Source organism: Pseudomonas sp. JV245A (assembly GCF_032424515.1).
Taxonomy (GTDB): domain Bacteria; phylum Pseudomonadota; class Gammaproteobacteria; order Pseudomonadales; family Pseudomonadaceae; genus Aquipseudomonas; species Aquipseudomonas protegens.
Genome location: NZ_VYKE01000003.1, coordinates 1 through 55,322 on the forward strand (window position 1 = coordinate 1; position 55,322 = coordinate 55,322).

The 55,322-nt window shown below is 63.0% G+C and carries 55 protein-coding genes (1 of these 55 running past the window's edge); 29 read left to right on the forward strand and 26 right to left on the reverse strand.

Going from position 1 to position 55,322, the window contains the following annotated elements; genetic code table 11:
• On the reverse strand, positions 1-1,510 hold a 1,510-nt coding region (locus tag F6S12_RS01545; RefSeq protein WP_315868677.1), incomplete at its 3' end, for a C13 family peptidase.
• Positions 1,511-1,613: 103 nt separating this feature from the next.
• On the reverse strand, positions 1,614-2,069 hold the full coding sequence (locus tag F6S12_RS01550; RefSeq protein WP_015637175.1) for a MaoC family dehydratase: 456 nt from the start codon (positions 2,067-2,069) through the stop codon (positions 1,614-1,616).
• Positions 2,070-2,247: 178 nt separating this feature from the next.
• Here F6S12_RS01550 and F6S12_RS01555 point away from each other — a divergent pair, with 178 nt between their 5' ends.
• The 3 genes from F6S12_RS01555 to F6S12_RS01565 are packed head-to-tail and all read left to right on the forward strand — an operon-like array spanning position 2,248 to position 3,924.
• Entirely contained in the window at positions 2,248-2,610 is a 363-nt protein-coding gene (locus F6S12_RS01555) for a CidA/LrgA family protein (RefSeq protein WP_011063679.1), read from the forward strand.
• Positions 2,607-3,323: an LrgB family protein gene (locus tag F6S12_RS01560; protein ID WP_011063678.1), complete on the forward strand. Its 717-nt coding sequence runs from the start codon at positions 2,607-2,609 to the stop codon at positions 3,321-3,323. The genes F6S12_RS01555 and F6S12_RS01560 overlap by 4 nt, the downstream gene beginning before the upstream one ends.
• A gap of 10 nt (positions 3,324-3,333) precedes the next feature.
• Positions 3,334-3,924: an LON peptidase substrate-binding domain-containing protein gene (locus tag F6S12_RS01565; RefSeq protein ID WP_011063677.1), complete on the forward strand. Its 591-nt coding sequence runs from the start codon at positions 3,334-3,336 to the stop codon at positions 3,922-3,924.
• A 42-nt stretch (positions 3,925-3,966) separates the two neighbouring features.
• Here F6S12_RS01565 and F6S12_RS01570 read toward each other — a convergent pair whose 3' ends face one another.
• Together F6S12_RS01570 and F6S12_RS01575 are read right to left on the reverse strand one after the other, a co-directional pair.
• Entirely contained in the window at positions 3,967-5,283 is a 1,317-nt protein-coding gene (locus F6S12_RS01570; protein WP_015637173.1) for a bifunctional DedA family/phosphatase PAP2 family protein, read from the reverse strand.
• Between the two features lie 45 nt (positions 5,284-5,328).
• Entirely contained in the window at positions 5,329-6,015 is a 687-nt protein-coding gene (locus tag F6S12_RS01575; protein WP_011063675.1) for a DNA-3-methyladenine glycosylase, read from the reverse strand.
• 176 nt (positions 6,016-6,191) lie between these two features.
• On the opposite strand from F6S12_RS01575, the gene F6S12_RS01580 reads away from it, so the two are divergent.
• The 13 genes from F6S12_RS01580 (at position 6,192) to F6S12_RS01640 (ending at position 18,601) form a co-directional block, all read left to right on the forward strand.
• A complete protein-coding gene (locus F6S12_RS01580; RefSeq protein ID WP_011063674.1) occupies positions 6,192-7,457 on the forward strand; it encodes a glutamate-5-semialdehyde dehydrogenase in 1,266 nt (421 codons plus the stop codon).
• Positions 7,457-8,101, forward strand: a complete 645-nt coding sequence (nadD, locus tag F6S12_RS01585) for a nicotinate-nucleotide adenylyltransferase (RefSeq protein WP_011063673.1) — start codon at positions 7,457-7,459, stop codon at positions 8,099-8,101. Before F6S12_RS01580 ends, nadD begins: the two co-directional genes overlap by 1 nt.
• A gap of 60 nt (positions 8,102-8,161) precedes the next feature.
• Positions 8,162-8,584 (forward strand): ribosome silencing factor, encoded by a 423-nt coding sequence (gene rsfS / locus F6S12_RS01590; protein ID WP_015637171.1) that lies wholly within the window; start codon positions 8,162-8,164, stop codon positions 8,582-8,584.
• A 9-nt stretch (positions 8,585-8,593) separates the two neighbouring features.
• Positions 8,594-9,061, forward strand: a complete 468-nt coding sequence (gene rlmH, locus F6S12_RS01595) for a 23S rRNA (pseudouridine(1915)-N(3))-methyltransferase RlmH (RefSeq protein WP_011063671.1) — start codon at positions 8,594-8,596, stop codon at positions 9,059-9,061.
• A gap of 12 nt (positions 9,062-9,073) precedes the next feature.
• Positions 9,074-10,969, forward strand: coding sequence for a penicillin-binding protein 2 (mrdA, locus tag F6S12_RS01600; protein ID WP_011063670.1), 1,896 nt, complete (start codon positions 9,074-9,076; stop codon positions 10,967-10,969).
• Positions 10,970-11,000: 31 nt separating this feature from the next.
• Positions 11,001-12,104 (forward strand): rod shape-determining protein RodA, encoded by a 1,104-nt coding sequence (gene rodA, locus F6S12_RS01605; RefSeq protein WP_015637169.1) that lies wholly within the window; start codon positions 11,001-11,003, stop codon positions 12,102-12,104.
• Positions 12,105-12,121: 17 nt separating this feature from the next.
• On the forward strand, positions 12,122-13,132 hold the full coding sequence (mltB, locus tag F6S12_RS01610; RefSeq protein ID WP_011063668.1) for a lytic murein transglycosylase B: 1,011 nt from the start codon (positions 12,122-12,124) through the stop codon (positions 13,130-13,132).
• The gene (locus tag F6S12_RS01615) at positions 13,132-14,130 is read left to right on the forward strand and encodes a septal ring lytic transglycosylase RlpA family protein (RefSeq protein ID WP_011063667.1); all 999 of its coding nucleotides are present in this window, start codon (positions 13,132-13,134) and stop codon (positions 14,128-14,130) included. Before mltB ends, F6S12_RS01615 begins: the two co-directional genes overlap by 1 nt.
• Before the next feature lie 186 nt (positions 14,131-14,316).
• Complete coding sequence (locus F6S12_RS01620) at positions 14,317-15,474, forward strand: D-alanyl-D-alanine carboxypeptidase family protein (RefSeq protein ID WP_125062968.1); 1,158 nt, start codon at positions 14,317-14,319, stop codon at positions 15,472-15,474.
• Between the two features lie 81 nt (positions 15,475-15,555).
• The gene (locus tag F6S12_RS01625) at positions 15,556-15,831 is read left to right on the forward strand and encodes a DUF493 domain-containing protein (RefSeq protein ID WP_011063665.1); all 276 of its coding nucleotides are present in this window, start codon (positions 15,556-15,558) and stop codon (positions 15,829-15,831) included.
• Complete coding sequence (lipB, locus tag F6S12_RS01630) at positions 15,831-16,478, forward strand: lipoyl(octanoyl) transferase LipB (protein WP_015637167.1); 648 nt, start codon at positions 15,831-15,833, stop codon at positions 16,476-16,478. The genes F6S12_RS01625 and lipB overlap by 1 nt, the downstream gene beginning before the upstream one ends.
• Position 16,479: 1 nt before the next feature.
• Complete coding sequence (gene lipA, locus F6S12_RS01635; RefSeq protein WP_011063663.1) at positions 16,480-17,502, forward strand: lipoyl synthase; 1,023 nt, start codon at positions 16,480-16,482, stop codon at positions 17,500-17,502.
• Between the two features lie 151 nt (positions 17,503-17,653).
• Positions 17,654-18,601: an LD-carboxypeptidase gene (locus F6S12_RS01640; protein WP_011063662.1), complete on the forward strand. Its 948-nt coding sequence runs from the start codon at positions 17,654-17,656 to the stop codon at positions 18,599-18,601.
• A gap of 46 nt (positions 18,602-18,647) precedes the next feature.
• Here the strand turns inward: F6S12_RS01640 and F6S12_RS01645 are convergent, their stop codons facing one another.
• From F6S12_RS01645 to leuS, 5 genes are all read right to left on the reverse strand, one after another.
• Positions 18,648-19,970, reverse strand: coding sequence for a lytic murein transglycosylase (locus tag F6S12_RS01645; protein WP_152686473.1), 1,323 nt, complete (start codon positions 19,968-19,970; stop codon positions 18,648-18,650).
• A 63-nt stretch (positions 19,971-20,033) separates the two neighbouring features.
• The gene (gene arfA / locus F6S12_RS01650; protein WP_015637164.1) at positions 20,034-20,195 is read right to left on the reverse strand and encodes an alternative ribosome rescue factor ArfA; all 162 of its coding nucleotides are present in this window, start codon (positions 20,193-20,195) and stop codon (positions 20,034-20,036) included.
• 112 nt (positions 20,196-20,307) lie between these two features.
• Complete coding sequence (gene holA / locus F6S12_RS01655; protein ID WP_315868678.1) at positions 20,308-21,345, reverse strand: DNA polymerase III subunit delta; 1,038 nt, start codon at positions 21,343-21,345, stop codon at positions 20,308-20,310.
• Between the two features lie 39 nt (positions 21,346-21,384).
• Entirely contained in the window at positions 21,385-21,990 is a 606-nt protein-coding gene (gene lptE / locus F6S12_RS01660) for an LPS assembly lipoprotein LptE (protein ID WP_125062966.1), read from the reverse strand.
• A gap of 89 nt (positions 21,991-22,079) precedes the next feature.
• On the reverse strand, positions 22,080-24,686 hold the full coding sequence (gene leuS / locus F6S12_RS01665) for a leucine--tRNA ligase (RefSeq protein ID WP_152686472.1): 2,607 nt from the start codon (positions 24,684-24,686) through the stop codon (positions 22,080-22,082).
• A 260-nt stretch (positions 24,687-24,946) separates the two neighbouring features.
• On the opposite strand from leuS, the gene F6S12_RS01670 reads away from it, so the two are divergent.
• Together F6S12_RS01670 and F6S12_RS01675 are read left to right on the forward strand one after the other, a co-directional pair.
• Positions 24,947-25,267 carry a hypothetical protein gene (locus tag F6S12_RS01670; RefSeq protein ID WP_011063656.1) on the forward strand — a complete coding sequence of 107 codons (321 nt, stop codon included), beginning with the start codon at positions 24,947-24,949 and terminating at the stop codon, positions 25,265-25,267.
• Between the two features lie 127 nt (positions 25,268-25,394).
• Positions 25,395-26,156 (forward strand): YdcF family protein, encoded by a 762-nt coding sequence (locus F6S12_RS01675; RefSeq protein WP_161466703.1) that lies wholly within the window; start codon positions 25,395-25,397, stop codon positions 26,154-26,156.
• Positions 26,157-26,200: 44 nt separating this feature from the next.
• Here F6S12_RS01675 and lnt read toward each other — a convergent pair whose 3' ends face one another.
• The 5 genes from lnt to miaB all read right to left on the reverse strand — a co-directional run bounded on the left by lnt (position 26,201) and on the right by miaB (position 31,709).
• Entirely contained in the window at positions 26,201-27,724 is a 1,524-nt protein-coding gene (gene lnt / locus F6S12_RS01680; protein WP_125062975.1) for an apolipoprotein N-acyltransferase, read from the reverse strand.
• Between the two features lie 190 nt (positions 27,725-27,914).
• Positions 27,915-28,754, reverse strand: a complete 840-nt coding sequence (locus tag F6S12_RS01685; protein WP_011063653.1) for an HlyC/CorC family transporter — start codon at positions 28,752-28,754, stop codon at positions 27,915-27,917.
• Between the two features lie 42 nt (positions 28,755-28,796).
• Positions 28,797-29,255, reverse strand: coding sequence for an rRNA maturation RNase YbeY (ybeY, locus tag F6S12_RS01690; RefSeq protein WP_011063652.1), 459 nt, complete (start codon positions 29,253-29,255; stop codon positions 28,797-28,799).
• On the reverse strand, positions 29,248-30,267 hold the full coding sequence (locus tag F6S12_RS01695) for a PhoH family protein (RefSeq protein ID WP_011063651.1): 1,020 nt from the start codon (positions 30,265-30,267) through the stop codon (positions 29,248-29,250). The genes ybeY and F6S12_RS01695 overlap by 8 nt, the downstream gene beginning before the upstream one ends.
• A gap of 113 nt (positions 30,268-30,380) precedes the next feature.
• Positions 30,381-31,709 carry a tRNA (N6-isopentenyl adenosine(37)-C2)-methylthiotransferase MiaB gene (miaB, locus tag F6S12_RS01700; protein ID WP_161466733.1) on the reverse strand — a complete coding sequence of 443 codons (1,329 nt, stop codon included), beginning with the start codon at positions 31,707-31,709 and terminating at the stop codon, positions 30,381-30,383.
• 134 nt (positions 31,710-31,843) lie between these two features.
• Here miaB and F6S12_RS01705 point away from each other — a divergent pair, with 134 nt between their 5' ends.
• Positions 31,844-32,170, forward strand: coding sequence for a DUF1820 family protein (locus F6S12_RS01705; RefSeq protein WP_007927079.1), 327 nt, complete (start codon positions 31,844-31,846; stop codon positions 32,168-32,170).
• A 77-nt stretch (positions 32,171-32,247) separates the two neighbouring features.
• Here the strand turns inward: F6S12_RS01705 and F6S12_RS01710 are convergent, their stop codons facing one another.
• The 4 genes from F6S12_RS01710 to F6S12_RS01725 form a co-directional block, all read right to left on the reverse strand.
• The gene (locus F6S12_RS01710) at positions 32,248-32,802 is read right to left on the reverse strand and encodes a tetratricopeptide repeat protein (protein ID WP_011063648.1); all 555 of its coding nucleotides are present in this window, start codon (positions 32,800-32,802) and stop codon (positions 32,248-32,250) included.
• 218 nt (positions 32,803-33,020) lie between these two features.
• Positions 33,021-34,304, reverse strand: coding sequence for a glutamate-1-semialdehyde 2,1-aminomutase (gene hemL, locus F6S12_RS01715; protein WP_315868679.1), 1,284 nt, complete (start codon positions 34,302-34,304; stop codon positions 33,021-33,023).
• 17 nt (positions 34,305-34,321) lie between these two features.
• Positions 34,322-34,945: a thiamine phosphate synthase gene (gene thiE / locus F6S12_RS01720; protein ID WP_161466704.1), complete on the reverse strand. Its 624-nt coding sequence runs from the start codon at positions 34,943-34,945 to the stop codon at positions 34,322-34,324.
• Positions 34,946-34,963: 18 nt separating this feature from the next.
• Positions 34,964-35,761: a hydroxymethylpyrimidine/phosphomethylpyrimidine kinase gene (locus F6S12_RS01725; protein WP_161466705.1), complete on the reverse strand. Its 798-nt coding sequence runs from the start codon at positions 35,759-35,761 to the stop codon at positions 34,964-34,966.
• A 289-nt stretch (positions 35,762-36,050) separates the two neighbouring features.
• Between F6S12_RS01725 and F6S12_RS01730 the strand changes: the two genes are divergently transcribed.
• The 4 genes from F6S12_RS01730 (at position 36,051) to F6S12_RS01745 (ending at position 42,429) form a co-directional block, all read left to right on the forward strand.
• On the forward strand, positions 36,051-38,417 hold the full coding sequence (locus F6S12_RS01730) for a hybrid sensor histidine kinase/response regulator (RefSeq protein ID WP_315868684.1): 2,367 nt from the start codon (positions 36,051-36,053) through the stop codon (positions 38,415-38,417).
• Positions 38,418-38,491: 74 nt separating this feature from the next.
• On the forward strand, positions 38,492-40,144 hold the full coding sequence (locus F6S12_RS01735) for an acyl-CoA dehydrogenase family protein (RefSeq protein WP_011063643.1): 1,653 nt from the start codon (positions 38,492-38,494) through the stop codon (positions 40,142-40,144).
• Between the two features lie 99 nt (positions 40,145-40,243).
• Positions 40,244-41,716, forward strand: coding sequence for an AMP nucleosidase (gene amn, locus F6S12_RS01740; RefSeq protein WP_015637154.1), 1,473 nt, complete (start codon positions 40,244-40,246; stop codon positions 41,714-41,716).
• Positions 41,717-41,862: 146 nt separating this feature from the next.
• Positions 41,863-42,429 (forward strand): pseudouridine synthase, encoded by a 567-nt coding sequence (locus F6S12_RS01745; protein WP_161466734.1) that lies wholly within the window; start codon positions 41,863-41,865, stop codon positions 42,427-42,429.
• Here the strand turns inward: F6S12_RS01745 and F6S12_RS01750 are convergent.
• Positions 42,424-42,633, reverse strand: coding sequence for a DUF2788 domain-containing protein (locus tag F6S12_RS01750; RefSeq protein ID WP_003228500.1), 210 nt, complete (start codon positions 42,631-42,633; stop codon positions 42,424-42,426). The two genes, F6S12_RS01745 and F6S12_RS01750, sit on opposite strands and share 6 nt — an antisense overlap.
• A gap of 110 nt (positions 42,634-42,743) precedes the next feature.
• Complete coding sequence (locus F6S12_RS01755) at positions 42,744-43,223, reverse strand: Lrp/AsnC family transcriptional regulator (RefSeq protein WP_011063640.1); 480 nt, start codon at positions 43,221-43,223, stop codon at positions 42,744-42,746.
• A gap of 416 nt (positions 43,224-43,639) precedes the next feature.
• Between F6S12_RS01755 and F6S12_RS01760 the strand changes: the two genes are divergently transcribed.
• Complete coding sequence (locus tag F6S12_RS01760; protein ID WP_011063639.1) at positions 43,640-44,740, forward strand: DUF6515 family protein; 1,101 nt, start codon at positions 43,640-43,642, stop codon at positions 44,738-44,740.
• Here F6S12_RS01760 and F6S12_RS01765 read toward each other — a convergent pair.
• Together F6S12_RS01765 and F6S12_RS01770 are read right to left on the reverse strand one after the other, a co-directional pair.
• The gene (locus F6S12_RS01765) at positions 44,734-45,630 is read right to left on the reverse strand and encodes a cation diffusion facilitator family transporter (RefSeq protein WP_019093824.1); all 897 of its coding nucleotides are present in this window, start codon (positions 45,628-45,630) and stop codon (positions 44,734-44,736) included. The genes F6S12_RS01760 and F6S12_RS01765 overlap by 7 nt on opposite strands.
• Before the next feature lie 27 nt (positions 45,631-45,657).
• Complete coding sequence (locus F6S12_RS01770) at positions 45,658-46,077, reverse strand: hypothetical protein (protein WP_011063637.1); 420 nt, start codon at positions 46,075-46,077, stop codon at positions 45,658-45,660.
• Between the two features lie 130 nt (positions 46,078-46,207).
• Here F6S12_RS01770 and hrpB point away from each other — a divergent pair, with 130 nt between their 5' ends.
• The gene (gene hrpB / locus F6S12_RS01775) at positions 46,208-48,727 is read left to right on the forward strand and encodes an ATP-dependent helicase HrpB (RefSeq protein WP_161466707.1); all 2,520 of its coding nucleotides are present in this window, start codon (positions 46,208-46,210) and stop codon (positions 48,725-48,727) included.
• Positions 48,728-48,764: 37 nt separating this feature from the next.
• Here the strand turns inward: hrpB and F6S12_RS01780 are convergent, their stop codons facing one another.
• Positions 48,765-49,841 carry an endonuclease/exonuclease/phosphatase family protein gene (locus tag F6S12_RS01780; RefSeq protein ID WP_015637151.1) on the reverse strand — a complete coding sequence of 359 codons (1,077 nt, stop codon included), beginning with the start codon at positions 49,839-49,841 and terminating at the stop codon, positions 48,765-48,767.
• 88 nt (positions 49,842-49,929) lie between these two features.
• Positions 49,930-50,592 (reverse strand): YciC family protein, encoded by a 663-nt coding sequence (locus F6S12_RS01785; protein ID WP_019093827.1) that lies wholly within the window; start codon positions 50,590-50,592, stop codon positions 49,930-49,932.
• Positions 50,593-50,773: 181 nt separating this feature from the next.
• Here F6S12_RS01785 and F6S12_RS01790 point away from each other — a divergent pair, with 181 nt between their 5' ends.
• The 3 genes from F6S12_RS01790 to F6S12_RS01800 all read left to right on the forward strand — a co-directional run bounded on the left by F6S12_RS01790 (position 50,774) and on the right by F6S12_RS01800 (position 52,811).
• Positions 50,774-51,556, forward strand: a complete 783-nt coding sequence (locus tag F6S12_RS01790; protein ID WP_161466708.1) for a DUF2076 domain-containing protein — start codon at positions 50,774-50,776, stop codon at positions 51,554-51,556.
• 136 nt (positions 51,557-51,692) lie between these two features.
• The gene (locus tag F6S12_RS01795; protein ID WP_011063632.1) at positions 51,693-52,172 is read left to right on the forward strand and encodes an NYN domain-containing protein; all 480 of its coding nucleotides are present in this window, start codon (positions 51,693-51,695) and stop codon (positions 52,170-52,172) included.
• 27 nt (positions 52,173-52,199) lie between these two features.
• A complete protein-coding gene (locus tag F6S12_RS01800; protein ID WP_011063631.1) occupies positions 52,200-52,811 on the forward strand; it encodes a PolC-type DNA polymerase III in 612 nt (203 codons plus the stop codon).
• Between the two features lie 10 nt (positions 52,812-52,821).
• Here F6S12_RS01800 and F6S12_RS01805 read toward each other — a convergent pair whose 3' ends face one another.
• Complete coding sequence (locus tag F6S12_RS01805) at positions 52,822-53,268, reverse strand: Lrp/AsnC family transcriptional regulator (RefSeq protein WP_011063630.1); 447 nt, start codon at positions 53,266-53,268, stop codon at positions 52,822-52,824.
• Positions 53,269-53,429: 161 nt separating this feature from the next.
• On the opposite strand from F6S12_RS01805, the gene yedA reads away from it, so the two are divergent.
• Positions 53,430-54,338, forward strand: a complete 909-nt coding sequence (gene yedA / locus F6S12_RS01810; RefSeq protein ID WP_011063629.1) for a drug/metabolite exporter YedA — start codon at positions 53,430-53,432, stop codon at positions 54,336-54,338.
• Here yedA and F6S12_RS01815 read toward each other — a convergent pair whose 3' ends face one another.
• On the reverse strand, positions 54,339-55,322 hold the 3' portion of the coding sequence (locus F6S12_RS01815) for an alpha/beta hydrolase family protein (protein ID WP_169893424.1). 78 nt of this gene lie beyond the right edge of the window; only the last 984 of its 1,062 coding nucleotides appear in the window; its start codon lies beyond the right edge, outside the window; the stop codon is at positions 54,339-54,341. It lies immediately after the preceding gene.

Consider the following 55,322-nt stretch of genomic DNA (forward strand, 5'->3'; position numbering starts at 1 on the left):
GCGCCTGGGCGAACAGGGCATCGCCAAAGTAGGTGAAGTCGGCCTCTTCCGAGCAGCCGAAGGACACCCGGTCTGCCTGGGATGCGGTCATGATCAGGGTTCGCTCATCCTTGAGGGCCGGGATGAAGCCGCCGGAGTAGCAGGAAGAGATGACGATGATCTTGTCGCGGTTCTTCAGCGGGGCCAGGGCGGTGGCCAGTTCATCGGCGGGCAGGTCTGCCAGCTCCAGGCGCGGCTGGTCCAGCACCAGTTCGTGGGCGCTGGTGCCGTGGCTGGTGAGGTAGATGAACACCAGGTCTTCCGGGCCGCTGCGTTCGGCCAGGGTCTGGGCGGCGCGGCGCAGGTTTTCCCGGGTGGCCATGGGCCGGTTCATCAGGTGGTCGCGGTGATTGACCAGGCGGATCTGGCCGTAGGCGCCGAAGCGACTGGCGAGCATGTTGCTGACATAGTCGGCCTCGCGCAGGAACACGCTCTGCTTGCCGTCGCCGGCCAGGGTCAGGCTGTAGAGTTCGATGGCCGGGGTGGAGGCGGGCACCGTATCGAGGGCTTCCTTGAGCAAGCGGCCCTGGACCAGCAGCGCAGTTTCCAGCGGGTCTGGCAGTAGCTTGCCATCGGCGTCGCGAACCCGCAGGCCGTTGTTCCATACACCGCTTTGCACGCTGCCATCGCGCAGTACCAGTACGCCGTGGCCTTGGTAGTTGTCACTGTCGAAGCCGCCAACGTAGAAGCTGCCATCGCTGAGGTTGAGCCGCCCCTCACCGCTGAAGCGCCAGTCGCTGAAGGTGCCGACATAGTGGCTGCCGTCGGCGCCGGTCAGTTCGCCCTTGCCACTCAGGGCGCCTTCCTTGAACTGGCCGATCCAGACGTCGCCGTCGGAGTTTTCGTAGCGGCCCTTGCCGTTGAGCTGGTTGTGCTTGAAGCCGCCAACGTAGATGTCGCCTTCGGCACTGTTGAAGGTGCCGTTGCCTTCCAGCTGGCCGTTGACGAAGTTGCCGGTGAACTGGTTGCCGCTGGCGTCGCTGCGCTGGCCTTCGCCATTGGGCTTGCCCTTGGCGAACTGGCCCTGGTACTGGCTGCCGTCGTCCAGTTCCAGGCGCCCGAGGCCCGAATACAGGTCGGCCTTGAATTCGCCGCGGTAGGTCATGCCGTCTTCTTTGAGGGTGCCTTCGCCATCCCGGCGGCCGAGCTTGAAGCCGCCGCTGTAGCTGCTGTCCTTGGTGGTCAGGGTGCCCTGACCATGGAACAGCCCTTGCTGGAACTGGCCGCGATAGACCTCGCCGTTGCTGCCGTGCCATTCCCCCTGGCCATGCCACTGGCCCTTGTCGAACTGGCCGGCGTACCAACTGCCGTTGGGGTAGTCGATGCGCCCTTGTCCCTGGAGCAGGCCATTGACCAGGTCGCCTCGATAGCGCCCGCCGTCCGGCAGGCGGGCATCGGGTGGCAACAGCGATTCGCCGTCGCCACAGGCACTGAGCAATAGGGTCAAAACCAGGGGTGCAAGTGGGCGCATAACGGGTTCCGGATAATTAGGGGACCGAGTATGCCGCAGCGGTGTGTCTTATATATAGAGAGGTTGAGCGAAACAGCGTGAGCTGTTTCGCATCGGAGGGATTTCAGACGAAACAGAGCGACAGCGGCTCGGCGATATAGGCCGGTTTTTCCTGGCCGTCGATTTCCAGGGTGGCAGTCGCCTTGAGCAGCCACTGACCGGGTTTCTTTTCGGTGACTTCAGTCAGGTCGACCTTGAGCCGCACCTTGGAATTGACTGGCACCGGCTGGATGAAACGCACGCTGTCCAGGCCGTAGTTGACCACCATCTTCAGGCCCTGGGGCAGCACGAGGATGTCTTCCATCAGTTTGGGGATCAGCGACAGGGTCAGGAAACCGTGGGCAATGGTGCTGCCGAACGGGGTCTGTGCGGCCTTGACCGGATCCACGTGGATGAACTGGAAGTCACCGGTCGCCTCGGCGAAGAGGTTGATGCGCTCCTGGTCGATGGTGAGCCATGGGGAACGTCCGAGTTCCTTCCCGACATAATCTTTGAGCTCTGCAACAGGAACATGGGGCATTGAGACTCTCCTTGGATCAACGATTTATTAGTATTCGACGTTGTGTGGTGCGCTCTGAAACTTCCACTTTAGATCATCATGGCGATCCTTCCCGGTAAACATCCATGCTTTTGGCGAATGCCGGTTCATAGCACCTGCGTGCTTATAATGCGCGACGGGATCTGGCTGGAGAGGCGGTATGTTGTTACGCGGTTTGACATGGCTGGTGCTGTTCCAATTGCTCGGAACGGCGCTCAATCACCTGCTGTTGCCCGTGCTTCCCGGGCCCATCATCGGCCTGTTGCTGCTGCTGGTTTTCCTGGTGGTGCGCGGTGAAGTGGGCGAGCCGCTGAATCTCGCGGCTGGCAGCCTGCTGCGTTACCTGCCGCTGCTGCTGGTGCCGCCTGCGGTGGGGGTCATGGTCTATGCCCGGGACATCGCCGCGGACTTCTGGGCCATTACCGGCGCGCTGGTGTTGTCCCTGGTGATCTCGATGGCCTTTGTCGGCGTGCTGATGCAGCGCCTGGTCAAGCGCCAGGGCCGGCAGGAGGACAGTCAATGATCTTCGATTGGCAGGGGGCCTGGGCCGCGGTGATCCATCACCCGCTGTTTGGCATCGGCATCACGCTGGGTGCCTATCAACTGGTGCTGGCGGCGTTCGAGAAGACCCGCTGGATGTTCCTGCAGCCGGTGCTGGTGTCCATGCTACTGGTGATCGGCGTGCTGCTCGGCTGCGGCCTGAGCTATGCCGAGTACCGCAAGAGCACCGAAATCCTGAGCATTCTGCTGGGCCCGGCGACGGTAGCCCTGGCGGTGCCGCTGTACCTCAACCTGCGACGGATCCGCCAATTGTTCTGGCCGATATTGGCTACGCTGGTGGTGGGTGGCGTCGTGGCTACCAGCCTGGGCGTACTGCTGGGATGGTGGTTTGGTGCCGAGCACATGATCCTAATGACCATGGCGCCCAAGTCGGTGACCTCGCCCATTGCCATGCTGGTGGCCGAGCAGATTGGTGGCGTGGCGGCGTTGGCGGCGGTCTTCGTGCTGATTACCGGAGTGATCGGAGCGATATTTGGCCCGGGGCTGCTCAACCGTTTGGGGGTGCATGGCCCGGAAGCGCGAGGCATGGCCCTGGGCATGACCGCCCACGCAGTGGGCACCTCGGTGGCCTTGCAGGAAAGTGAGGAGTGCGGCGCCTTTGCGGCGCTGGCGATGAGTCTGATGGGCGTGGCCACGGCGGTGTTGCTGCCGTTGGCGGTGTCGTTGCTGGTTTAAGGAAGGAAGTATGAACCTGGCGCTTTTTCCTCTGAATACCGTGCTGTTTCCCGATTGCATTCTCGATCTGCAGATTTTCGAGGCGCGTTATCTCGACATGATCGGGCGCTGCATGAAGCAGGGCAGCGGGTTTGGGGTGGTGTGCATCCTTGAAGGGGAGGAGGTCGGGACGGCCGCCCAGGGCTATGCGCAAATTGGCTGTGAAGCCTTGATCACCGACTTCCACCAGCAGGACAACGGGCTGCTGGGAATCAGGGTCAAGGGCGGTCGGCGTTTTCGCATTCTGCAAAGCGAAGTGCAGAAAGACCAACTGACGGTGGCGCGGGTGCAATGGCTGGAAGAGGCCCCCGAACAGCCGTTGCAGGATGAGGATGCGGACCTGATTGCGCTGCTCAAGGCCTTGGCCGAACATCCGATGGTCGAGGCCCTGGATATGGGGGTCGAGGCTACGGGGCAGCTGTCACTGGCCAATCAGTTGGCCTACCTGCTGCCTTTTTCCGAACAGGACAAGATCGACCTGCTGCAACTGGATGACCCGCAGCAGCGTCTGGATGCCATCCAGCAGTTGCTGGACGAGCTGCAAGGCGAACTCTTCGCCTGAGCCGCAGCCTGTAGTGGCGGCCGCAGCTTGCCTCTGGCGTTTTTAATAGGCGTACCGCAGCAGGGCGTGAGGCAAGTGCCGTGTCGCCATGTATCCGCACATCAACAGCATGACCGGCAGTAGCAGCCACCAGGCCCTGGCCGGCATCGGCTTGAGCGGGCCTTGCCATTGGCTCAGGGTCAGGCTGGCGGCGCAGACACAGGCCGCGAGCATGGCGCCGGCGAGAATGTCGGTTGGCCAATGGGCCCCCAGGTAGACCCGCGACAAGGCAATGGCGGCCGCCGGCAGGCAGCCCAGCAACAGCCAGGTCAGGCGCATGCGGGGTGGCTGGCCACGGCCGGCCAGAACTGCCAGGGTCAAGAACAGGGCGAAGGAGCCGGAAGAGTGACCGCTGGGCATGCTGAAACTGGTGAGAGGCTCGCTCAGCACTTCAGGGCGTACCCGTGCGAAGAACCATTTGCTGCCGGTGTTGGCCAGGGCAGTACACAGCAGGGTCGCTCCGGCGAACGCGGCCTGGCGCCATTGGCGCAGGGCCAGGAGCAGCAGGGTCAGCACTGCGCTGAGGATGAACATGGCGCGGAACTCGCCGATCTGGGTGACCATGACCATGATCTTGTCCAGAGCTGGGTCCCGGTGCTCCTGTACCAGGGCGATCAGGCCCTGGTCGAACTGCGTCAGGTACGGATAGCCGATGAACAGCCCTGCCAGAATCAGCAGGCTCAGGCCGGACATCAACAGGGTTGCCCGGCGATGGCGCCGCAGGCTGCTGTTGACGCTCAGGCCGACAAGCACCACCAGGCTGCCAATGACGATGCCCGCCTGGGGCCAGAAGCCTTCGGGCAGGGGCAGGCGAATCGCCGCACCCGTGGCCCAGCCCGGCAGCAGATAGGCCAGCGACCAGCCCGCCGCCGCCAGCAGGCTGACGGCGAGGAAGCGTGGGAACGGCATGTCGAACATTCCGGCCACCATCGGCAGCATCGGTCGTAGCGGGCCGATGAAGCGGCCCACCAGCAGGCTGGCGATGCCATAGCGCTGGAAGTAGCTTTCCGCACCGCTGATCCATTCAGGGTGATGACGAAGGCCGGGCAAGCGGCGAATGCCTTGGTGGAAATGCCGTCCCAGCAGATAGGACATCACGTCCCCCAGCAATCCGCCGGCAGCACCCAGGAGCAGGGTTTCCCCCAGTGACAGGGCGCCATTGCCGGCCAGTACCGCAATCGCGAACAGCAGGACCGTGCCCGGCACGATCAGGCCCACGATCGCCAGGCATTCCATGCAGGCCACGATGAACACTGCGGCTGCCAGCCATTGGGGGTTGCTGGTTAGCCAGGCGGTCACGCTGTCGAGCCATGGGCCCATAAATTCAACTCCGTTGTTGTTTTTTGCTGAGGTGGGACGGTGGCGTCAGCCGAGCACCAGGTAGTCGCGCCCTTCGACCTGGCCGCGACGCATAGGGTTGCGCGTGCAGTAGGGGGCGTAGGCGGCATCGACAAAGCGATACATCAGGTGTTCGTCACGCCCATGGGGGATGCCCAGGCGGGTGGTCTGGAGGATGTGTGGCACGGCGGCACCCACATCTTCGACGAAGAGAATCTCGTGATCGAAGCGTTTCGCATCCCAGACCGGAACCTTCAGGCCCAGGGCCTTGCACAGCAGGGTCTGGCCGGCGCAGAGCTTTTGCGCGGGGCGCGGCCGGCCACTGGCGTCCGGATTGTTCAGCAGCATCTGCGCCAGGCTGGCAGGGCCGGAGACTTCATCGACCCAGGGATAGGCGGACTTGATCAGTACGGCATTGCCAGGGCCCCGGGCGCTGAAGTTCAGGGAGTCGCCGCCGCGGGCGTAGTACATATAGATGTGGCCGCCGTCCAGAAACAAAGCCTTACGCTTTTCTGTGTAGCCGAGGGAGGCGTGGCTGCCTTTTTCCTCGCAGTAATAGGCTTCGGTTTCGATAATGCGCGCGGACAGCCACAGATCGCCGACTTTATGGCGGATGACTTTGCCCAACAGTTCGCGGGCCAAAAGCTCGGCATCACGGTCGAAAAAGCCGTCCGGCAGGGCTTTTGGCAGTTTTGCAGAGGTCAGAATGGACATGGTGGCGAAGGGTTATGGCGGAAAAGGTGACGCAATGGTAACAACTCCAGGCTTAATTCAGGCTGAACGCCGGGTATTTGCACTCCATTTCGACCATCCGCCCGTGACCGCTGTCCGTGGGCCGGCGCGACAGCTATAATCAGCCGCTTTCCTCTTTGCCAAGACCACACCAGACCATGACTGAGTCCGTTCTTGACTACATGACCCGCCTGGGTCGCGCTGCCCGCCAGGCTTCCCGGGTGATCGCCCGTGCCACCACCGCGCAAAAGAACCGTGCGCTGCTGGCGGCTGCCGATGCGTTGGACGCGGCACGACCGGAACTGACTGCGGCCAACGAGCAGGACCTGGCCAACGGCCGGGCCAATGGTCTGGAGCCGGCTCTGCTGGATCGCCTGGCGCTGACCCCGGCGCGTATCGACGAAATGATCGAAGGCCTGCGTCAGGTGGCCAAGCTGCCTGACCCCATCGGTGAAATCCGCGACATGCGCTACCTGCCGTCGGGCATCCAGGTGGGCAAGATGCGCGTGCCCCTGGGGGTGATCGGCATCATCTACGAGTCGCGCCCGAACGTGACCATCGATGCGGCCAGCCTGTGCCTGAAGTCGGGCAACGCCACCATCCTGCGCGGCGGTTCCGAGGCGATCCACTCCAACCGCGCCATCGCCACCTGCATTCAGCAGGGCCTGGCGGCGGCCGACCTGCCGCCTCACGTGGTGCAGGTAGTGGAAACCACCGACCGCGCTGCGGTTGGAGCGCTGATCACCATGCCCGAGTTCGTCGACGTGATCGTGCCCCGTGGCGGCAAGAGCCTGATCGAGCGGGTCAGCCGTGACGCCAAGGTGCCGGTGATCAAGCACCTGGACGGCGTCTGCCACGTGTATATCGATGTCGCGGCGGACCTGGACAAGGCCATTCGCATTGCCGACAACGCCAAGACCCAGCGCTATGCACCGTGCAACACCATGGAAACCCTGCTGGTTCACTCCGCCATTGCCGAGCGCGTATTGCCGCCATTGGCCGCGATCTACCGCGACAAGGGCGTCGAGCTGCGTGGCTGTGCGCAAACCCGCGCACTCCTCGGTGCCGGTGTGTTGGAAGCAACCGAAGAAGACTGGCGCACCGAGTACACCGCGCCGATCCTCTCGATCCGCGTGCTGGACAACCTGGAGCAGGCCATCGAGCACATCAATACCTATGGCTCGCACCACACCGACTCGATCGTCACCGAAAACTTCAGTGACGCCCGGCGCTTCCTTAACGAAGTGGACTCCAGTTCGGTCATGGTCAATGCCTCGACGCGCTTTGCCGACGGCTTCGAGTACGGCCTGGGCGCGGAGATCGGCATTTCCACCGACAAGCTGCACGCCCGTGGCCCGGTTGGGCTGGAAGGGCTGACCAGCGAGAAGTACGTAGTCTTTGGCGACGGTCACGTGCGTACTTGATGGGCAAACGTATCGGTCTGCTGGGCGGCACCTTCGATCCAGTGCATATCGGCCACTTGCGTGGCGCGCTGGAGGTGGCGGAATCCATGCAACTCGATGAGCTGCGCCTGGTACCCAGTGCCAGGCCGCCCCATCGGGATACACCGCAGGTGTCGGCCCTCGATCGTCTGGCGATGGTCGAGTGTGCGGTGGCGGGCGTTTCACCCCTGGTGGTGGACGACCGTGAGCTGAAACGGGACAAGCCGTCCTACACCATCGACACCCTGGAACAGATGCGGGCCGAGCTGGCCGCAGATGACCAGTTGTTTCTGTTACTGGGCTGGGACGCGTTTTGCGGCCTGCCCACCTGGCATCGCTGGGAAGAGTTACTCCAGCATTGCCACATCCTGGTGCTGCAACGCCCGGATGCCGACAGCGAACCGCCGGATGCCTTGCGCAACCTGCTGGCAGCGCGTTCGGTGAGCGACCCTTTGGCCCTGCAAGGGCCTGGGGGACACATTGCATTCGTCTGGCAGACGCCGCTTGCGGTGTCCGCCACCCAGATCCGTCAACTGCTGGCCAGCGGTAAGTCGGTACGTTTCCTGGTGCCTGACGCGGTCCTGGCCTATATCGATGCACACGGGCTTTACCGTGCGCCGAACTGAAGGAGCGCTGCCGGCCTGTGCTGAGCGGCGTTCCAAACATACGAGCTAAACGAGTTTTATATGACTAACCAAGTAATGAAAGGCGAAGATCTGGTCAAGGTGGCTGTCGCCGCGCTGGAAGACGTCAAGGCCCAGGACGTCCTGGTGATCGATGTTCGCGACAAGCAGAGCATCACTGACTACATGATCATCGCTACCGGTACCTCCAACCGCCAGATCGGCGCGATGCTGGAAAAGGTCCGTGAAATGGTCAAGGCCCAAGGCGTGCGCCCATTGGGTGAAGAAGGCAAGGGCGACAGCGACTGGGTGCTGCTGGACCTGGACGACGTGATCGTGCACATGATGACCGCCTCGGCCCGCCAGTTCTACGACCTGGAGCGTCTGTGGCAGGGCGCCGAGCAGAGCCGCGCGGCCGATGGCAAGCACCACAGCCCGGAGCATGGTCACGAGCACTTCACCAAGCTCAACAAAGACCAGCAATAAGGGACGGCTGTGCGCCTGCGTCTGATCGCTGTCGGTTCACGCATGCCCAAGTGGGTGGAAGAGGGTTGGCACGAGTATGCCAAGCGTCTGCCATCCGAGCTGGCGTTGGAACTGGTGGAAATTCCGCTCAATACCCGGGGCAAGAACGCCGACGTGGCTCGCTTCATCCGTCAGGAGGGCGAGGCCATGCTGGCCAAGGTCGGGCATAACGAGCGCATCGTCACCCTCGAGGTGCATGGCAAACCCTGGAGCACCGAGCAACTGGCGGTGGAACTGGATCGCTGGCGTCTCGATTCGCGCACCGTGAATTTCATGGTCGGCGGCCCGGAAGGGCTGGCGCCGGAGGTCTGTGCGCGGGCGGATCAGCGCTGGTCGCTGTCGCCGCTGACCTTGCCGCACCCGCTGGTGCGGATTCTCATCGGTGAACAGCTGTATCGCGCCTGGACCGTGCTGTCCGGGCACCCTTACCACAAGTAGCCCGCGCCCCTCATGTCCCAGCCGATCCGCATCAAGGACCACGAAAAAGACGCCCGTCTGGTGCGTGGCCGTGTCGTGTTCGGCGCCATCATGGTGGTTTGCCTGATCGGTGTGCTGATTGCCCGGCTGTATTACCTGCAGGTGATCCAGTACGACTACCACTCCACCCTTTCGGAGAACAACCGGGTCCACGTGCAGCCGATTCCACCGACTCGCGGGTTGATTTTCGACCGCAATGGCGTGGTGGTGGCGGACAACCGGCCCAGCTTCAGCCTGAGCATGACCCGCGAGCGTTCCGGCGACTGGCAGCAGGTGCTCGACGTGATCGTCGAGGTGCTGGAGCTGACTCCGGAAGACCGGGTGCTGTTTGAAAAGCGCATGAAGCAGGGGCGTCGGCCTTTCGAGCCGGTGCCGATCCTGTTCGAGCTGACGGAAGAGCAGATCGCCCGGATCGCGGTGAACCAGTTCCGCCTGCCCGGTGTGGAAGTGGTGGCCCAGCTGGTCCGGCATTACCCCCAGGGCGCGCATTTTGCGCACTCCGTGGGCTATATGGGGCGGATCAACGAGAAAGAGCTCAAGTCCCTCGATCCGGTGAACTACAGCGGCACCCACCATATCGGCAAGACCGGCATCGAGCGCTTCTACGAGCCTGAGCTGCACGGCCAGGTGGGTTACGAAGAGGTCGAGACCAATGCCCGTGGCCGGGTGCTGCGGGTGCTCAAGCGCACCGACCCGATTCCCGGCAAGGACATTGTCCTGAGCCTGGACATCAAGTTGCAGGAAGCCGCGGAACTGGCCCTGGGCGGGCGCCGTGGCGCGGTGGTAGCCCTGGATCCGAGTACCGGTGAAGTGCTGGCGATGGTCAGCCAGCCGAGCTTCGACCCCAACCTGTTCGTCACCGGCATCAGCTTCAAGGCCTATGCCGAGCTGCGCGATTCCATCGACCGGCCGCTGTTCAACCGGGTGCTGCGGGGCCTCTATCCGCCGGGTTCGACCATCAAGCCGGCGGTGGCCATTGCCGGGCTGGATGCCGGCGTGGTCACGGCTTCGACCCGGGTCTACGACCCGGGCTACTACCAGTTGCCCAACTACGACCACAAGTACCGCAACTGGAACCGTACCGGTGACGGTTATGTCGACCTGGATACCGCGATCATGCGGTCCAACGACACCTATTTCTACGACCTGGCCCACAAGCTGGGGATCGACCGGCTGTCCGCCTACATGAGCAAGTTCGGTATCGGCCAGAAGGTCTCTTTGGACATGTTCGAGGAGTCGCCGGGCTTGATGCCGACCCGCGAATGGAAGCGCGCCACCCGGCGCCAGGCCTGGTTCCCGGGGGAGACCCTGATTCTCGGGATCGGCCAGGGCTACATGCAGTCCACGCCGTTGCAACTGGCCCAGGCCACCGCCCTGGTCGCCAGCAAGGGCAAGTGGAACCGGCCCCACCTGGCCAAAAGCATCGAGGGCGAGAAGCCGGTGGATCACAACCCGATGCCGGACATTGTCCTGCGTGACCCCTCGGACTGGACGAAGGTCAACCATGGCATGCAGCAGGTGATGCACGGTGCCCGGGGCACCGCGCGCAAGGCCGCGGCCGGTTCGCCGTATCGGATTGCCGGCAAGAGTGGTACCGCCCAGGTGGTGGCGATCAAGCAGGGCGAGAAGTACGACCGCTCCAAGGTCCAGGAACGGCATCGTGACCACGCCTTGTTCGTCGGCTTCGCTCCGGCGGAAAACCCCAAGATCGTGGTCTCGGTCATGGTCGAGAACGGTGAGTCGGGCTCCGGCGTCGCGGCACCGGTAGTGCGTCAGGTGATGGATGCCTGGCTTCTCGGCCAGGACGGCCAGCTCAAGCCCGAGTTCGCCAGCCCTATCAGCGCGGAGGCTACGGCCCGTGAAGAGTAATTTTGACCGCATCCTCTCCAGTGAGGATGTGATGCGTCGTCGCGCGACGCTGTTGCAGCGCCTGCATATTGATGGCCCGCTGCTGGTGCTGCTGCTGACCCTGGCTGCCGGCAGCCTGTTCGTGCTGTATTCCGCCAGCGGCAAGAGTTGGGACCTGCTGGCCAAGCAGGCCACTTCATTCGGTATCGGACTGGTGTCGATGATCGTCATCGCCCAGTTCGAGCCGCGCTTCATGGCCCGCTGGGTGCCGCTGGGCTACGTGTTCGGCGTGGTGCTGCTGGTGGTGGTAGATGTCATGGGCCACAACGCCATGGGGGCGACCCGCTGGATCAACATCCCCGGGGTGATCCGCTTCCAGCCGTCGGAGTTCATGAAGATCATCATGCCGGCGACCATCGCCTGGTACCTGTCCAAGCGCACCCTGCCACCCCATCTCAAGCATGTGGGGATCAGCCTGGTGCTGATTGGCATTCCGTTCATCCTGATCGTGCGTCAGCCTGACCTGGGTACGGCCTTGCTGATCCTGGCCGGCGGCACCTTCGTGCTGTTCATGGGCGGCCTGCGCTGGCGCTGGATCCTCAGCGTGCTGGCGGCTGCGGTTCCCGTGGCCATCGCCATGTGGTTCTTCATCATGCATGACTACCAGAAGCAGCGGATCCTGACTTTCCTCGACCCGGAGAGCGATCCGCTGGGCACCGGCTGGAACATCATCCAGTCCAAGGCCGCCATCGGCTCCGGTGGGGTGTTCGGCAAGGGCTGGCTGCTGGGCACCCAGTCGCACCTGGACTTTTTGCCGGAGAGCCACACCGACTTCATTATCGCTGTCATGGGCGAGGAGTTCGGCCTGGTGGGCATCTGTGCGCTGCTGCTGATCTACCTGCTGCTGATCGGGCGCGGGCTGGTGATCACCGCCCAGGCCCAGACACTGTTTGGCAAATTGCTCGCGGGCAGCCTGACCATGACGTTTTTTGTTTACGTTTTCGTCAACATCGGTATGGTCAGTGGCTTGTTGCCGGTCGTAGGGGTGCCGTTGCCGTTCATTAGCTACGGAGGAACTTCGCTGGTGACGCTACTGTCAGCGTTTGGGGTTTTGATGTCGATCCATACCCATCGCAAGTGGATCGCGCAGGTTTGATTAAGGTGAAGAATTCAATGCAAGCAATGCGTGGCTGGGCCGCTCGGCAGGCGCCGTGGGTCGGTCTGGTAAGCATCCTTGGTGCAGCGCAGCCCGCGTTCGCCGGTGATTACGAAGGTTCGCCCCAGGTGGCCGAATTCGTGGGCGAAATGACTCGGGACTATGGTTTTGCCGGGGAGCAGCTGATGGCTGTGTTCCGCGAGGCCGAGCGCAAGCAGTCGATTCTTGACGCCATTTCGCGGCCCGCCGAGCGGGTCAAGCAGTGGAAGGAATACCGGCCGATGTTCATCACCGACGCGCGCATTGCCCGCGGTGTGGATTTCTGGCGCCAGCATGAAGCGGTGCTGGCCCGCGCCGAGCAGGAATATGGCGTACCGGCCCAGGTAATTGTCTCGATCATCGGCGTTGAAACCTTTTTCGGTCGAAATACCGGGAATTACCGGGTGATCGACGCATTGTCCACCCTGGGTTTCGATTATCCGCCCCGTGCCGAGTTCTTCCGCAAGGAACTGCGCGAGTTTCTGCTGCTGGCGCGTGAGGAGCAGGTCGATCCATTGAGCCTCAAGGGTTCCTACGCCGGAGCCATGGGCCTACCACAGTTCATGCCCAGCAGTTTTCGGGCTTATGCGGTGGACTTCGACGGTGACGGCCACATCAATATCTGGACCAACCCCGATGATGCCATCGGCAGTGTGGCCAGCTATTTCAAACGCCACGGCTGGGTGGCCGGCGAACCGGTGGTCAGTCGCGCCGATGTGCGTGGCGATCGGGTAGATGAAGGCTTGACCACCGGGATCGAACCGACGAAAACCGTCGGGGAGTTGCGGGCCCTGGGCTGGTCGAGTCATGATGCGCTGCGCGATGATATGCCGGTCACCGCTTTCCGTCTGGAAGGTGACAATGGCCCGGAATACTGGATGGGCCTGAAGAATTTTTACGCGATCACTCGCTATAACCGCAGCGTGATGTACGCCATGGCCGTACATCAGTTGTCTGAACAGCTGGTCCAAGCACGGGGCGTCAAGTAATGCTGGCAATGCCAATTCGCAAACCCCTGAAGCTGGTGGCTTTTGCCGCGTTGTCCTTGCTGGTGGTCAGTTGCTCGACGAGTCGCTCGCCGCAGCAGAAATCTTCCACCGCTGTGCGTTCCATGCCGGGCCTGGACGTCAACCGCGCCCACAAGGATGGCGCGCCGTGGTGGGATGTCGACGTTTCGCGCATCCCCGATGCGACCCCGACCCTGCATACCGGCCCCTACAAGGCCAACCCCTACACGGTACTGGGCAAGACCTATTTCCCCATCCAGGAATCGAAGAACTACGTGGCCTCCGGCACGGCGTCCTGGTATGGCACCAAGTTCCACGGCCAGAACACCGCCAATGGCGAGGTCTATGACCTGTACGGCATGAGTGCCGCGCACAAGACCCTGCCGTTGCCCAGTTACGTGAAGGTCACCAACCTGGACAACAATCGCAGCGTGATCCTGCGGGTCAACGACCGTGGGCCGTTCTATTCCGACCGGATCATCGACCTTTCCTACGCCGCGGCCAAGAAGCTCGGCTATGCCGAGACCGGCACCGCCCGGGTCAAGGTCGAGGGCATCGATCCGCAGCAATGGTGGGCTCAGCGTGGCCGCCCGGCGCCGCTGATGCTCAACGAGCCGCAAGTGGCGCAGAATAGCGCGCCGGTGGTCACGGCCTCGGCCGGCACTGTCGAACAATGGACCCCGCCGCCCCAGCAGCACGCGGCGGCTGTGGTTCCCGTACAAGTGAAAAACACGGCAGCAGCTTCTGGCCAGTATCTGCAGGTGGGCGCCTTCGCCAACCCTGACGCTGCCGAGCTGTTGAGGTCGAAATTGAGTGGCATGGTGAGCGCCCCGGTGTTCATCAGCTCGATCGTCCGCAATCAACAGACGCTGCATCGGGTCCGCCTGGGGCCATTCGGCACGCCGGGTGAGGCCCAGCAAGCGCAGAACAGCGTACGCCTGGCGAACCTTGGGCAGGCCAGCGTGGTCTCTGCCGAGTAAGAATACTGAAGATTGAAGATCCGCTTGCGGTATTGGGGGGTGGGTCCTGGTTGTTGGCTCGTCGAACAACAAAAGCCCGGCAAGGGTCAGTGAGTGAACAACTGCACACGCGACAGCCCTTTAGAAGGCTGTCTGAAATAGTTTTGCCCGCAAGGGCAAGTTTCCATTAGCAACTTCGAGAGACGGATGAACATCACCACCTTTGCCAAACGCCTGTGCCTGCTTGTCCCGCTGATCATCACGCCCGCCGCCTGGGCGGTCGAAGCGATGCCGTCGCCACCGCAACTGGCCGCCAAATCCTATGTGCTCATGGACGCCAGCAGCGGTAACGTGCTGGTGGAGAACAATGGTGACCAGCGCCTGCCGCCGGCCAGCCTGACCAAGCTGATGACCGCCTACATCGCGACCCTGGAAATCCGTCGCGGCCAGATCGGCGAGAACGATCCGGTGACCGTCAGCGAGAACGCCTGGCGTACCGGCGGCTCGCGGATGTTCATCAAGGTGGGTTCGCAAGTCACCGTCAGCGACCTGCTGCACGGCATCATCATCCAGTCGGGCAACGACGCCAGCGTCGCGGTTTCCGAGCATATCGCCGGTAGCGAAGACGCGTTCGCCGACATGATGAACAAGACGGCTACCGACCTGGGCATGAGCAACAGCCACTTCATGAACCCTACCGGCCTGCCGAACCCAGAGCATTACTCGTCGGCCCACGACATGGCGGTGCTGGCTCGCGCGATCATCCACGAAGACCCTGCGCACTACGCGATCTACTCGCAGAAGGAGTTCTTCTGGAACGGCATCAAGCAACCCAACCGCAACCTGCTGCTGTGGCGCGACAAGACCGTTGATGGCCTGAAGACCGGCCATACCGACGAAGCCGGCTACTGCATGGTGTCCTCGGCGGTGCGTGATGGCATGCGCCTGATCGCCGTGGTGTTCGGTACCAACAGCGAACAGGCTCGTGCTGCTGAAACCCAGAAGCTGCTGACTTACGGTTTCCGTTTCTTCGAAACCCAGACCTTCTACCAGAAGGGCACCGAGCTGGCCCAGGCCCAGGTCTGGAAGGGCACCACTCATCAGGTCAAGGCCGGTCTGGCCGAAGACCTGACCATGACTATGCCTAAAGGCCAGTTGAAAAAGCTCGCCGCCAGCATGACCATGAACCCGCAACTGGTCGCGCCGATCGCCAAGGGCGACGTGATTGGTAAAGTCGAAGTGAAACTGGACGACAAGGTGGTGCACAGCGCTGACCTGATCGCCCTGGAAGCGGTCGACGAAGGTGGTATCTTCCGTCGCATGTGGGATAGCATCCGTCTATTCTTCTACGGCTTGTTCAACTGATATTGTCGACCTGCGTGGCCCTCGTTCCCCAGTGGAGCGGGGGCCATGTCCGTCGTCCGGCTATACGAGGCCGTTACTGCCATGACAGACACTGACGTTAAGTCGCACAAGATTGAGTTTCCCGTCGATGACTATCCGATCAAGGTGATCGGTGACACGGTTGTCGGCTTCAAGGACACCGTGATCGAGATCCTTGCCAAGTACGCCAAGCTGGACATCAAGTCCCTGGCCGAGCGTCAAAGCAGCAACGGCAAGTACACCACCGTACAACTGCACATCACCGCCACCGGTGAAGACCAACTGCGTGATATCAATAGTGCCCTGCGTGCTACCGGTGTCGTCCACATGGTGCTGTGATGCCACAGACGCTGGGCTTTCGTGAGCTTGGCCAGATGGCTTACGAGCCGGTCTGGCAAGCGATGCAGCGCTTTACCAATGAACGCGGTAGCGATGCACCGGATGAGGTCTGGCTGGTGCAGCATCCGCCGGTATTCACCCAGGGCCAGGCCGGCAAGGCCGAGCACCTGCTGCTCCCGGGGGATATCCCCGTGGTGCAGGTGGACCGCGGCGGCCAGGTGACCTATCACGGCCCTGGCCAGCTGGTGGCCTACCTGCTGCTGGATGTGCGCCGATTAGGTTTCGGTGTGCGGGACCTGGTCAACCGCATGGAGCACTGCCTGATCGAGCTGCTGGCCAGCTACGGCGTGCCGGCGGCGGCCAAGCCCGATGCACCGGGCGTCTACGTCAATGGGGCGAAAATCGCCTCCCTGGGCCTGCGTATCCGTCACGGATGCTCTTTTCACGGTCTGGCCTTGAACGTGGACATGGATTTGCAGCCGTTTCGACGGATTAACCCCTGTGGTTATGCCGGGTTGGCGATGACCCAGCTGAGCGACCATGCAGGGCCGATTGAATTTGCCGAGGTAAGTGCCCGGCTGCGTGCGCAGCTCGTCAAACACCTCGACTATGCTGAGCAGACGACCCTAACGGGCGGAATCGACTGATATGACTACTGCGCAAGACGCTGTTCAAACCCTGATCCCGACGCTGGATATCTCCGAGCGAGCGGCCCGTCCGAAAGTTGAAACCGGCGTCAAATTGCGCGGTGCGGAAAAGGTCGCGCGCATTCCGGTGAAGATCATTCCGACTACCGAACTGCCGAAGAAACCGGACTGGATTCGCGTACGCATCCCCGTCTCCCCGGAAGTCGATCGGATCAAGCAGCTGCTGCGCAAGCACAAGCTGCACAGCGTCTGCGAAGAGGCGTCCTGCCCGAACCTGGGCGAGTGCTTCTCCGGTGGCACCGCGACCTTCATGATCATGGGCGACATCTGCACCCGTCGCTGCCCCTTCTGTGACGTTGGTCATGGCCGTCCGAAGCCTCTGGATGTCGACGAGCCGATGAACCTGGCGGTGGCCATCGCCGATCTGCGCCTGAAATACGTGGTGATCACCTCGGTGGACCGCGATGACCTGCGTGACGGTGGTGCCCAGCACTTTGCCGACTGCATCCGTGAAATCCGCAAGTTGTCGCCGAACGTGCAGTTGGAAACCCTGGTTCCCGACTACCGTGGCCGCATGGATGTTGCCTTGGAAATCACCGCCGCCACGCCGCCGGACGTGTTCAACCACAACCTGGAAACCGTGCCGCGCCTGTACAAGGCCGCCCGTCCTGGCTCGGACTACCAGTGGTCGCTGACCCTGCTGCAGAAATTCAAGCAACTGGTGCCGCATGTGCCCACCAAGTCCGGGCTGATGCTGGGCCTGGGTGAAACCGATGACGAAGTCATCGAGGTCATGAAGCGCATGCGCGAGCACGACATCGACATGCTGACCCTTGGCCAGTACCTGCAACCGTCGCGCAACCACCTGCCGGTCCAGCGCTTCGTGCACCCTGACACCTTCGCCTGGTTCGCCGAGGAAGGTTATCGGATGGGGTTCAAGAACGTTGCTTCCGGCCCGCTGGTACGTTCTTCGTACCATGCCGACGAACAAGCGAAACTGGCCAAGGCAGGCCTGGTTTCCTGATCTGCCTGCCCGCAAGGCGCACGTCTTGCGGGCAGTTCCCCGGCTCTTTCGAGCACTTTCGCAGCGCCCGCCGCTTTTTAAATCCCGCCTCTTCTGTTTGACACCATTCATGGCTACTGTGCTTGGGTGAATTCACACAGGGAGAATCTGCATGCCTATCCAACCGACTGCTGCGCTGAACGCCCACCTGCCGGTGCCGGCGCTGGCCGCAGAAGGCGTTATCGGCCTTATTGCACCTGCCGGTCCCGCAGCGCTGGATACTGAAAAAGCCCACCAATGGATGCGCTCCAGGGGATACAGCCTACGGATCTTCCCGGGTGTCGGGTTGCAGGAGGGGTACCTGGCCGGTAGCGACGAAGCGCGCCTCAAGGATCTGCATGAGGCTTTCGCCGACACGGACATAGACGCCATTCTGTGCCTGCGTGGCGGCTACGGCAGCCCCCGCCTGCTGGACAAGATCGATTTCGATCTGTTGCGGCGCAATCCCAAGCCCTTTGTCGGCTACAGTGATATCACCGCCCTGCACCTGGCGATCAACCGTTATGCCGGCTTTGTGAGCTTTCACGGGCCGATGCTCAACGCCGACCTGCTGGGCGACAAGCAGGCGCCCACCGAGGCCTCCTTTTTCAATCTGCTTCGAGGCCAGGCCCGGGCTGGCAGCCTGCTGCCCCATCCCGTGGCCTTCCCCTTGACCACCATCGAGCCGGGTATTGCGCTGGGCTCCCTGCTGGGCGGGAACCTGTCGCTGATCGCCAGTACCCTGGGCACCCCGTATGAGATCAATACCGACGGCATCATCCTGTTTATCGAGGATGTCAATGAGCCGCTGTACCGCATAGATCGCCTGCTCAATCACCTGCGTCTGGCCGGCAAGCTGGAAAATCTGCGTGGGGTATTGGTGGGGGATGTGGCCGGTGTGGATTTTGCGGCGTTGTGCGCTTTGCTCAAGCAGACCTTCGAACCGCTGCGGATTCCGGTGCTGGCGGGATGGCGCAGTGGTCACTGCGACCCCAACCTGACCTTGCCCATGGGCGCGCTGGTCAGGCTGGATGCGGGAGCCAGGGAACTGACCCTGGCGCAGGATGTGGTCTTCAAGTAATCGCAGGGCCGGCGAGGGGAGTGTTTCCCCTGCGCCGGAGCGGGCCCTAACGATTGCGCAGGCTTTCCAGCAGCTTGTGGGTCGGATAGCCATCCGCGGGCCAGCCCAGTGCCTGTTGGGCATTGCGAATGGCCTTGCGGGTGTTGGCGCCGATGATGCCGTCGGGATTGCCGGCGTCATAGCTGTTGGCACTGAGCAGTGTCTGTAGCTCGATGCGCTCGGAGCGGCTCAGGGGCAGGTCCTCCTTGGGCCAGCTGCCGCTGATCTGGCCGGCTCCGCCGAAGCGTTCGGAGAGCAGGTTCACCGCCAGGGCATAGGACGAGGAGTTGTTGTATTTGAGCACTGCCCGGAAGTTGTCCAGGATCAGGAACGCCGGGCCGCGGTAACCCGCTGGCAAGAGCAGTGAGGCCGACAGGTGTTCCGAGCCGTAAGGCAGGGCCTTGCCATTGGCAGGAGTCATGCCCAGGCGCATCCATTCGCCCACGCTCTTGCGGGTGGAGGCGTCGGCCAGGGCGTAGTCGAAACCACTGTTGAGCTGTACTTCAAGACCCCAGGGCTGTCCCTGTTGCCAGCCGGAACTCTGCAGATAGTGCGCGGTGGAGGCCAGTGCATCGGCCGGGCTGTTCCAGATATCCCGGCGGCCATCGCCGTCGAAGTCCACGGCGTGGGTGTTGTAGGTGGTGGGAATGAACTGGGTCTGGCCCATGGCTCCGGCCCAGGAGCCGAGCATTTTCTCGGGCTGTATATCACCATGCTGGATGATCTGCAGCGCAGCGATCAATTGGCTGTTGGCAAACGCCGGGCGCCGACCTTCATAGGCCAGGGTGGCCAGGGAGCGAATGACCGATTTGTTGCCCTGGAAATCGCCGAAATTGCTTTCCATGCCCCACACCGCCACCAATGCCTGGCGGTCGACGCCGTAGCGCTGTTCGATCCGTTGCAGGATGTCGCTGTACTGCACCAGCAGCGCCTGGCCCTTGCGTACCCGGACCGGGGACAGCGCCCCCTCCAGGTATTCCCACACTGGGCGGCTGAACTCGGGCTGGCTGCGGTCGGCCTTGATCACGCTCATGTCCGGGGTCACACCGGCAAAGGCGCGATCAAATACTTCGGCACGGATACCGGCGCCCAAGGCTTCGGCGCGGAAGGCGTTCAACCATTGGTCAAAGGTCTGGGTGGGCTGGATATCCAGGTTGTCGACGGTCAGGGGCGCGACAGTGGCAGGTGCGGCAAGAGGGGCTGCCTGGAGGCTGGGCAGTGGCTGGGCGTCGGCGGCGGTGGGTTTTTCCGCGCAGGCGACTAGCAGAATAAGGCTGGAGGCGGCGATCAGTTGGCGCATGTGCCAACGACGGGAAAGACAAAAGGGCATGCACGGGTCCAGAGAGAATAACAATCAGGTGCAGACCTTATCATGCCGGCGGGGTTCTGGGCTTCAGGCAGCCAGAAAGTAAGAAGCCTCCCAGCTTTTAGACTGGAAGGCTTCGCGGCGGTAGCTGCCTTTGCCCTTGGCCGGGCGTTCCTGACGGCTGCGGAACAGTGGCTGGGCGACGATGGATTTGGCCTTGTTGGGGCCATGCTTGGATGGCTTGCTCATGCTCAATACTCACTTTGGGAGGGAGGTGTTGCGGCGCAGATCATCGGCCAGAGTCGGGCCGCTGTCCAGCATCATGGATGCAGAAAATTGTAAGCGTGACGGGGTGGCCGCTTTACTCGGCCGCAAGCGCCAGGCGCTGGCCGGCCATCAGCAGCGATAAGCGGCTCAGGCTGCTCCAGGGCGAGCCACTGGCCTGTCCCTTGATCTGCGCATCAATGCGCTGGGCATCGAGCAGCAGTTGGCCCCAGCGTTGTGCGGAGTAGCGCTGCAGGGCTTTGCTCATCAGGGGTTTGCGTTTGTCCCAGACGGGCGGGCGAGCCTGGCTGAAGACCTTGTCCAATGGCACGCCCTGGCTGAACTGCAGGGCCAGGTTGGCCAGCAGGCGCAGTTCCCGGGACAGTGCCCAGAGAATCACCGGTGGTTCCACGCCTTCGCCGCGCAAGCCTTCCAGCATGCGCAGGGCATGGGCCGCTTCACCATTGAGGATGGCGTCCACCAGGCCGAATACGTCGAAGCGGGCACTGTCGGCCACCGCCGCCTGGACCGTTTCGACGGTGATCTGGCCGCCCTCGGCCATCAGCTTGAGCTTCTCGATTTCCTGGGCGGCAGCCAGCAGGTTGCCTTCGACCCGGGCGGCGATCAATTCGACGGCATCCTGGCTGGCGGACAAGCCGGCCTGGGACAGGCGCTGGCGAATCCACTGCGGCAGCTGGTTGGCATCCACCGGCCAGATCTGTACGAACTGAGTCTGGGTACCCTCGACCAGCGCCTTGCCCCATTTGGTTTTCTGCGCGCTGCCATCGAGTTTGGGCAGGCTGATCAACAGCACTGTGTCTTCGGCAGGCCGCGAACAGTATTCGATCAGCGTTGCTGCGCCCTTGTCACCAGGCTTGCCCGAGGGCAGGCGCAATTCCAGCAGGCGTTTTTCGGCGAACAGCGACATGCTGGCGCCTGCTTGCAGCAGGGTGCCCCAGTCGAAACTGGCGTCGGCGCTGAATACCTGGCGCTCATCGAACCCCTGCTGGCGTACGGCAGAGCGAATGGCGTCGGCGGCTTCCTGGCAAAGCAGGGGATCATCGCCGCTGATCACGTAGATCGGCGCGAGAGTGCCTTGCAGGTGTTTGCCGAGTTGGGCAGGGGCGAGTTTCATAGGCGGGTGCCAGGGGGGCGCCGGAACGCCCCGCATGGCTTACTGGTTCGGCAGTTCCATAGGGGACTGTTGCGGTGTTTCCGCCTCAGCCTTGCGTGCGGCTTCCAGGGCGTCGGCTTCTGCCTTGGCCTTGGCTTCGGCGGTCGCCTGCAGTTGGGCAAGCTGGTCCGGGGTCAGCAATTGCAGACGAATCAGCATGCGCTGGATCAGGTCGCGACGCATTTCCTTGCGGGTCTCGGCAGACTCCTGGTCGGAGCCGGTGATGTTGTTGCCGTCGTGCAGGAAGACTTTCTGCACTTCCAGTTTGTCGCTGAGCAGATGCAGGTTGTCGTGTGTAAGGATCTCGTAGCTCAGAGTGGTGCCGATTTCGTACTCTGCGGAGGCGCCCCCCCCGGTATAACTGAGAGTGCGCTGAGAACTTTCCTCATTCAGCAGTACCAGCTTATAGGGTGCACCGGCATGGACCTGGACGCCGCTGGATTCCAGTTGCTGCTTGAGCATCTTGACGGTAGTGCCGTAGGCATCCCGGGCGCTCAGGTCGAGTTCTTTGACTGTCAGCTCGTTGGTGCCTGTGCCGCGCAGCTGGAAGCCACAGGCGCTCAGCAGCACGGCCAGGCCCATCACCAGCAGATTACGTTTGATCATGTATTGCTCCCCTTGAAACCAGATGGGCCAACCTTGTGGCCCTGGAGGTTTTATTCGGCGCCCGATCCCGGACCGGGCGCCTGATCCAATTAGCTGGCGACGATGTTGACCAGTTTGCCCGGCACCACGATGACCTTGCGAATCGTAAGACCTTCGGTGAAGCGCAGTACGTTCTCGTTGCTGCGAGCGGCCGCTTCGACTTCTTCACGGCTGGCGCTGGCTGGCATTTCGATCTGGCCACGCAGTTTGCCGTTGACCTGGATCACCAGTTGCAGGCTGTCCTGCACCAGCGCGCTTTCGTCCAATGCTGGCCAGCCGGCATCGATGATCGCGCCGCTTTGACCCAGTTGGCCCCACAGCTCATGGCTGATATGCGGAGTGATCGGGGCGAGCAACAGGGCTACGGTCTGCAAGCCTTCCTGCAGCAGTGCACGGTCCTGTTCGCTGCCTTGCGGCGCTTTTTCCAGGACGTTCATCAGAGTCATCACCTGGGCGATGGCGGTGTTGAATTTGTGATGCTGGCCTACGTCCTGGCTGGCCTGCTTGATGGCCAGGTGGATTGCACGGCGAATGGCTTTCTGCTCGTCGCTCAGGGTCGCTACATCCAGAGCCCCCGGCAGCCCCTGGCTGACGTGGGCCTGGGCCAGGCGCCAGACGCGCTTGAGGAAGCGGTGCGCACCTTCAACGCCGGAGTCGGACCATTCCAGGCTCATGTCGGGCGGCGAGGCGAACATCATGAACAGGCGGCAGGTATCGGCGCCGTATTGTTCGATCATCGATTGCGGGTCTACACCGTTGTTCTTCGACTTGGCCATCTTCTCGGTGCCACCGATCTCCACCGGCAGGCCGTCGGAGATGAGTTTGGCGCCAATGATCTTGGCCTTGCTGTCACGCTCCAGCTCGACATCCGCCGGGTTGTACCAGGTGTAGCTGCCATTGGCTTCGCGACGGTAGTAGGTCTCGGCAATCACCATGCCCTGGGTGAGCAGGTTCTTGAACGGCTCGTTGGAACTCACCAGGCCTTCGTCACGCATCAGCTTGTGGAAGAAGCGCGCGTAGAGCAGGTGCAGGATGGCGTGTTCGATACCGCCGATGTACTGATCCACCGGCAACCAGTGGTTGGCTGCGGCCGGATCTACCAGGCCGCCTTCAAAGTGCGGCGAGGCGTAACGGGCGTAGTACCACGAGGACTCGACGAAGGTGTCCATGGTGTCGGTTTCGCGCTTGGCAGGTGCTCCGCATTTCGGGCAGTTGCACTCGTAGAACTCGGGCATGCGGGCCAGTGGCGAACCGGCGCCATCGGGAACCACGTCTTCCGGCAATACCACCGGCAACTGCTCTTGCGGGACGGGTACATCGCCGCAGCTGTCGCAGTGGATGATCGGGATCGGGCAGCCCCAGTAGCGCTGGCGGCTGATGCCCCAGTCTCGCAGGCGGAACTGGGTGCGCGATTGGCCGAGGTTCTTCTTCAGCAGCGCCACTTCGATGGCATCGAACGCGCCAGGGAAGTCCAGGCCGTTGAACTCGCCGGAGTTGATCAGCTCGCCATGCTCGCCGTAAGCGTCCTGCCAGGGCGCCGGAGTTTCATCGCCAGCGCTGGTGCGTACCACGGCCTTGATCGGCAGGTTGTACTTGGTGGCGAACTCGAAGTCGCGCTCATCGTGGGCCGGTACCGCCATGACTGCGCCGTCGCCGTAGTGCATGAGCACGTAGTTGGCGACCCAGACCGGGAGTTTTTCACCGGTCAACGGGTGCTCGACGAACAGCGAAGTCGGCAGGCCTTTCTTTTCCTGGGTCGCCATGTCGGCTTCGGCGACGCTGCCACCCTTGCATTCGGCGATGAAGGCCTGCAGCTCGGGGTTGTCCTGTGCTGCCAGGGTGGCCAGCGGGTGCTCGGCTGCCACGGCAACGTAGGTCGCGCCCATCAGGGTGTCTGGACGGGTGGTGAAGACTTTCAGGGTCCCGGCTTCGCCGATGGAGGCCTGGTCGTAGGGAAATTGCACTTCCATGCCACGGGACTTGCCGATCCAGTTGCGTTGCATGGTCTTGACCTGCTCGGGCCAGCCCGGCAGTTCGTCGAGGCTCTCCAGCAGTTCATCCGCGTAGGCGGTGATCTTGAAGTAGTACATCGGAATTTCGCGCTTTTCGATCAGCGCGCCGGAACGCCAGCCGCGGCCGTCGATCACCTGTTCGTTGGCCAGCACGGTCTGGTCGATGGGGTCCCAGTTCACGGTACCGTTCTTGCGGTAGATCACGCCTTTTTCGAACAGGCGGGTGAACAGCCACTGTTCCCAGCGGTAGTAGTCCGGCTTGCAGGTGGTGACCTCGCGGGACCAGTCCACCGCCAGGCCCAGGCTGCGCAGCTGGGTCTTCATGTAGGCGATGTTTTCGTAGGTCCACTTGGCGGGAGCCACGTTGTTTTTCATCGCGGCGTTTTCCGCCGGCATGCCGAAGGCGTCCCAACCCATGGGTTGCAGAACGTTCTTGCCTTGCATGCGCTGGTAGCGGGAGATCACGTCGCCGATGGTGTAGTTGCGCACGTGCCCCATGTGTAGCTTGCCGCTGGGGTAAGGGAACATCGATAGGCAGTAGTAAGTTTCCTTGCCTGGCTGTTCACTGACTTCAAAGGACTTTTGCTCGTCCCAGAACGACTGGGCGGCGGCTTCGATTTCACGGGGCTGATAGTGTTCGTGCATGGCTACTTTTGTACTGAATAGGGGTGGCCTAATCCTCTTCAACGCAACTTCGGGTGGCGATGACGCCAAATGCGGCGTTTTTCAGTGCCCGATGGAGCTGGAAGTGGAGTTACAGGAAGCGCCGTAGCATACATGACCGCACTCTGCCGAGGGAAACCCTGATTGCTCGGGCGGGCCGTTGGTCGCGGCGGCGCGTCGCTTTCGGCTGTCCGACTAAGCTCAAAAAGGGGAGTGAGTCTTATCTTCGATGAGGTGAACGGATGCTTGAATCGCAGCGAAAAGCAACAGAACCGGAGGTGTATGAAAGGCTCCTCAATCGACTGGCTCTGGCCCTGGATGCGGCAAAAACGGCGGATCGACTGCGCAATGAGCGGCCTATCGAGCTGGAGCTGCGGGGTTTGAGCCGGGCGGAGTTTGAATTGATCAGGGCCTATCTGGCCCGCCATCAACGTGAAATGCAGATCAATCCAATGGGCAGTCTGCAACACCAGGAGGTGCCTCGTTCGGCCAAGATCATTTGGCTGAAGGATCAGGCGCCCGTCAAGGCATCGGTGAAAGTCCGATCTCAGCAGTTCAAGTAGGTCCCAGGGCCCCTTGTCGGGTCGAGCGAGGTCGCGGCCGAGGACCTCGGGAGCAAAAATACCAGGCATTGGTTGTTGCCGGACAGGTATCCCCTTTAGGCTTCGGGCATCTTGTTGGAGATGCTCGATGCCTTTTCGCTATTTCATCAAACAGTTGCTGCTGCCGCCCGGCATTCTATTGCTGTTGCTGCTGCTTGCCTGGGGCTTGCGCCGTTCCCGGCCACGGCTGGCAGGTTGGTGTTTTGCCTTGGGGCTGGGCGGTTTCTGGCTGATGAGCCTGCCGGTCATGGTGGAGTGGGGCGCGCGCAGCCTGGAGCGCCTGCCGCCCTTGCCGCAAAGCCAATGGGCGAGCCTGGCCGAGCAGGCGGATGTGATTGTGGTGCTGGGTTCGGGGCGAGAGCGGGGCGATCCGGCGTGGGGCTCCGACCAGCCCACCGGCGTGGGCCTGGAGCGCGAACGCTATGCCGCGCGCCTGGCCAAGGTCTCCGGGCTGCCGGTGCTGACCAGTGGCGGCCTGCATTACGGTACGCCGCCCACCGAGGCTGCGTTGATGGCGCAATCCCTGCTCGATGACTTTGGCGTGACGGTGCGCTGGCAGGAAGGCCGCAGCCGCACTACCTGGGAGAACGCGCAGTTCAGCGCCGAGGTCCTGCTGCCATTGGGGATCAAGCGTGTGGTGGTGGTGACCCAGGCCTGGCACATGCCCCGCTCGGTGTGGAGTTTCGAGCACGCCGGGTTTGAAGTGGTGCCTGCACCCGTGGGGTTCCTGGGAGTGGATAACGCCCGTCCGCTGGGAGGCTGGATGCCTGAGTTCAAGTCGATCTGGCAGAGTGGCCAGTTGCTCAATGAGGCAGTGGGCCAATTGGGCTACCGGTTGTTCTATCGCTGATGGCAATCCGGCTCCCTCGGGAGCCGGATTGCCAGCGAGGGCCCTCAAACGGTCTTGGCAATACGGCTGGCCAGCAAGGCCCAGCCAAACAGCAGGGCGCAGAGCACCACCAGCGGCCAGGAGCGCCATTGCAGATACGGCGTCAGGTTGTGCATGGGCACGACCTCGCCGTACAGAATGCCGCGTTCGAACTGGGGAATCTGTACCGTGATCCTGCCGAACGGATCGATCAGCCCGGTGACGCCGTTGTTGGTCGCGCGAATCATCCAGCGCCCGGCTTCCAGGGCGCGCATCTGCGCCATCTGCAAGTGTTGCAGGGGGCCGATGGAAGTGCCGAACCAGGTGTCATTGCTGATGGTCAGCAGCAGGTCGCTACGGGCCGAAAGGCTGGCGGCGAATTCGGGGTAGACCACTTCGTAGCAGATGAACGGCGCTATCTGATAGCCCTTGGCCTGCAGCAGAGGCTGGTCGGCCGGGCCGCGGGCGAAGTCCGACATCGGCAGGTTGAAGAAGTCGATCAGGCCGCGCAGCACTTCCTGCAGGGGCACGTACTCGCCAAAAGGCACCAGCTTCTGCTTGAGGTAGGTGCCGTCCCCTTCGCCGGTCACGGTGATGCCGTTGAAGTAGCGTTTTTCATGGCGTACCAGTTGGCGCACCGGAACGCCGGTAATCAGCGCGGAATGACGGTCGGCGGCAAAGTTGCCCATCATCGTCAGGTAGCCTTCGGCCGACTCCTTGAGCACCGGTACTGCGGTTTCCGGCCAGACCAGCAGGTCTACGCGCTTGCTGCGAAAACTCATGTCGCGATACAGCGCCAGCTGGGCGTTGAGCTCGGCCGGGTCCCACTTCATGCTCTGTTCGATATTGCCCTGGATGGCGGCGACCGATAGCGGCTCTCCGGCGGGGCTGGTCCAGGCATGGCCTTTCAGGGCCAGGCCCACGACCCAGGGGGCTGCCAACAGGAGCACGCCCGCAACGATGAAGGCTTTGCGCCCGGCCTTGATCAGTCGCGGCAGGTTGTAGAGCAGCGCTGCGGTGAGGGCCAGGGAGAAGGAGATCAGCCAGATGCCGCCCAGCGGCGCAAGCCCGGCCAGTGGGCCGTCAAGCTGGCTGTAGCCGGAATACAGCCAGGGAAAACCGGTGAGGAACCAGCCGCGAAAGGCTTCCTGGCCCAGCCACAGGGCCGCGAATGCCAGGGCGTCCGCCAGCGGCGCTTCATTGCGTCGCAACCAGCGGGCCCAGAGCCAGGCAGGCAGTGCGAAAAACCAGGCGATGGCGGCGATGAAGGCCAGCATCAGCAGGCCGGCAAGCAGGGCCGAGGCGCCGCCATAGGTGTGAATGCTGACGTAGATCCAGCTGGTGCCGGCCCCGAACAGGCCGAAGCCGAAGCACCAGCCGCGGCCCAGGGCCTGGCGCGGTGTCAGCTCGCGCAGCCCGGCATAGAACAGGCCGACTGCCAGCAGCGCCAGAGGCCAGATGTTGTAGGGGGCCAGGGCCAGGGTGGTGATGGCGCCGGCGATCACGGCCAGCAGGTTGCCGGGCCAGCCGGGGCGGGTTGAGCGCTGCAAGAGGCGTTTCATCAGCTCTTTCCTGTGTCGTACCGGGCGAGGCACGAGGAGAATGGTTGGGTTGTTTCAGATGAGCGTCGAGTCACGCAGCGCTGCTCGGCCGATGCGTCCCCGCACTGTATCGCCTGAGGCCGGGCAAGTGGCCTCAAGACGATATCGCGGTGCGGGGGAGGGCAGATGACCCGTTTCCTCAGCGGGAAATGGGGGTCAGGCGCAGCAGATGAATCCGCCGGCTGTCGGCGTTGAGCACGCGGAAGCGATAGGCGCCGATTTCAGTGATTTCGTTGCGTTTTGGCAAGTGGCCGAACGCACTCATGACCAGGCCGCCTACGGTGTCGAATTCGTCGTCGGAAAAGTCGCTGTCGAAAAACTCGTTGAAGTTCTCGATGGGCGTCAGCGCCTTGATCAGGAAGTCGCCGCTGGGCAGTGGCTTGATGTAGCTGTCTTCCTCGACGTCATGCTCGTCCTCGATGTCGCCGACGATCTGTTCCAGCACGTCTTCGATGGTCACCAGGCCTGCCACGCCGCCGTACTCGTCGATGACGATGGCCATGTGGTTGTGGTTGGCGCGGAACTCGCGCAGCAGCACGTTCAGGCGCTTGGACTCGGGGACGAAGGTCGCCGGGCGCAGCAGGTCCTTGATGTTGAAGCTGTCACCGTTTTCCTTGAGGATCAGCGGCAGCAGGTCCTTGGCCAGCAGGACGCCCATCACGTCGTCATGGCTTTCGCCGATCACCGGGTAGCGCGAGTGCGCCGAATCGATGACTGCGGGCAGGAACTCCCGAGGGGTCTGGGTCGCCTTGATGCTGATCATTTGCGAGCGCGGAACCATGATGTCCCGGACTTGCAGGTCAGCGACCTGGATGGCGCCTTCGACGATGGCCAGCGCTTCGCTGTCCAGCAACTTGTTCTGATGGGCTTCGCGCAGCAGCTCCAGCAGCTCCTGGCGGTTTTTCGGCTCATGGGCAAAAGCCTGGGTCAGTTTGCCCAGCCATGACTTTTGCCCGTTGCTCGATCGATCTTCGCTCATAGCGATTGCTCTGAATCCTTGGTTGTTACAGGGGGTTGTTGATCAGCTTTCGTCGTCTGCATAAGGGTCCGGATGACCCAGTTCTGCAAGCAACGTTCGTTCCAGCGCTTCCATTTCTTCGGCTTCGTCGTCATCTATATGGTCGTAGCCCAACAGATGCAAGCAGCCGTGAATCACCAGATGGGCCCAGTGGGCCTGAAGTTCCTTGCCTTGTTCAGCCGCTTCGCGCTCGACCACCGCAATGCAGATCACCAGGTCCCCCAGCAATGGGATATCCAGCAGCTCATCCGGTACATCGGCAGGAAATGACAGCACATTGGTGGCGTAATCCTTATGACGCCAGGTGTGGTTCAGCTCACGCCCTTCTGCTTCGTCCACCAGGCGGATGGTCAGTTCCGAATCGGCGGTGCGCTGGCGCAGGGCCAGCTCGCACCACTGGCGGAACTGTTCATCGCTGGGGGCCGGCTGTTGGCTGGCGCGCTGCAGGTCAAGCTCAAGCATCGTGGCGGTTGCCTCGGTCTGCGGCAGCCTTGGCGGCCTCGTCGGCAGCGTGCAGTTCGAAGCGCTCGTAGGCTTCGACGATGCGTTGCACCAGCGGATGGCGCACCACGTCCTTGGGCATGAAGTGAGTGAAGCTGATACCAGGCACATCCTTGAGTACGTTGATCACATGGGCCAGGCCGGACTTGGTGCCCTTGGGCAGGTCGACCTGGGTGATGTCGCCGGTGATCACCGCAGTGGAGCCGAAACCGATCCGTGTCAGGAACATCTTCATCTGTTCCACCGTGGTGTTCTGGCTCTCATCGAGGATGATGAAGCTGTTGTTCAAGGTGCGGCCGCGCATGTAGGCCAGGGGCGCGATCTCGATGACCTGGCGTTCGATGAGCTTGGCCACGTGTTCGAAGCCGAGCATTTCATACAGGGCGTCGTACAGCGGGCGCAGGTAGGGGTCGATCTTCTGGGCCAGGTCGCCGGGCAGGAAACCGAGCTTTTCGCCGGCTTCTACCGCCGGGCGCACCAGCAGGATGCGTCGCACCTGCTCGCGTTCCAGGGCGTCCACGGCGCAGGCCACGGCCAGGTAGGTCTTGCCGGTACCGGCCGGGCCAATGCCGAAGTTGATGTCGTTGCCGAGGATCTCTTTGACGTAGCGCTGCTGATTCAGGCCGCGGGGGCGAATCATGCCTTTCTTGGTGCGCAGGGCCACGGCGGCATCGGCTACCGAAGGGTTGTCCAGCTCTTGCACGGCAGACTCCTGCAAGAACAGGTGGACCAGGTCCGGCGACAGCTCGGTGCCCTTGGTTTCCCGGTAGAGACGGCGCAGAAGGTTTTCCGCGGAGGTGGTTTGCTTGGGTTCGCCGATCAGTTCGAACTGATTGCCGCGGTTGCGGATCTCGATCGTCAGGCGCTGTTCGATCAAGCGCAGATGCTCGTCGAATTGCCCGCACAGATTGGCGAAGCGGCGAGCCTCGAAGGGCTCGAGGATGAAACGATGAGGTTCTATGGGTGCGTTCAAGGTCGTTTTTAGCCGCCCAACGGCAATTAAGATGAATTCAAGGATAACGCCAGCAGCCTGGGTGCGAAAGCTCTTATGCGGAGCAAGGGCTGCTGGGGCTTTTCCCTGCCAGGTTATTGCAGCAGGGAGCCGCGCAGCGAGTGAGGCTGCGCCGAGTCGATGTGCACGTCGGCGAACTGGCCGATCAGCGTGGGATTGTCACAGCGGAAGTTGACGATGCGGTTGTTCTCGGTCCGTCCCTGCAGTTCGCCCGGGTCTTTCTTCGAGTAGTCGGTCACCAGGATGCGCTGGGTAGAGCCGACCATTTGTCGGCTGATTTCAAAACCTTGCTGGTTGAGGCGGTGCTGCAAGGCGTTGAGCCGTTCCTTTTTCACCGCCTCCGGTGTTTCGTCGGCCAGGTCGGCGGCCGGTGTTCCCGGCCGTTGGCTGTAGACGAAGGAGTAGGAGAAGTCGAAACCGACGTCTTCGATCAGTTTCATGGTCTGCTGGAAATCCTTCTCCGTCTCGCCTGGGAAGCCGACGATAAAGTCCGAACTGATGCAGATTCCCGGAACAGCCGCCCTGAGCTTGCGCAGCTTGGACTTGTACTCCAGGGCGGTGTGATTGCGCTTCATGGCCGCGAGGATCCGGTCCGAGCCGGATTGCACCGGCAGGTGCAGGTGCTTCACCAGTTCTGGTACTTCGGCATGCGCCTGGATCAGGCTGTCGGAGAACTCCAGCGGATGTGAGGTGGTGTAGCGGATTCGCTCGATGCCATCGATCGCGGCAACCACACGAATCAATTCGGCCAGGTCGGCCATGCGCCCGTCGTGGGTTTGGCCGCGATAGCCGTTGACGTTCTGGCCCAGCAGGGTCACCTCGCGGACGCCGTTTTCCGCCAGGTGGATGATCTCGGCGATCACATCGTCGAAGGGCCGGCTGACTTCTTCGCCGCGGGTGTAGGGCACGACGCAGAAGGTGCAGTACTTGCTGCAGCCTTCCATCACCGAGACATAGGCGCTGGGGCCATCGATCCGGGGCTCGGGCAGGTGGTCGAACTTTTCGATTTCCGGGAACGAGACGTCGACCTGCGGCAATTTGGTGATGCGCGCGACGTCGATCATTTCCGGCAGGCGGTGCAGGGTCTGCGGGCCGAAGACCACGTCCACATAGGGTGCGCGGTCGCGGATGGCCGCGCCCTCCTGGCTGGCCACGCAACCGCCTACGGCGATCACCATGTCCGGATTGGCCAGCTTGAGCTCACGCCAGCGCCCGAGCTGGGAGTACACCCGGTCCTGGGCGCGTTCGCGAATGGAGCAGGTGTTGAGCAGGATGACGTCCGCATCTTCGGCGCGTGCGGTGACTTCCAGGGCCTGATGTTCGCCCAGCAGGTCCACCATGCGCGAGCTGTCGTACTCGTTCATCTGGCAACCGTGGGTTTCGATGTAAAGCTTCTTGGCCATGGACGGGATCATCACGTGATTCAAAGAACCACGCATTATAGGGGCCATGCCCACAGGTTCCTAGGGTTGTGCATCGGGTAGCTATGCTATAGTTCGCGCCCTATTTTTGTCCCCCGATGTGTTACCCGCCCGCCATGACCAAACGTGAAGCTCCAATCTACAAGGTGATTTTCCTCAACCAGGGCCAGGTGTTCGAAATGTACGCCAAGCAGATCTATCAGAGTGATCTGTGGGGTTTCCTGGAAGTGGAAGAGTTCGTCTTTGGCGAGCGCACGCAAGTGGTCGTTGACCCGAGCGAGGAGAAGCTCAAGGCCCAGTTCGAAGGTGTAGTGCGCAGCTTTGTGCCGATGCATTCGATCGTGCGCATCGATGAAGTCGAGCGCCTGGGTACGCCGAAGATCAGCGAGGCCCGCGGGGTGAGCAACGTCATGCCGTTCCCGATGCCGATGCCGGAAAAATAAGCCTGGCCGACTCCGTCTTTCCGGGAGGGCGGTTGTCTGTGTGGAAGCCGGCTCACCGGCGACTGAGGCGCAAATGCCTACGGCAGGGGCGAGAAGGGTGAACGCCCATCGGCGCTCTGCAGTTCCATCAGGTATTTGCGGAAAATCTGTCCCAGCACCTGGGTCGCAACCTCCAGTTCGTCGCGCTGCATGTGCTCGGCGACTTCGTCGGCGGTGTCCAGGGCGTCTTCGGCGCCATTGACCGCAGCCATCTTCAGCACGATGTAAGCCTGCACGTTATTGGCCGGCACGCCTTCACCGTGGAAGAACATGGTGCCCAGCTTGAATTGCGCCTGGGCATGGCCTTGCAAGGAGGCCTTTTCGAAGTAGCTCAGGGCTTGATTGAAATCTTGCGGCGCACCTTTGCCCTCGTAGTAGAACTCGCCCAACTCGTATTGCGCCTCGGCATCCCCCTCGTCGGCGGCCTTCTGGCAGGCGGTGAGGGCCTCGGCCTGGTCCTGAGCCTGGGGATCGAGGGTGCAGCGACCCAGCGCCGGGATCAACAACGAGTTGCCACCTGCTTGTGCATGCGCGAGCAGGGGCTGAAGGAGCAACAGGCAGCCCAGTGTCAGGGCGCGGCCGGTGCGGTTCATGGGAATCGACTTACCTCTGAGGGGCGCGGGGCCCAGCGTGGGGCCCAATAAGCGCGCATTATGAAATAAGCAGGGCCCACCTTACAAAGTCTTTACTCGTTTTTCTGCTGCGTGGGCGCTATATCCCAAGGATTCATCAGCATTTGCAGGTTTCACTGCAGAAAATTCAAGTAAAGACTACAACGGGCGTGATGTTTCACACGCCCGCCGTCCAGCGCTTACTTCAGGGCGGCGAATGCCCGCTCTGCCGCATCCAGCGTCAGCTGCAACTCGGCCTCGCCGTGGGCGATGGAGGTGAAGCCCGCTTCGAAGGCACTCGGCGCCAGGTACACGCCGCCTTCCAGCATCAGGTGGAAGAAGCGCTTGAACAGGTTGGCGTCGCTGGCCATCACATCGTCGAAGGTGACGATGTCATCGGCACCGCTGAAGTACAGGCCGAACATGCCGCCAGCCTGGGTGGTGACGAACGGAATGCCTGCTGCATCGGTGCGTTGTTGCAGGCCTTCGAGCAGACGGCTGGTGTAGTCGCTCAGTTCGGCGTGGAAGCCCGGGCGGCTGATCAGGCGCAGAGTGGTGAGGCCTGCGGCCATGGCCAGCGGGTTGCCGGACAGGGTGCCGGCCTGGTAGACCGGGCCCAGGGGCGCGATGTGCTCCATGATCTTGCGCTTGCCGCCGAAGCAGCCTACCGGCATGCCGCCGCCGATGATCTTGCCGAAGGTCGACAGGTCGGGTGTCACGCCGTAATGGGCCTGAGCGCCACCGAGGGCAACACGGAAACCGGTCATCACTTCGTCGAAGATCAGCACTACGCCGTGCTGATCGCAGAGGCGACGCAGGCCTTCGAGGAAACCCGGTGCCGGGGGTACGCAGTTCATGTTGCCGGCCACTGGTTCAACGATGATGCAGGCCACTTCCTGGCCTACTTCGGCGAGCATTTTTTCCACCGCCGCAATGTCGTTGAAGGGCAGGGTCAGGGTGTGCTTGGCGAAAGCCGCGGGCACACCGGCGGAGCTCGGCACGCCTTGGGTCAGGGCGCCGGAGCCAGCCTTCACCAGCAGGCTGTCGGAGTGGCCGTGGTAGCAGCCTTCGAACTTGATGATGCTGTCCCGGCCGGTGAAGCCCCGGGCCAGGCGAATGGCACTCATGGTGGCTTCGGTGCCCGAACTGACCATGCGCACCATTTCCATGGACGGCACGATGGAGCACACCAGGTCGGCCATTTCGGTTTCCATGGCGGTCGGTGCGCCGTAGGACAGGCCGTGTTCCAATTGCTTGCGCACGGCGTCCAGGACATCAGGGTGGCTGTGGCCAAGAATCATCGGGCCCCAGGAGCCAACGTAGTCGACATAGCGCTTGTCGTCTTCGTCGGTGACGTAGGCACCTTCTGCGTGTTTGAAGAACAGCGGGGTGCCGCCCACGCTCTTGAAGGCGCGGACAGGCGAATTGACGCCACCCGGGATGTGTTTCTGGGCGTTGGCAAACAGGGTTTCGGAACGAGACATGATCGGGCTCTCAAAAATCAGCTGTTGAATAGGGCGTTGAAGGCGCGGGCGCGGCGGGTCACTTCTTCGGCGCTCTCGGCGCCGAACAGGCCCTGGACCACCGCCAGCAGGTCGGCGCCGTGGTTCACCAGTGGCGCGGCGTTGTCCAGGGTGATGCCGCCGATCACGCAGATCGGCAGGTGCAGGCTGGCCCGGGCCTGGTCCAGCAGCTCCAGGCTGGCCGCAGGCGCGCCGGGCTTGGTGGTGGAATTGAAGAAACGGCCGAAGGCGACATAGCTGGCGCCTTCCTTGGCGGCTTGCTCGGCCAGTGGCAACTGGCTGTGGCAGGTGGCACCGATGATCGCCTGGCGGCCCAGCAAGGCTCGGGCCGGGGTCAATGGGCCATCAGTCTGGCCCAGGTGCACGCCAGCACCGATACGCGCCGCCAGCTCGGCATCATCGTTGATGATCAAACGGGTCTTGTAGCGCTCGCACAAGGCCAGCAGGGTTTCGGCTTCCCGCAGTCGGCGGGCCTGGTCGTCGCTTTTGTCGCGGTACTGCAACAGCGTGACACCGCCTTCCAGCGCCGCCTCCACGTACTTCAGAAACTTGCCGGCCAACAGTTGGCTGTCGGTGATGGCGTACAGACCACGTAGTTTCATTGAGCAGGCCTCATGACATTACGAGCAGAAATCCAGCGGCAAGCGGCGCGGAACGAACTGGCCACGGCCAAGCTGTTCGGCATCGCGCAGGGTGCGCCAGGTGTAATCCAGGGCGGACTTCACCGCACTGGCCAGGTGTTCACCTTGGGCCAGGCGGCCGGCCAGTGCGCTGGCCAGGGTGCAGCCGGAGCCGTGGTAGCTGCCCGGCAAGCGCTGGCAGGTATAGGTTTTGCGCAGGCCGTCACGGCTGTACAGGCGATTGTGGACTTCGTGTTCATCGCCGTGGCCGCCGGTGATCAGCAAATGCTTGACGAAGGACAGAAGTTTTTCGGCGCATTGGTCGGCGCTGCCTTCAGGCAGTTCCGCGAGAATTCGGGCTTCGGGAAGGTTGGGGGTGGCAATGGTTGCCAGGGGCAGGAGGCGCTCGCGCATGGCGTAGCCGACTTCATCCTTGCCCAGCCGGCCACCGCCGCCGGCGCGCAACACCGGATCGCAGACCACTGGCAGGTGCGGGTGGGCCTGGAGCAGTTCGACCACGGTGTCGACCATCTCCAGGGAACCGAGCATGCCCAGCTTGACCGCCGCTACCGTGGAGTCGTTGAGCACGGCATTGGCCTGGGCCAATACCCACTCGCGATCCAGGACGCGGAAGTCGCTGACATTGACTGTGTCCTGCACGGTCAACGCGGTGACAGCCGGAGCGGCATGACAACCCTGAGCCAGCAGGGCTTCGATATCTGCCTGCAGGCCGGCGCCACCACTGGGGTCGTGGCCGGAGAGACAGAGGACAACGGGGCGAGAGCTGTAGATATTCATGGGCGGCGAGCTTACCACCAAACGTTTTTTTTCGCGGCGCTCGACATATAAGAGAGGGGCGATCTGGCGCCGGCCAGCCCACTTGACCGAAGCAACAGCTCTAGCCCGCTGGGTTGCGCTGAAAGCCCCGTTCTAGAGCCTTTAGACTAAAACTTACAATGGTGTTCAATGGCCATCAGCGGCTATGCTAGAGTGGATTCAAATCAATAACAGGTCATGCCGGTTCTACGTCTGCTCAAGGGAAATGGGGGACTTCCTGACACCACCGGACAAGCCACGCTGGGGCTTTATGCACTATTTGCTGATGTTGCTGTTGAGCTTGCCGATGCTGGCTGGCGCCGTCGAGTTCGACGAGTTCACTCAACGCCTGCCCTTGGGCCGAGTGATGCAAGTACTCGAAGACGCGGGGGGTGAGGCGACCATTGCCGATGTCAGCTCGGGGCCTCTGGCTGAACAATTCAGACCCCACGATAAAGACACCCTCAACGCCGGTTATTCGCGCTCGGCGTTCTGGCTGAAGATCGACCTCGACTATCGCCCCGCCAACCCGAGCGCACAACGCAGCTGGTTGCTGGAGTTGGCCTATCCGCCTCTGGACCACCTTGAACTGTACGTCCCTGACGAGTCTGGTGGTTATCGCCTGGCGGGTCGTACCGGGGATGCCTTGCCCTTCGACAGTCGAGAGATTCGCCAGAACAATTACCTGTTCAACCTGAATTTTTCTCCCCACGAGCACAAGACCGTCTACCTGCGGCTGGCCAGCGAAGGCTCGATCCAGGCGCCGGTGAGCCTGTGGTCCAGCAGTGCTTACCTGGAAGCCCAGCCGGTGCGGTTGTATGTGCTCGGGCTGATTTACGGCGTGCTGCTGGGGATGCTGGTGTACAACCTGTTCATCTACCTCAGCGTGCGGGACACCAGCTACCTCTACTACATCTTCTATATCGCTTCCTTCGGTCTCTATCAGCTGTCGGTCAACGGCGCCGCAGTGGAGTACTTCTGGCCCGACAGCCCCTGGTGGGCCAATGCCGCGACACCGTTCTTCATCGGTTCGGCAGGTTTGTTCGGCAGCCAGTTCGCCCGCAGCTTCCTGCAGACTTCCCGCCACAGCCCCTGGGTCGACCGTGTGCTACTGGCCTTGATGGCCTTTGGCGCGCTGGTCATGGCGCTTTCACTGATGACCAGTTATGCCCTGGCATTGCGCCTGGCCACCACCCTGGCCCTGGTGTTCACCGTGGTGATCTACGTGGCCGGGATTGTCGCCTGGTGTCGAGGCCTGCGCGTGGCACGCTATTTCATCATCGCCTGGTCGGCCTTTTTGTTTGGAGGGGTGATCAACACCTTGATGGTGCTGGGTTATCTGCCGAATGTGTTCCTGACCATGTACGCCAGCCAGATCGGCTCGGCGATCGAAGTGGCGTTGCTGTCCCTGGCCCTGGCCGATCGCATCAATGCCATGCGTGAGCAACAGGCCCAGACACTGCTCGAAGCCGGGCAGAAGCTTGAAGTGCTGAACCAGCAACTGGCCCACAGCAACCGGCTCAAGGACGAATTCCTGGCCACCCTGACCCATGAGCTGCGGACCCCGATGAACGGCGTCATCGGCTCCCTGGAACTGATGCAGACCCTGGAACTGGATCCGGAGCTGGAGCAATACCAGCAGACAGCGGCCGGCTCGGCGCGGGACATGATGCGCATGGTCAACGGCATTCTGACCCTGACCGAGCTGCAGGCCGGCAAGCTCAGTGCCCAGCGTCAGCCGTTCAGCCTGCGCTCCCTGCTGACGACACTGCAGACCCAATACGGCGCCAGTGCCGCCGCCAAGTCGCTGGCTTTCCAGATCGACTTGAGCGCCGGGCTGCCCGATCGCTTGCAGGGCGACCGCTGCAAACTCAGCCACTGCCTGGAGTGCCTGCTGGACAATGCCATCAAGTTCACCCCTTCGGGCAGCGTGGTGCTGCGGGTGCTCACGCGTTCCGTGTCGGCGCAGCGGGTCAGCCTGAGTTTCGAGGTGATCGACAGCGGTATTGGCTTCGTCAACCTGGATGAAGCGACCCTGTATCAGCGTTTCTTCCAGCTCGATGGTTCCATGACCCGCGAATATGGCGGGCTGGGTATCGGCCTGGCGATCTGTCGGCAGTTGGTGGAGTTGCTGGGCGGGCAATTGACCCACGAATCCACGCCCGGCCGAGGCAGTTGTTTCCGCCTGCTGGTGGAGTTCGACGCCCAGGAACCCGCCCCGCGCTCGCCGGTGGCAGTGGCGCGACGCTTGCCCCGGGACTGCACCGTGCTGCTGGTGGACGACAACGACGTCAATCAGTTGGTGGTCAGGGGCATGCTGCTCAAGCTGGGCTACCAGGTACGCACCGCCGGTAGCCCTACTGATGCCCTGCAATTGCTCGGGCGTGAGCTGGTCAGTGCGGTGTTGATCGATGGCGAGATGTCCACGGCGCAACTGGGGGCGTTTCGCTTGCAGGCCCAGGCGCTGCCCGGCTATTCCCAATTGCCCATCCTGCTGGCCTGCGTGCCCGGCAAAGAGGGCTGCCCGGCGGGGGCTGGCTCCGACTATCTGGCTAAACCGGTGAAGTTCGAGGCCTTGCAAACGGCATTGTCGAGATATGTGCTCTCTGTGGAACAGGGCGAAAGCGCCGACATTTAGGCAGGTATGCCACTTTGTTCGGGGTGGGGGCGGTGCTTAACTGGGGTCTTGGCACACCCTGAAGGAGCCCCGCGATGAACCTCCACCAGTTCGCTGAAACCCACGAAGTCACCAACCAGCCGCCAGCTTTGGACGGCGCCAATCTCTATCGGATCGACCTGCCGCTGCAGCAATGGATGCGCCGTTTCGATGCCGGTTGGGCCGAGTCGCGGGTCGACGCCTATGGCGCCCTGGCCGGTGGTCCGTTGATGGAGGCGGGGTTCCTGGCCAATCAGAACAAACCGGTATTTTCCAGCCACGACCGCTTTGGCCACCGGATCGATCTGGTGGAGTTTCATCCCGCCTATCACCAATTGATGCAGGCGGCGATCGAAGCCGGCCTGACCTCACTGCCCTGGACCGATCCGCAAGCGGGGGCCCACGTTGCCCGCGCCTCCATGACCTATCTGCACAGCCAGGCCGAGGCCGGCAGCGGATGCCCGCTGACCATGACCTTCGCCTGTGTACCGGCCTTGAAGCTGCAACCGGATATCGCCGACCAGTGGCTGCCCAAGATCCTTGCCACCCGGTACGACCCGCGCAATGTCGGCATGCAACACAAGGCCGGGCTGACCATCGGCATGGCCATGACCGAGAAACAGGGCGGCACCGATGTGCGTGCCAACACCACCCGGGCCTACCCGGTGGGGGCTGGCGGCCCCGGGCAGGCGTACGAGCTGGTGGGCCACAAATGGTTCTGTTCGGCGCCGATGTGCGATGCCTTCCTGACCCTGGCCCAGACCGACAAGGGCCTGACCTGCTTCCTCCTGCCCCGGCACCGTCCCGATGACACGCGCAACCAGTTCTATATCCAGCGCCTGAAGAACAAGCTCGGCAACCTTTCCAACGCTTCCAGCGAAGTGGAGTTCCGCGGTGCCCTGGCCTGGATGATTGGCGAGGAAGGCCGCGGCGTGCCGACCATTATCGAGATGGTGGCCATGACCCGTTTCGATTGCATGGTCGGCTCCAGCTCCCTGATGCGCCAGGCCCTGACCCAGGCCAGCCATCACTGTGCCCATCGCACCGTGGGCGGGCGGGTGCTCAGCGAGCAGCCCCTGATGCAGAACGTGCTGGCCGACCTGGCCCTGGAAAGCGAAGCGGCCCTGGCCCTGAGCATGCGCATGGGGCGGGCCCTGGATCATCTGGACGATGCCCAGGAGGCGAAGTTTTCCCGGCTGGTGACGGCGGTGGGCAAGTACTGGATCTGCAAGCGGGCCCCGGCGATGATCAACGAGGCGGCGGAGTGCATGGGCGGTGCCGGTTATGTCGAGGACAGCATCCTGCCACGGCTGTACCGCGAGGCGCCGGTGAACTCCACCTGGGAAGGCTCCGGCAACGTGCAATGCCTGGATGTGCTGCGAGCCTTGTCGAAGGAGCCGGGCGTGCTGGACGCCTTGTTCGCCGAATTGGGCAATGGCCATGGCGACAAGCGCCTGGCCGCCCATATCAACGGGCTGAAGGAGAGCTTCAAGGACACCGGCGACATTCAATACCGTGCTCGTCAACTCACCGAGGACATTGCCCTGGGCCTGCAGGCCAAGCTCTTGCTGGAAGCCGGCAACCAGGTGGTCAGCGACGCCTTTATCGCCAGCCGCCTGGGCGGCCAGGGCGGGCGGGTCTACGGCACCTTGCCGCGTGGCCTGGACGTGGCAGCCATTGTCGCCCGCTCCTCCCCTCAGGGCTTCTGACCCTCCCTGGCGCCGGCTTCCCGGCGCCTGCGGTGATTACGCTGTTCCCGTGGGACGGTCTTGCAGGCAAGATGAACGCCTGCAAGTTCAGAACACAGGATGCTTATCGTGACCGAAGCTTTTATTGTCGTTCAAACCGCCGAGCAAGCCGTGGACCGGCTTGCCGCCCTGCATGAGCGGGCCACCACGGCGCTGAGCCAGGCGCTCAAGCGTTATCTCAAGGACCGGGTCGAGCCGGATGCCGAGCAACGAGCACTGTTTCGCTACCCTGAGTTGCGCCTGACCTACCACTGCCACGGCGAAGTCCCACAGACCACAAGGGCCTATGCCAAGGTCCAGTTGCCGGGCACCTACAGTGTCACCGTGACCCATCCTGCAGCCTTCCGTAATTACCTGCTCGAACAATTGGTGCCGTTGATGCACGACTTCACCGTGACGGTGGAAGTGGGCGTCAGTGAGCAGAACATTCCTTATCCCTATGTCGTGGAGCAGGGCGACGAGCTGGCAGGTTCCGGCGTGACCGCTGCGGCGCTGGCGCGGGTGTTCCCGAGTACCGACCTGTCGGCCGCCACCGACGGCATCGCCGATGGCCTCTACGATTGGGAAAATACCCATCCGCTGCCCCTGGCGCTGTTCGATGCCGCGCGAGTGGATTTCTCCCTGCGGCGCCTGGTGCACTACACCGGTAGCGACTGGCGTCATGTGCAGCCGTGGATCCTGCTGACCAACTATCACCGCTATGTGGACCAGTTCATCGTTCATGGCCTGGAGCAGTTGCGCAGCGATCCGCGCTTTGTGCGCATGGTCCTGCCGGGCAACGTGATCATCGAGAAAAGCATGGATCACGGCGAGGCCTCGGCCATCGCCGCCGGTGTGGTCTGGCACCGCTACCAGATGCCGGCCTACCACTTGCAGGCCAGCGATGGCCACGGTGTGACTCTGGTGAATATCGGTGTCGGCCCGTCCAACGCCAAGAACATCACCGACCACCTGGCGGTGCTGCGTCCGCATTGCTGGCTGATGATCGGCCACTGCGGCGGCCTGCGGCAGTCCCAGACCATTGGCGACTACGTGCTGGCCCACGCTTATATGCGTCGCGACGGCATTCTCGACCGCGTGGTGCCGCCGAACATTCCGATTCCGGCCCTGGCCGAAGTCCAGTTGGCGTTGCAGCAGGCGGCGGCCAATGTCACCGGGGAAAAGGGCGAACAACTGAAGAAACGCCTGCGCACCGGCACCGTGCTGACTTACGACGACCGCAACTGGGAGTTGCGTTGGGCCGAAGAACGTCCGCTGATCAACCTGTCCCGGGCCGTGGCGGTGGACATGGAAAGCGGCACCATCGCCGCCCAGGGGTATCGCCTGCGGGTGCCGTACGGCACCTTGCTGTGTGTCTCGGACAAGCCATTGCACAGTGAAATCAAGTTGCCGGGCGCGGCCAACGCCTTTTATGAGCGTGCGGTCAGCCAGCATCTGAAGATCGGTATCGAAGCGGTGGACCTGATGCGCAGCGAGCTCAACTCCCTGCACTCGCGCAAACTGCGCAGCTTCGACGAGCCGCCTTTCCGCTAAGCGTTTAAGCCATGGTCATTTGGCGGTCAGGCCACTAGCATTGTCGGTCCTGATCGCTGAATGTTCCTGCTCCCATGTCCCGTCCGCCCCGTCCCGCTTCCCGCCGCCCTGGCGCCAAACCGTTTTCCTCCTCTCCCGCCAAGCGTGTGGCCAAGGCCGCGCCGGTCGAGCCGAAGCTGATCCTGTTCAACAAGCCTTTCGATGTGCTGACCCAGTTCAGCGATGGCGAGGGGCGGGCCACGCTCAAGGACTTCATTGCGGTTCCCGGGGTCTACCCGGCCGGGCGCCTGGATCGCGACAGTGAAGGGTTGCTGCTGTTGACCAATGACGGGCAGTTGCAGGCGCGCATCGCCGATCCCAAGCACAAGCTGGCCAAGACCTATTGGGTGCAGGTCGAGGGCGAGCCCAGTGCCGAGCAGTTGCAGCGCTTGCGCGAAGGTGTGCAGTTGAATGACGGCATGACCCTGCCGGCCGAGGCGCGTCAGCTCGAAGAGCCGACGCTATGGCCGCGCAACCCGCCGGTGCGCTTTCGCAAGAGCGTGCCCACCAGTTGGCTGGAGCTGGTGATACGCGAGGGGCGCAACCGCCAGGTAAGGCGCATGACCGCTGCGGTGGGGCTACCGACCTTGCGCCTGGTGCGGGTCAGGATCGGCGACTGGACCCTGGACGGCCTGGAGCAGGGCCAGTGGAAAGAGGTGGCGGCGCGCTTATAAGGCGCCGGACTCGATCAGGCCGATCACCACGCTCTTGATGATGAATGCTGCAACGCCCAGGCCCAGCACGAAGAACAGGATGAACGAGCCGAAGCGCCCGGCCTTGGACTTCTTGGCCAGGTCCCAGACGATGAAACCCATGAAAATGATCAGGATGCTGACCAGGCCGGTCATCATCCACTCTTCGAATACTGCTGGGTCCATCACTCATCTCCAGTGCAGGCAGGGCAAAAAATGCCGGGCGAGTATACGCCAACGCCCGCGGCCCAAGCATTGATCTGCATGCGTTATGTCGCCACAGCGGGGGCCGGGATTCAGTTGCGCAGGTGGGTCAGCGGCAGTTCGGTGCTGTTGAGCACCTGATTGAGCACGAAGCTCGAACGCACGCTGGTCACGCCCTCGATACGAGTCAGATGGCCGAGCAGCAGCTTCTGGTAATGGTCCATGTCCGGTACCACCACCTTGAGCTGGTAGTCGGCATCGACCCCGGTCACCAGGCTGCACTCCAGCACCTGGGGCAGGCTGCGGATCGCGGCTTCGAAATTCTCGAAGCGTTCCGGCGTGTGCCGGTCCATGCCGATCAGGACATAGGCGGTCAGGCTCAGACCGAGCATCTTGCGGTCCAGCAGGGCGACCTGGCGGGAAATGTAGCCATCGTCCTCCAGCTGCTTGACCCGGCGCGAGCAAGGGGAGGGCGACAGGCCGATGCGCTCGGCCAGTTCCTGGTTGGAGATACGGGCGTCGCGTTGCAACTCCGCCAAAATGCTCAGGTCGTAGCGGTCGAGTTTGCTCATCAATCAGGCCTTTGTCGTAACTATTGCGTTGAATTATCTATCTTGAGTTAAAAATTGCGCAAGTGGTGTTTTTACAAGCAATCTTCGCAATCCTCTGTCTTCGCTGCGCGCCTATTCTTATCACCAGAATCACTGCCCGGACATAGAGTCCACTGCGGCCCGCCGAATCAGGCCTGCCGCGGCCGCCAATCCCACAGGGTTGAGCCGGCCCCCGGGCTACACACTGTCCAGAAGACGGAGTGAGGTGAGCCGGCGTCAAAAGCGCCGAGCACGGACAAAATCTCAAAGGGCGGCCGACGGGCCGCCCTTTTTTATTGCCTGCGAAATAAGTCTCGTGACTGATAACCTGATGCAGAACCGCCCAGGGCTTTTTCAGTCTTATGTACAGGCCCCCCCTATCCGCAGTGAGGAATAGCATGAAGTCGCGCATCTGGCGTATGGCAGGTGTTGGTGTGTTGTGCCTGAGCGTCAACGCTCAGTTGCTCGCCGATGAGCGAGACGAGAATCGGCCGCCTGCGCAGCATGGCGCTCCCGGGGGCGAGCAGCGAGAGCATCAAGGCCAGGGCCGCCCGGAAAATGCCCCGCCGCGGCCCGCCAATGTTCCCAACCGTCCACCACCCAGTGCGCAGCCACAGCGGCCGCAGAATGAAATCATTCGCGGCGATAACAGCCGTCAGTTCGAGCACAACGGCCAGAACCCGGGAGGGCAGTGGCAGAACCGGCCTCAGCACGATCCCAATCAGCAGGTTCGCCCGGCCCCTGTGCCACAACCCCAGGTGCAGCAGCCGAACAACCTGCCGATCCAGGGCCGCCCCGACACCGTGCGCCAGACCCAGGAGCCACAGCGTGGCTACTATCAGGACATTCCCCGGCGCAACGACTACAACCAGCATTGGCAGGCTGGCGGCCCGGGCTCTCGGCCAGGTGGCGGCCATCCCAACGACTACCGCTGGCCGGGCCGCCCCGATGGCCATGGCAATGGCTGGGGCCCCGGGCCGCAGTACCGCCCCGGGTATGTGATCGACCGCTTCCCCGGGCGCAATGACCGGGTCGCCTATCGCGGCCAGGATTACTTTTTTTCCGGTGGTTACTGGTACCGCCCGCAAGGCCCGCGCTATGTGGTGGTGCGCCCGCCCTATGGCATTCGCGTGACGTACCTGCCCGACTATGCGCGGGAAGTCTGGATCGGCAGCGCGCTGTTCTTTCTGGCGGCAGGGGCTTACTACACCTACGAAGCCAACACCCAGCAGTACGTGGTGGTCGAGCCACCTGCCGGCGTGCCGGTTGCGGACCCGCAGCAGAGCGGCAATGGCTATGACGTGCTGGCCTACCCGGTCAACGGCCAGTCGCCGCAGCAGATCGACCAGGACCGTTACGACTGCTATCGCTGGGCGGTGCAGCAGAGCGGCTTCGATCCTGCGAGCGTGACCTATCAGCCGGCCCCGCAAGTGGTCCAGGCCTACCGCCAGGCCCAGGGCAACTGCTTGAGCTCACGGGGTTATCAGGTGACCTACTGAGCCCTGGCTGCCTTCACCACTTCCTGCGGGTCGGCGTGCACCAGCACTTCGGCCCGTGGATAGGCCTTCTGGATGGCATCGGCGGCCTGGTCGCTGATGCCATGGGCCACCGAAAGGGTCAGTTCCCCGGGTAATTCCAGGTGCAGTTGGACGAACCAGTGGCTGCCGGAAATCCGTGTGCGCAGGTCATGGGCCCCCAGTACTCCCGGCACACTGCACGCCAGCTCCAGCATGTGCTGGCTGACGTCCGGCGGCAGCTCCTGGTCCATCAGCACCGAGAAGCTCTCCCGGGCGATCTGGATCGCGCTCCAGAGAATGTAGACGGCAATTCCCAGGCCGAACCAGGCGTCCACCTGATGCAGGCCGAACGCCGCCAGCACCAGGGCCAGCAGGATGCTGCCGTTGAGCATCAGGTCGGAGCGGTAGTGCAGGGAGTCGGCGCGCACTGCATTGGAGCCGGTCGCCCGGATCACCCGGTGCTGCAGGAGCAGCAGGGCAATGGTCAGCGCCAGCGACAGGACGATCACCCCGATGCTCAGCCAGGGCGCGCCTACCGGTTCCGGATGTTGCAGGCGTTGCGCCGCCTGGAAGGCAATCAGAACTGCGCTGCCGGCGATGAACAATGCCTGGGCCATGCCCGCCAGGGACTCGGCCTTGCCGTGGCCATAGCGGTGGTCGTCGTCTGCCGGGCGCAGGGCGTAATGCACTGCCAGCAGGTTGAGCAGCGAGGTGAAACCGTCCAGCACCGAGTCGGTGAGCCCGGCGAGCATGCTCACCGAGCCGCTGAGCCACCAGGCGACAGCCTTGGTCACGATCAGTATGCCCGCCACGGTGACCGAGGCGCGGGTGGCCAGGCGCAGGAGGCGGGCGTGTTCCGAGTTGGCGGTCATCGACGGCGGGTTCCTGGGTAAAAGTGATCAGGCAGCAGGTTGCAGGCCGTACAGCGCCAGTTGCTGCACGCTGCCCTTGTGCTGGATCAGGCGTGGGTCATCCAGGGGGAAACTGCCCCCAAGTTCGCTTTCCAGGATGGCCTGCAGCTTGCGGTTGTCGACTTTACCGTCGGCGCCGATGGCCTGTTGCAGTTTTTCCGGCGCGATCTGCGCGGTCTTGCCCGGCTCCAGGTAGATGGCCCCGGTGGCGAAGTCGACGCCGAAGGCGATCAGCCCTGGGATCACGTAGAACAGCAGGCCAACGGCATCCAGCACAGCCACCAGGGGATCGATCTTGCCGTCGATCTGGCCGCGCCGGTCGGGGAAGAAGATCGAGCCGCAGGCGGTGAGTTGGGTCAGCAGGGTGGCCACCAGAACGCCGCCGATGACACGGTGGGAAATACGCATGGAAATCTCCTAGCAAGCACGAAAGCAACGAGGGATGAAGCGGGGTGTTGAGTCTTGTCGATCAGCACTCAGACCATGATTAACCCCAGGCAGTTCGCCGTTATACTCGCGCCTCTGTTTTGGAGCCAGCATGAATTCTTTGCCAATTGATGAAGTTTTGCCTGCACTGCGTACCGCCCTGGCGACACGCCATGAAGCGGTGCTCGAAGCCCCGCCCGGTGCCGGCAAGACGACCCGCGTGCCCCTGGCGCTCCTGGACCAGGACTGGCTGGCCGGACAGACCATCCTCATGCTCGAACCCCGGCGCCTGGCCGCCCGGGCCGCCGCCGAGCGCCTGGCCAGCGAGCTGGGAGAGAAAGTCGGCGAGACCGTGGGTTATCGCATCCGCCTGGACAGCAAGGTCGGCCCGCGTACCCGCATCGAGGTGGTCACCGAAGGCATCCTCACCCGGCGCCTGCAGGATGACCCGGCCCTGGAAGGCGTCGGCCTGCTGATCTTCGATGAATTCCACGAACGCAGCCTGGACGCCGATCTGGCCCTGGCCCTGAGCCTCAGTGGCCGCGAGCTGTTTCGTGACGAGCAGCCACTGAAGATCCTGCTGATGTCGGCGACGCTGGAAGGCGAGCGCCTGTCGACCCTGCTCGGCGATGCGCCGATCCTGCGCAGTGAAGGGCGCATGTACCCGGTGACCCAGCGCTGGGGCCGACCCTTCCAGCCCGGTGAATTCATCGAGCCAAGGGTGGTGCAGACCGTGCTCGAGGCCCTCAACGATGAAAGCGGCAGCCTGCTGGTGTTCCTCCCCGGCCAGGCGGAGATCCGCCGGGTGCACCAGCAGTTGGCCGAAGCCCTGGGTGAGCGCAGTGAGATCCTGCTCTGCCCGTTGCATGGCGAGCTGGACCTGGCAGCCCAGCGCGCAGCCATCGACCCGGCGCCGTCGGGCAAGCGCAAAGTGGTGCTGGCCACCAACATTGCCGAAACCAGCCTGACCATCAATGGCGTGCGGGTGGTGGTGGATGCCGGGCTGGCGCGGGTACCGCGTTTCGATCCCGGCAGCGGCATGACCCGCCTCGATACCCAGCGTATCTCCCGGGCCAGCGCCACCCAGCGCGCCGGGCGTGCCGGGCGTCTGGAGCCCGGCGTGTGCTACCGCTTGTGGTCGGCCGATCAACAGGAGCAACTGGCCGCCTATGCCAGTGCGGAAATCCTCCAGGCGGACCTGGCCGGATTGGCCCTGCAACTGGCGCGCTGGGGCGTGACGCCAAATCAACTGGTATGGCTGGACGCTCCCCCCAGTGCCGCTTATGCCCAGGCCCAGGACTTGCTGGTGCGCCTGGGGGCGTTGAATGACGATGGCAGCCTGACCCGCCACGGCCAGGCCATGGCCGAGTTGCCGGCTCACCCGCGCATCGCCCATCTGCTGCTGCGCGGCCAGTCCCTGGGGTTGGCGCCGATGGCTTGCGATGTCGCGGCGCTGCTGGGGGAACGGGATATCCTGCGCGGCGCCGGCGCCGACCTGCACAGCCGCCTGGTGCTGCTTGGCGGGGAAGAGCGTGCCGCTCGCGGAGCCCAGGGCGGGGTGCAGCGTGCCCGACAACTGGCGCGCCAGTACCGGGGCTATCTGCGCGGGCAGCCCGAGGCTGCGGTGGCCGACCCCGAGCACCCGCGCTGGCTCGGCGCCCTGTTGGCCCTGGCCTATCCCGATCGGGTGGCCCAGCAGCGGCGCCCCGGCGGTGCCGAATACCGCCTGGCCAACGGTCGCGCGGCGCTGTTCAGCGAAACTGACAGCCTGATGAAGCAACCCTGGCTGGTGATCGCCGACCTGGGCAGCCGCCAGGGGCAGCGCGAGGAGCGCATCTACCTGGCGGCGGATTTCGATCCGGTGTTGTTCGATTCGGTACTGGCGGAGCAGGTGCGGCAAGTCGATCAGCTGGATTGGGACGAACGCGAAGGCGTGTTGCGGGCCGAACGCCAGCGCAAGGTCGGTGAACTGGTGCTCAGTCGCGAACCGCTAAGCGGGCTGGATGAGTCCGCCCGCACTCAGGCCCTGGTCAATCTGGTCCGGCGCAAAGGCCTGGAGCTGCTGCCCTGGACCCCGGAGCTGCGCCAGTGGCAGGCCCGGGTAGCGTTGCTGCGCCAGCTGGACCTGGAGGCCACGGGCGCCAGCCAATGGCCGGATGTCAGTGACGGGGCCTTGCTCAAGGGGCTGGAGCAGTGGTTGCAGCCCTACCTGGGCAAGGTCTCGCGGCTCAGCCACTTCGCCAACCTGGAACTGGCCGGAATTATCCACAACCTGCTGCCCTGGCCACTGCCTCAGCGCCTGGATGAGCTGGCCCCCCATCACCTGACGGTGCCTTCCGGGTCGTCGATTCGCCTGGACTACAGCGAGCATCCACCCATCCTGGCGGTACGCCTGCAGGAGCTGTTCGGCCTGGCGCAAACACCGCGCATTGCCGGCGGCCGCCAGGTGGTCAAGTTGCACCTGCTGTCTCCGGCACGACGTCCGGTACAGGTCACCCAGGATCTGGCGAACTTCTGGCGCAGCACCTACGCCGAGGTGAAAAAGGACCTCAAGGGCCGTTACCCCAAGCACTACTGGCCGGATGACCCGCTGATCGCCGAAGCCACGGCGCGGGTCAAACCGCGCAAATAACCCGAACTCCCGTGCTGCCCTGTAGCCGCTCTGGGGTTTATTGCGCCGGCAAGAGGAACCGGGCCAGCACCGGCAGGTGGTCGGAGATGCGCAAGGTGTCGTCCTGGCGCACCCGGGATTCGACTCGCTTGAGCCGCGGGCTGTAGAACAGGTAGTCCACCGTGCGATCCGGGCCGTCGAGGCTCGGGTCGTTGGGGTAGTGGGTCAGCCAATGTGCGCGGTCGACGCCGCTGGCCTGGGTGTTGCTGGGGATCATCGGGTATTTGTCCCACAGCAGGTGCAGCGGGCTGTCGGCACTGTAGGGCGCCCGTTGCACGTCGCTCAGTCGCTGGTACTGGCCCAGGGGCAACAGGTTGAAATCCCCGCCAATCAGCCAGGGCGTGCCGCGGCCTTCGAGTTTATCCAGGACTTTGCCAATGGCTGCGACCTGCCTTGATTGCGTCTGGCCAGGTGTGCGAGCACGTTCCAGATGGGTATTGAGCACCGCCACCTGGCCGCCGTCGTTCAGGGGCAGGTAGCTCAGCAGCAGGGCCTCCCTGGGCTGGAACTGCCGGCCGATGAAGCCGTGTTCGGCTGTGGGCAGTTGCAGGCGTTCGGCGTGATCGATGCGATAGCGGCTGAGGGTGGCCAGTTGTCGGCCGACACTGCCGAAAATATGCGGCGATGGTACGAAATCGGCTTTCCAGTCGTAAGCCTGGGTGCTGCAGGGGTAGAGATCGGTAAGGCGTTCCTGCAGGAGTTTGAGCTGGTCCTGGTAGGCGCTGGCCTTGGCACCGTTGTCCACTTCCTGCAGCAGCACCAGGTCCGGTTGTTCGTCGCGGATCACGCGAGCCACTTCGTCGAGGCTGAAGGCCATGTCCTCCAGGGTCGGCTGCTCGTCCTCGCCCTGTGCCTGGTCGTTCCAGAACACATAGCGCTTGCCCGCCAGGTACTGCAGGTTCCAGGTCATCACTTTCAGGGCCTGGCCCGGCACCAGCGGCGCGGCCTGGGCGCTGCAACTGACAGCGAGGCTTTCCTTGGCTTCCGGGCGCCAGGTCAGGCTGTAGACCAGCCCGGCCAGCACCAGACCGATCAACAACAGGCTCAACAGGGTGATGCGAAGTAGACGGATCATCGGCTCGGCTTATGGCGTTGCAGGATGGCCCCGGAGCATAACCGAGAGCACGGCCGTCACCCAAGGGGCAGAGCGGCCGAGGGAGGATTCAGCGCTTGTCCGGCTGCTCGCTGATCAGCATGAACAGGCGGAACAGCACCACGCTGGTGAACAGCTGCAGAAAGCTGTAGGCGCTGTCGATGGCCAGGGACAGCAGCGGGTTCAGCGGTTCGGAATAGGCCGCTTCACTGGCACCCTTGAGCAGCCACAGCGGGGTCATTACCGCCAGGATGCACACCAGGATCCGCAGGAAGTGCCCACGGCTGAGGCGGAAACTTTCACTGATGGCCGCCAGCGGCGCCATGCCCTTGAGCACCAGCAGGTACTCGGCGAAAGCCAGTACCACCATCAGCCACAGCCCCGGCAGGAAATACAGCGACAACCCCAGCAGGATCAGCAGGGTGCTGACCGCCGTCAGCAGGGCAAAACGCGGCCACAGGGTCAGGGCCATGGCCAGCAGGTCCCGGGTCCGCGGCGACTCGCCCCGGGTGCGGGCGTCGAGAAACAGGATCAGCGCACCGGTGTACAACGGATACACCAGAAGGCCCACCACCACGCTGTAGCCCGGGAAGGTATCGGGGCCCAGGGCGCTGTTGACCCCTTGTTGCAGCAAGGCTTCGAGAATCACCAGCGGCAGGCACAGCTGGGCGATCTGCCCGAGGTTGCGCTGGAAGAAATACAGAGAGTCACGCAGTACATCTAACGGATTCATTCGATGAGATCGCAGTTGAAGAAGCGGTTGCACACTTTAACCGATGCAGGCCCCGCCCGAGCAAACGTAAACCTTGGGTAAAGACCATTGAAAGTCGTCGCACCAGCCCCATAACTGGTGCGTACCACCGCTCTGTCCGAGCGGCGGACCAGATTTCTACCGGCAATCTAAAGAGGTCGCCATGAACAACCAAGAGCAAACCCTGATCGATGGACTGTTTTCACGGTTGCAGCAAGCCGAAACGGATTCAGCCCCGCGCGACGCCCAGGCAGAGGCGCGGATCAAGGAGCATCTGACCCGCCAGCCTGCGGCCGGGTATTTCATGACCCAGGCGATCCTGGTGCAGGAGGCCGCACTCAAGAGCCTCAACGAGCAGAACCAGCAGCTGACCCAGCAAGTCCAGCAATTGCAGGTTGACCTGCAACAGGCCCGGGCCCAGGCCAGTGCTCCGGCACCGGCGGCCGGTGGCGGTTTCCTGTCGAGCATCTTCGGCGGTTCCCGCGAGCCACAGCCGGCACCGAGCCAGAGCGCGCCGCCGCCGTCGTCCGGTGGTGGCTGGCGTGAACCGGCGCGTTCTTCCTTTGGCGCCCCCGCGCAACAGAACTTCGGTGCGCCGCAGCAGAATTACGCCGCACCGCCACAGAACTATGCACCGCAGCAGGCACCGGCGGCGGGTAGCAGTTTCCTGGGCGGCGCCTTGAAAACTGCCGCCGGCGTTGCGGGCGGGGTCATGCTGGCCCAGGGCATCAGCAGCCTGTTCCACAACAACCAGCAGCCCCAGGAAATCGTCGAAGTCATCAAGGAAGAACCGGCGCCGGCCAGCGACAACAGTGGCTGGGGCAATGACGACCAGCGCCTGGCCAACAACGATTCCTGGGGCAACAACGACCAGGGTGGCTTCAGCAACGCCGACTACGACAACGACGACAGCTCGTTCTTCTCCGACGACGACTCCTTCGTCTGACCTGCGTCGGTCCGGGGCAAACACCTGCCCCGGACCGATTATTCGCGGAACAATCCCTGCGACTGGCATACTGGGCGACTTTTCGGGGCCCGAGGCCCGATCCAGCCCTTGCGCTGCTGCGCCATGAGGATTAGCGGTGAAGAAAATCGCTGTGTTCGCCGATGTCCAGAACCTCTACTACACCGTTCGTCAGGCCTATGGTTGCCACTTCAACTATGCGGCGCTGTGGGCGGATATCAGCAAGCAAGGGCAGATAGTCGAAGCCTATGCCTATGCCATCGACCGTGGTGACAGCAAGCAACAGCAGTTCCAGCAGATCCTGCGCAACCTGGGCTTCACGGTAAAACTCAAGCCCTATATCCAGCGCAGCGACGGCTCGGCCAAGGGCGACTGGGACGTGGGCATCACCATCGACATCATGGACGCTGCGGCCCATGTCGACGAAGTGGTGCTGGCTTCCGGCGACGGTGATTTCGACCTGCTGCTGGAGCGCATCATCCACAAGCACGGGGTCAGCGCGGTGGCCTATGGCGTGCCGGGGCTGACCGCCAATTCGCTGATTCGCGCGGCTACGCGCTATGTGCCGATCGAAGGCGCCTTGCTGCTTAAAAGCTGATCAATTTTCATACGGAGCAGGACAGGTTTGGAACGCATTGCCGTCATCGACTTTGAAACCACCGGGATCTCCCCGAGCAGCAGTTGCCGGGCCACGGAAATCGCCGTGGTGATCCTTGAGCAGGGGCGCATCGTCGAGCGTTACCAGAGCCTGATGAACGCCGGCGTGCGGGTGCCGGCGTTTATTGAGCAACTGACCGGCATCAGCAATGCCATGTTGCGCAGCGCCCCCCCGGCAGAGCAGGTGATGAACGAGGTCAACGAGTTCGTCGGCATCACGCCGTTGCTGGCGCACAACGCGGCCTTCGACCAGAAGTTCTGGGATTTCGAGCTGGGCCGGATCAAGCGCACCCGCCTGCAGAACTTCGCCTGTTCGCTGCTGCTGGCGCGGCGCCTGATGCCGGCGGCTCCTAATCACAAGCTGGGCACCCTGACCTCATTCGCCGGCCTGCCGCACACCGGCCAGGCTCACCGCGCCATGGCCGACGCCGAAATGGCAGCCAACCTGGTGGCCCACCTGGCCGGCGAACTGAGGCACAAGCATGGCCTGCGCGAGCTGTCCCATGACTTCCTGTGCAAACTGCAGAAGGTTCCCGCGGCCAAAGTCCCCGAACACCTCAAGCGCCACCGCGGGTTCTGAGCCCCGAGGTTCATTTGCTTTCCAGTTGCCCCAGGGGCACGCGCCGTTCAATGGCGCTGGAGAGCACGATGGAGGTCTTGCTGAAACCGAACTGGGCCACGCGGTTGATCAACTCCTCCAGCTCCGGCATCGATCCCACTGCGGCCTGCATGATCACGCAAGGGTCGCCGGTGACCCGGTGGCACTCGGTGAGCTGGGGAATCTTGATCAGTTCGTCATAGGCCTTCTGGTTGCCGTGCTGGGCCAGGCGCAGTTCGATCACGCACTGGATCGGCAAGCCGACCTTGGCCATGTCGACTTTGGCCTGGTAGCCGGTGATCACTCCGCTGGCCTCCAGCTTGGCCACGCGTTCGGCCACCGCCGGTGCCGAGAGATTCACCTTGCGTGCCAGCTCGGCGTAACTCGCCCGGCCATTTTCCAGCAGGCTGGCCAGGAGCATGCGGTCGTACTTGTCCATGGAAGGCTCTCGATCTATCCAGCTTTCGAAAGCACGGTATATAGCCCTTATCTCCATCTTTTGGAAAGTGTACGGGCGTTATAAACAGGTTTTGTAACTTAAGTTCCCTGGGCCGAGTTTCTAGAATAGACCTCCCCCTGCCTGCCTCAGAGCCGCCTCCCATGCCTGGCCAAAGCCGTTTTCCGCTGCCGTTGATCGCCGCCTTTTTTGCCCTCTATGTAATCTGGGGCTCGACGTACCTGGTGATTCGCATCGGTGTCGAATACTGGCCGCCACTGATGCTCGGCGGCATTCGCTTCATCATCGCCGGTAGCCTGATGTACGCCTTTCTGCGCTGGCGCGGAGTACCGGCGCCGACCTGGGCGCAATGGAAGGCCGCAGGGATCATCGGTGTGCTGCTGTTGAGCTGTGGCAATGGCGCGGTAACGCTGGCCGAACACTCCGGGGTGACCTCCGGCGTCGCGGCGCTGGCGGTGGCCACGGTGCCTTTGTTCACCTTGCTCTGCGGGTATTTCTGGGGCGCACGCAACACGCGCCTGGAGTGGGCCGGGATCGTCCTCGGGATGATTGGCATCGGCATGCTCAACCTGGGGTCCAACCTGCAGTCGAGCCCGATGGGCGCTGCCTTGCTGCTGTTCGCTGCGGCGGCCTGGGCTTTCGGCTCGGTGTGGAGCAAGCATTTGCCGCTGCCCCAGGGCGCCATGGCCAGTGCCGCGGAAATGCTCGTCGGTGGCGTGGTACTGATGATCGGCAGTGCCCTGAGCGGTGAGCATCTGGACACCCTGCCTCCGATGGAAGGCTGGCTGGCCCTGGCCTACCTGGCCGGTTTCGGTTCGATCATCGCCTTCAACGCCTACATGTACCTGCTCAAGCACGTGCGCCCAGCCGCGGCCACCAGCTACGCCTATGTCAACCCGGCGGTGGCGGTGCTGCTGGGCATCGTCTTCGTCGGCGAAACCATTGGCATCGAGGAGGCCATGGCCATGCTGGTGATCATCAGTGCCGTAGTGCTGATCGGCCTGCCCCAATGGCGCAAGCCCAAGGCCGCGGCCCAGGAAGAGGCGGCCTGATCACTGTCCCGGTGGCAGGCCGGCCAGGCTCCGTTGGAGAAAGTCGCCGATGACCTGGCTCGCTTGCTGGTGAATCGCTTCGCGGCTGCGCTGGCCGCCGTCCCGGCAGATGATTTCATCCTCGGGGTTCTCTTCCCGGAGCAGGGCCGTGGCGCCTGGCTTGCAGATTTGCATGAAGCTGAAATGGCTGGCATCGGCGATCACCAGCAGGCTGGAGGTGGCCGACGGCAGGTGGGTTTCCAGGTAGCCCGACTCCTGCTCCACCGGCATGCTGGCAATATCGACTCCTGCTCCCAGGATCAGGGTTGGCGTCTGCACCGCTGACAAGCTTTGCGGGGTGAACCCACGGACCAGCCCCGGGTCCAGGGAGACGACCGCCTTGACTCGCGGGTCCCGCAGGTCGGTGCCCAGAGAGCCCTGGTTTTGCGGTGCAATCCCCAGCTCCGGAGCCAGCCCGCACAGACGCGGGTTGGGATGCAGCCGACATTCCTCAAGGAAGCGTTGCGGGCTATAGCGGGCGCCGGCCAATGCGGTGACCGTCCAGCCGCCCAGCGAATGGCCGATGGCGGCGATGCGCTGCGGGTCGACCGCGCCTGCCAGGGACTGGTCAGCGCTCAGTGCGTCTATGACCCGGCTCAGATCCCGGGGACGCTGCCAAAGCTTCGCCGCTTCTTCCGGACGCTGGTCGAAACTCGTGGTGCCCGGGTGGTCAGGGGCGGCGACCACATAACCCTGGCCGACCAGCGAAGTGACCAGCCAGCTGAGGTTGCGCCAGTTGCCGCGATAGCCGTGTGACAGGACCACCAAGGGATGGGCCGCAGGGGCAGGAGAGGCATCCTTGATGGTGGGCAGGCCCTGGAAGGCCGGGTTCTCTGCCGATACCAGGAGCGGGCTGGCGGTTTCGGTGGGGTACCAGAGGGCGACATGCAGGGGGCGCTGTTTGCTTGCATCGGGCAGGGTTATTTCACGAAAACCGACGAGCTC

What these genes read in the sequence shown, in the direction of transcription:
- F6S12_RS01755 (WP_011063640.1), bottom strand. Translation starts at nt 43,223, where the DNA reads ATGAGCAAACTCGACCGCTACGACCTGAGCATTTTGGCGGAGTTGCAA.
- F6S12_RS01640 (WP_011063662.1), top strand. Translation starts at nt 17,654, where the DNA reads ATGCCTATCCAACCGACTGCTGCGCTGAACGCCCACCTGCCGGTGCCG.
- F6S12_RS01725 (WP_161466705.1), bottom strand. Translation starts at nt 35,761, where the DNA reads ATGAATATCTACAGCTCTCGCCCCGTTGTCCTCTGTCTCTCCGGCCAC.
- lipB (WP_015637167.1), top strand. Translation starts at nt 15,831, where the DNA reads ATGCCACAGACGCTGGGCTTTCGTGAGCTTGGCCAGATGGCTTACGAG.
- F6S12_RS01580 (WP_011063674.1), top strand. Translation starts at nt 6,192, where the DNA reads ATGACTGAGTCCGTTCTTGACTACATGACCCGCCTGGGTCGCGCTGCC.
- F6S12_RS01760 (WP_011063639.1), top strand. Translation starts at nt 43,640, where the DNA reads ATGAAGTCGCGCATCTGGCGTATGGCAGGTGTTGGTGTGTTGTGCCTG.
- lptE (WP_125062966.1), bottom strand. Translation starts at nt 21,990, where the DNA reads ATGATCAAACGTAATCTGCTGGTGATGGGCCTGGCCGTGCTGCTGAGC.
- F6S12_RS01785 (WP_019093827.1), bottom strand. Translation starts at nt 50,592, where the DNA reads ATGAATCCGTTAGATGTACTGCGTGACTCTCTGTATTTCTTCCAGCGC.
- mrdA (WP_011063670.1), top strand. Translation starts at nt 9,074, where the DNA reads ATGTCCCAGCCGATCCGCATCAAGGACCACGAAAAAGACGCCCGTCTG.
- F6S12_RS01765 (WP_019093824.1), bottom strand. Translation starts at nt 45,630, where the DNA reads ATGACCGCCAACTCGGAACACGCCCGCCTCCTGCGCCTGGCCACCCGC.
- holA (WP_315868678.1), bottom strand. Translation starts at nt 21,345, where the DNA reads ATGAAACTCGCCCCTGCCCAACTCGGCAAACACCTGCAAGGCACTCTC.
- F6S12_RS01770 (WP_011063637.1), bottom strand. Translation starts at nt 46,077, where the DNA reads ATGCGTATTTCCCACCGTGTCATCGGCGGCGTTCTGGTGGCCACCCTG.
- nadD (WP_011063673.1), top strand. Translation starts at nt 7,457, where the DNA reads ATGGGCAAACGTATCGGTCTGCTGGGCGGCACCTTCGATCCAGTGCAT.
- F6S12_RS01710 (WP_011063648.1), bottom strand. Translation starts at nt 32,802, where the DNA reads ATGAACCGCACCGGCCGCGCCCTGACACTGGGCTGCCTGTTGCTCCTT.
- F6S12_RS01570 (WP_015637173.1), bottom strand. Translation starts at nt 5,283, where the DNA reads ATGGGCCCATGGCTCGACAGCGTGACCGCCTGGCTAACCAGCAACCCC.
- F6S12_RS01645 (WP_152686473.1), bottom strand. Translation starts at nt 19,970, where the DNA reads ATGCCCTTTTGTCTTTCCCGTCGTTGGCACATGCGCCAACTGATCGCC.
- hrpB (WP_161466707.1), top strand. Translation starts at nt 46,208, where the DNA reads ATGAATTCTTTGCCAATTGATGAAGTTTTGCCTGCACTGCGTACCGCC.
- F6S12_RS01620 (WP_125062968.1), top strand. Translation starts at nt 14,317, where the DNA reads ATGAACATCACCACCTTTGCCAAACGCCTGTGCCTGCTTGTCCCGCTG.
- F6S12_RS01565 (WP_011063677.1), top strand. Translation starts at nt 3,334, where the DNA reads ATGAACCTGGCGCTTTTTCCTCTGAATACCGTGCTGTTTCCCGATTGC.
- F6S12_RS01575 (WP_011063675.1), bottom strand. Translation starts at nt 6,015, where the DNA reads ATGTCCATTCTGACCTCTGCAAAACTGCCAAAAGCCCTGCCGGACGGC.
- yedA (WP_011063629.1), top strand. Translation starts at nt 53,430, where the DNA reads ATGCCTGGCCAAAGCCGTTTTCCGCTGCCGTTGATCGCCGCCTTTTTT.
- F6S12_RS01705 (WP_007927079.1), top strand. Translation starts at nt 31,844, where the DNA reads ATGACCAAACGTGAAGCTCCAATCTACAAGGTGATTTTCCTCAACCAG.
- arfA (WP_015637164.1), bottom strand. Translation starts at nt 20,195, where the DNA reads ATGAGCAAGCCATCCAAGCATGGCCCCAACAAGGCCAAATCCATCGTC.
- thiE (WP_161466704.1), bottom strand. Translation starts at nt 34,945, where the DNA reads ATGAAACTACGTGGTCTGTACGCCATCACCGACAGCCAACTGTTGGCC.
- F6S12_RS01625 (WP_011063665.1), top strand. Translation starts at nt 15,556, where the DNA reads ATGACAGACACTGACGTTAAGTCGCACAAGATTGAGTTTCCCGTCGAT.
- F6S12_RS01750 (WP_003228500.1), bottom strand. Translation starts at nt 42,633, where the DNA reads ATGGACCCAGCAGTATTCGAAGAGTGGATGATGACCGGCCTGGTCAGC.
- rodA (WP_015637169.1), top strand. Translation starts at nt 11,001, where the DNA reads ATGCGTCGTCGCGCGACGCTGTTGCAGCGCCTGCATATTGATGGCCCG.
- F6S12_RS01615 (WP_011063667.1), top strand. Translation starts at nt 13,132, where the DNA reads ATGCTGGCAATGCCAATTCGCAAACCCCTGAAGCTGGTGGCTTTTGCC.
- hemL (WP_315868679.1), bottom strand. Translation starts at nt 34,304, where the DNA reads ATGTCTCGTTCCGAAACCCTGTTTGCCAACGCCCAGAAACACATCCCG.
- F6S12_RS01670 (WP_011063656.1), top strand. Translation starts at nt 24,947, where the DNA reads ATGCTTGAATCGCAGCGAAAAGCAACAGAACCGGAGGTGTATGAAAGG.
- mltB (WP_011063668.1), top strand. Translation starts at nt 12,122, where the DNA reads ATGCAAGCAATGCGTGGCTGGGCCGCTCGGCAGGCGCCGTGGGTCGGT.
- F6S12_RS01560 (WP_011063678.1), top strand. Translation starts at nt 2,607, where the DNA reads ATGATCTTCGATTGGCAGGGGGCCTGGGCCGCGGTGATCCATCACCCG.
- F6S12_RS01555 (WP_011063679.1), top strand. Translation starts at nt 2,248, where the DNA reads ATGTTGTTACGCGGTTTGACATGGCTGGTGCTGTTCCAATTGCTCGGA.
- F6S12_RS01735 (WP_011063643.1), top strand. Translation starts at nt 38,492, where the DNA reads ATGAACCTCCACCAGTTCGCTGAAACCCACGAAGTCACCAACCAGCCG.
- F6S12_RS01730 (WP_315868684.1), top strand. Translation starts at nt 36,051, where the DNA reads ATGCACTATTTGCTGATGTTGCTGTTGAGCTTGCCGATGCTGGCTGGC.
- F6S12_RS01805 (WP_011063630.1), bottom strand. Translation starts at nt 53,268, where the DNA reads ATGGACAAGTACGACCGCATGCTCCTGGCCAGCCTGCTGGAAAATGGC.
- leuS (WP_152686472.1), bottom strand. Translation starts at nt 24,686, where the DNA reads ATGCACGAACACTATCAGCCCCGTGAAATCGAAGCCGCCGCCCAGTCG.
- F6S12_RS01675 (WP_161466703.1), top strand. Translation starts at nt 25,395, where the DNA reads ATGCCTTTTCGCTATTTCATCAAACAGTTGCTGCTGCCGCCCGGCATT.
- rsfS (WP_015637171.1), top strand. Translation starts at nt 8,162, where the DNA reads ATGACTAACCAAGTAATGAAAGGCGAAGATCTGGTCAAGGTGGCTGTC.
- lipA (WP_011063663.1), top strand. Translation starts at nt 16,480, where the DNA reads ATGACTACTGCGCAAGACGCTGTTCAAACCCTGATCCCGACGCTGGAT.
- F6S12_RS01780 (WP_015637151.1), bottom strand. Translation starts at nt 49,841, where the DNA reads ATGATCCGTCTACTTCGCATCACCCTGTTGAGCCTGTTGTTGATCGGT.
- amn (WP_015637154.1), top strand. Translation starts at nt 40,244, where the DNA reads ATGCTTATCGTGACCGAAGCTTTTATTGTCGTTCAAACCGCCGAGCAA.
- F6S12_RS01685 (WP_011063653.1), bottom strand. Translation starts at nt 28,754, where the DNA reads ATGAGCGAAGATCGATCGAGCAACGGGCAAAAGTCATGGCTGGGCAAA.
- miaB (WP_161466733.1), bottom strand. Translation starts at nt 31,709, where the DNA reads ATGGCCAAGAAGCTTTACATCGAAACCCACGGTTGCCAGATGAACGAG.
- F6S12_RS01550 (WP_015637175.1), bottom strand. Translation starts at nt 2,069, where the DNA reads ATGCCCCATGTTCCTGTTGCAGAGCTCAAAGATTATGTCGGGAAGGAA.
- F6S12_RS01790 (WP_161466708.1), top strand. Translation starts at nt 50,774, where the DNA reads ATGAACAACCAAGAGCAAACCCTGATCGATGGACTGTTTTCACGGTTG.
- ybeY (WP_011063652.1), bottom strand. Translation starts at nt 29,255, where the DNA reads ATGCTTGAGCTTGACCTGCAGCGCGCCAGCCAACAGCCGGCCCCCAGC.